Source organism: Halorubrum sp. LN27 (genome assembly GCF_016635065.1).
Lineage (GTDB): Archaea > Halobacteriota > Halobacteria > Halobacteriales > Haloferacaceae > Halorubrum > Halorubrum salipaludis.
In genome coordinates this window covers 281,458-335,892 of sequence record NZ_JAEPET010000001.1, presented here as the reverse complement: position 1 = coordinate 335,892, position 54,435 = coordinate 281,458, and the positions used below count along the sequence as shown (strand labels likewise).

59 protein-coding genes and 2 tRNA genes (1 of these 61 only partly in view) are annotated in these 54,435 nt (G+C 69.3%); 37 read left to right on the top strand and 24 right to left on the bottom strand.

What is annotated here, in order from left to right:
• Both JIN95_RS01600 and JIN95_RS01595 read right to left on the bottom strand, forming a co-directional pair.
• A protein-coding gene (locus tag JIN95_RS01600; RefSeq protein ID WP_095635272.1) for a signal recognition particle protein Srp54 crosses the window boundary here: on the bottom strand, positions 1-594 show its 5' portion. Its footprint begins 801 nt before the window's first position; 594 of the gene's 1,395 nt are visible here — the first part of the coding sequence; it begins with the start codon at positions 592-594; its stop codon lies beyond the left edge, outside the window.
• A 53-nt stretch (positions 595-647) separates the two neighbouring features.
• On the bottom strand, positions 648-1,520 hold the full coding sequence (locus JIN95_RS01595) for a pantoate kinase (protein WP_200530326.1): 873 nt from the start codon (positions 1,518-1,520) through the stop codon (positions 648-650).
• Between the two features lie 94 nt (positions 1,521-1,614).
• Here JIN95_RS01595 and JIN95_RS01590 point away from each other — a divergent pair, with 94 nt between their 5' ends.
• The 3 genes from JIN95_RS01590 (at position 1,615) to JIN95_RS01580 (ending at position 3,814) form a co-directional block, all read left to right on the top strand.
• Positions 1,615-2,142 (top strand): zinc ribbon domain-containing protein, encoded by a 528-nt coding sequence (locus JIN95_RS01590; protein WP_200530325.1) that lies wholly within the window; start codon positions 1,615-1,617, stop codon positions 2,140-2,142.
• 122 nt (positions 2,143-2,264) lie between these two features.
• Positions 2,265-2,762: a FlaD/FlaE family flagellar protein gene (locus JIN95_RS01585; protein WP_095635275.1), complete on the top strand. Its 498-nt coding sequence runs from the start codon at positions 2,265-2,267 to the stop codon at positions 2,760-2,762.
• Complete coding sequence (locus JIN95_RS01580) at positions 2,759-3,814, top strand: hypothetical protein (protein ID WP_095635276.1); 1,056 nt, start codon at positions 2,759-2,761, stop codon at positions 3,812-3,814. Before JIN95_RS01585 ends, JIN95_RS01580 begins: the two co-directional genes overlap by 4 nt.
• Positions 3,815-4,426: 612 nt before the next feature.
• On the opposite strand, the gene JIN95_RS01575 is transcribed toward JIN95_RS01580, so the two are convergent.
• Positions 4,427-4,930, bottom strand: coding sequence for a hypothetical protein (locus JIN95_RS01575; protein ID WP_200530324.1), 504 nt, complete (start codon positions 4,928-4,930; stop codon positions 4,427-4,429).
• Positions 4,931-5,082: 152 nt separating this feature from the next.
• On the opposite strand from JIN95_RS01575, the gene JIN95_RS01570 reads away from it, so the two are divergent.
• Entirely contained in the window at positions 5,083-5,748 is a 666-nt protein-coding gene (locus JIN95_RS01570; protein WP_095635278.1) for a hypothetical protein, read from the top strand.
• 123 nt (positions 5,749-5,871) lie between these two features.
• Here JIN95_RS01570 and JIN95_RS01565 read toward each other — a convergent pair.
• Positions 5,872-6,022, bottom strand: a tRNA-Gln gene (locus JIN95_RS01565).
• Between the two features lie 127 nt (positions 6,023-6,149).
• On the opposite strand from JIN95_RS01565, the gene JIN95_RS01560 reads away from it, so the two are divergent.
• The gene (locus JIN95_RS01560; RefSeq protein WP_200530323.1) at positions 6,150-7,052 is read left to right on the top strand and encodes an NAD(P)-dependent oxidoreductase; all 903 of its coding nucleotides are present in this window, start codon (positions 6,150-6,152) and stop codon (positions 7,050-7,052) included.
• A gap of 56 nt (positions 7,053-7,108) precedes the next feature.
• Here the strand turns inward: JIN95_RS01560 and JIN95_RS01555 are convergent, their stop codons facing one another.
• The 4 genes from JIN95_RS01555 to JIN95_RS01540 all read right to left on the bottom strand — a co-directional run bounded on the left by JIN95_RS01555 (position 7,109) and on the right by JIN95_RS01540 (position 12,471).
• Positions 7,109-8,560 (bottom strand): DUF5305 domain-containing protein, encoded by a 1,452-nt coding sequence (locus JIN95_RS01555; protein ID WP_234699145.1) that lies wholly within the window; start codon positions 8,558-8,560, stop codon positions 7,109-7,111.
• Between the two features lie 4 nt (positions 8,561-8,564).
• Positions 8,565-9,728: a signal peptidase I gene (locus tag JIN95_RS01550; protein WP_200530322.1), complete on the bottom strand. Its 1,164-nt coding sequence runs from the start codon at positions 9,726-9,728 to the stop codon at positions 8,565-8,567.
• Between the two features lie 190 nt (positions 9,729-9,918).
• Entirely contained in the window at positions 9,919-10,818 is a 900-nt protein-coding gene (locus JIN95_RS01545) for a hypothetical protein (protein ID WP_200530321.1), read from the bottom strand.
• Positions 10,819-10,929: 111 nt separating this feature from the next.
• On the bottom strand, positions 10,930-12,471 hold the full coding sequence (locus JIN95_RS01540) for a CARDB domain-containing protein (protein ID WP_200530320.1): 1,542 nt from the start codon (positions 12,469-12,471) through the stop codon (positions 10,930-10,932).
• Between the two features lie 350 nt (positions 12,472-12,821).
• On the opposite strand from JIN95_RS01540, the gene JIN95_RS01535 reads away from it, so the two are divergent.
• The 7 genes from JIN95_RS01535 (at position 12,822) to JIN95_RS01505 (ending at position 18,154) form a co-directional block, all read left to right on the top strand.
• On the top strand, positions 12,822-13,637 hold the full coding sequence (locus JIN95_RS01535; protein WP_200530319.1) for an IS5 family transposase: 816 nt from the start codon (positions 12,822-12,824) through the stop codon (positions 13,635-13,637).
• A gap of 380 nt (positions 13,638-14,017) precedes the next feature.
• Positions 14,018-14,605, top strand: a complete 588-nt coding sequence (locus JIN95_RS01530) for a hypothetical protein (protein WP_200532094.1) — start codon at positions 14,018-14,020, stop codon at positions 14,603-14,605.
• Between the two features lie 185 nt (positions 14,606-14,790).
• Positions 14,791-15,786: a hypothetical protein gene (locus JIN95_RS01525; RefSeq protein WP_200530318.1), complete on the top strand. Its 996-nt coding sequence runs from the start codon at positions 14,791-14,793 to the stop codon at positions 15,784-15,786.
• Between the two features lie 398 nt (positions 15,787-16,184).
• Entirely contained in the window at positions 16,185-16,847 is a 663-nt protein-coding gene (locus JIN95_RS01520) for a hypothetical protein (RefSeq protein WP_200530317.1), read from the top strand.
• Between the two features lie 271 nt (positions 16,848-17,118).
• Positions 17,119-17,409 (top strand): UPF0175 family protein, encoded by a 291-nt coding sequence (locus tag JIN95_RS01515; RefSeq protein ID WP_200530316.1) that lies wholly within the window; start codon positions 17,119-17,121, stop codon positions 17,407-17,409.
• Positions 17,406-17,927: a DUF3368 domain-containing protein gene (locus tag JIN95_RS01510; RefSeq protein WP_200530315.1), complete on the top strand. Its 522-nt coding sequence runs from the start codon at positions 17,406-17,408 to the stop codon at positions 17,925-17,927. The genes JIN95_RS01515 and JIN95_RS01510 overlap by 4 nt, the downstream gene beginning before the upstream one ends.
• 77 nt (positions 17,928-18,004) lie before the next feature.
• The gene (locus JIN95_RS01505; protein ID WP_200530314.1) at positions 18,005-18,154 is read left to right on the top strand and encodes a hypothetical protein; all 150 of its coding nucleotides are present in this window, start codon (positions 18,005-18,007) and stop codon (positions 18,152-18,154) included.
• 51 nt (positions 18,155-18,205) lie between these two features.
• On the opposite strand, the gene JIN95_RS01500 is transcribed toward JIN95_RS01505, so the two are convergent.
• Together JIN95_RS01500 and purL are read right to left on the bottom strand one after the other, a co-directional pair.
• Positions 18,206-19,375, bottom strand: a complete 1,170-nt coding sequence (locus tag JIN95_RS01500; RefSeq protein ID WP_200530313.1) for an ABC transporter ATP-binding protein — start codon at positions 19,373-19,375, stop codon at positions 18,206-18,208.
• 123 nt (positions 19,376-19,498) lie between these two features.
• A complete protein-coding gene (gene purL, locus JIN95_RS01495; protein WP_200530312.1) occupies positions 19,499-21,778 on the bottom strand; it encodes a phosphoribosylformylglycinamidine synthase subunit PurL in 2,280 nt (759 codons plus the stop codon).
• A gap of 393 nt (positions 21,779-22,171) precedes the next feature.
• Between purL and gatB the strand changes: the two genes are divergently transcribed.
• The 3 genes from gatB to JIN95_RS01480 are packed head-to-tail and all read left to right on the top strand — an operon-like array spanning position 22,172 to position 24,438.
• Positions 22,172-23,659, top strand: a complete 1,488-nt coding sequence (gatB, locus tag JIN95_RS01490) for an Asp-tRNA(Asn)/Glu-tRNA(Gln) amidotransferase subunit GatB (RefSeq protein WP_200530311.1) — start codon at positions 22,172-22,174, stop codon at positions 23,657-23,659.
• Positions 23,660-23,695: 36 nt separating this feature from the next.
• Entirely contained in the window at positions 23,696-23,959 is a 264-nt protein-coding gene (locus tag JIN95_RS01485) for a ubiquitin-like small modifier protein 2 (RefSeq protein ID WP_095635295.1), read from the top strand.
• Entirely contained in the window at positions 23,956-24,438 is a 483-nt protein-coding gene (locus JIN95_RS01480; protein ID WP_321169248.1) for a GNAT family N-acetyltransferase, read from the top strand. Before JIN95_RS01485 ends, JIN95_RS01480 begins: the two co-directional genes overlap by 4 nt.
• 49 nt (positions 24,439-24,487) lie before the next feature.
• Here the strand turns inward: JIN95_RS01480 and JIN95_RS01475 are convergent, their stop codons facing one another.
• Positions 24,488-25,084, bottom strand: a complete 597-nt coding sequence (locus tag JIN95_RS01475; RefSeq protein ID WP_200530310.1) for a hypothetical protein — start codon at positions 25,082-25,084, stop codon at positions 24,488-24,490.
• Between the two features lie 171 nt (positions 25,085-25,255).
• Between JIN95_RS01475 and JIN95_RS01470 the strand changes: the two genes are divergently transcribed.
• Positions 25,256-26,083, top strand: coding sequence for a 23S rRNA (uridine(2552)-2'-O)-methyltransferase (locus JIN95_RS01470; RefSeq protein ID WP_200530309.1), 828 nt, complete (start codon positions 25,256-25,258; stop codon positions 26,081-26,083).
• 6 nt (positions 26,084-26,089) lie between these two features.
• On the top strand, positions 26,090-26,365 hold the full coding sequence (locus tag JIN95_RS01465; protein WP_200530308.1) for a hypothetical protein: 276 nt from the start codon (positions 26,090-26,092) through the stop codon (positions 26,363-26,365).
• Positions 26,366-26,371: 6 nt separating this feature from the next.
• On the opposite strand, the gene JIN95_RS01460 is transcribed toward JIN95_RS01465, so the two are convergent.
• Both JIN95_RS01460 and JIN95_RS01455 read right to left on the bottom strand, forming a co-directional pair.
• Positions 26,372-26,887 (bottom strand): dihydrofolate reductase, encoded by a 516-nt coding sequence (locus JIN95_RS01460; RefSeq protein ID WP_200530307.1) that lies wholly within the window; start codon positions 26,885-26,887, stop codon positions 26,372-26,374.
• A gap of 43 nt (positions 26,888-26,930) precedes the next feature.
• The gene (locus JIN95_RS01455; RefSeq protein ID WP_095635300.1) at positions 26,931-27,974 is read right to left on the bottom strand and encodes an ornithine cyclodeaminase family protein; all 1,044 of its coding nucleotides are present in this window, start codon (positions 27,972-27,974) and stop codon (positions 26,931-26,933) included.
• A gap of 583 nt (positions 27,975-28,557) precedes the next feature.
• Here JIN95_RS01455 and moeB point away from each other — a divergent pair.
• Positions 28,558-29,370 (top strand): molybdopterin-synthase adenylyltransferase MoeB, encoded by an 813-nt coding sequence (gene moeB / locus JIN95_RS01450; RefSeq protein WP_200530306.1) that lies wholly within the window; start codon positions 28,558-28,560, stop codon positions 29,368-29,370.
• A 65-nt stretch (positions 29,371-29,435) separates the two neighbouring features.
• Here moeB and JIN95_RS01445 read toward each other — a convergent pair whose 3' ends face one another.
• Positions 29,436-29,837, bottom strand: coding sequence for a zinc ribbon domain-containing protein (locus JIN95_RS01445; protein WP_095635302.1), 402 nt, complete (start codon positions 29,835-29,837; stop codon positions 29,436-29,438).
• Between the two features lie 97 nt (positions 29,838-29,934).
• Between JIN95_RS01445 and JIN95_RS01440 the strand changes: the two genes are divergently transcribed.
• The 5 genes from JIN95_RS01440 (at position 29,935) to thsB (ending at position 33,149) form a co-directional block, all read left to right on the top strand.
• Positions 29,935-30,315 carry a Rid family detoxifying hydrolase gene (locus JIN95_RS01440; RefSeq protein WP_200530305.1) on the top strand — a complete coding sequence of 127 codons (381 nt, stop codon included), beginning with the start codon at positions 29,935-29,937 and terminating at the stop codon, positions 30,313-30,315.
• Complete coding sequence (locus tag JIN95_RS01435) at positions 30,316-30,621, top strand: hypothetical protein (protein ID WP_200530304.1); 306 nt, start codon at positions 30,316-30,318, stop codon at positions 30,619-30,621.
• A 28-nt stretch (positions 30,622-30,649) separates the two neighbouring features.
• A tRNA-Ser gene (locus JIN95_RS01430) sits at positions 30,650-30,731 on the top strand.
• 259 nt (positions 30,732-30,990) lie between these two features.
• Positions 30,991-31,158 carry a hypothetical protein gene (locus JIN95_RS01425; protein ID WP_198951473.1) on the top strand — a complete coding sequence of 56 codons (168 nt, stop codon included), beginning with the start codon at positions 30,991-30,993 and terminating at the stop codon, positions 31,156-31,158.
• A gap of 344 nt (positions 31,159-31,502) precedes the next feature.
• Complete coding sequence (gene thsB / locus JIN95_RS01420; protein WP_200532092.1) at positions 31,503-33,149, top strand: thermosome subunit beta; 1,647 nt, start codon at positions 31,503-31,505, stop codon at positions 33,147-33,149.
• A 694-nt stretch (positions 33,150-33,843) separates the two neighbouring features.
• On the opposite strand, the gene JIN95_RS01415 is transcribed toward thsB, so the two are convergent.
• A complete protein-coding gene (locus tag JIN95_RS01415; RefSeq protein WP_095635306.1) occupies positions 33,844-34,434 on the bottom strand; it encodes a 50S ribosomal protein L15e in 591 nt (196 codons plus the stop codon).
• Positions 34,435-34,953: 519 nt separating this feature from the next.
• Here JIN95_RS01415 and JIN95_RS01410 point away from each other — a divergent pair.
• Positions 34,954-35,163: a type II toxin-antitoxin system ParD family antitoxin gene (locus tag JIN95_RS01410; RefSeq protein ID WP_095635307.1), complete on the top strand. Its 210-nt coding sequence runs from the start codon at positions 34,954-34,956 to the stop codon at positions 35,161-35,163.
• Positions 35,156-35,881 (top strand): queuosine precursor transporter, encoded by a 726-nt coding sequence (locus tag JIN95_RS01405; RefSeq protein ID WP_200530303.1) that lies wholly within the window; start codon positions 35,156-35,158, stop codon positions 35,879-35,881. The genes JIN95_RS01410 and JIN95_RS01405 overlap by 8 nt, the downstream gene beginning before the upstream one ends.
• A gap of 24 nt (positions 35,882-35,905) precedes the next feature.
• On the opposite strand, the gene JIN95_RS01400 is transcribed toward JIN95_RS01405, so the two are convergent.
• The gene (locus JIN95_RS01400; RefSeq protein WP_200530302.1) at positions 35,906-36,961 is read right to left on the bottom strand and encodes a hypothetical protein; all 1,056 of its coding nucleotides are present in this window, start codon (positions 36,959-36,961) and stop codon (positions 35,906-35,908) included.
• Positions 36,962-37,042: 81 nt separating this feature from the next.
• On the opposite strand from JIN95_RS01400, the gene JIN95_RS01395 reads away from it, so the two are divergent.
• Complete coding sequence (locus JIN95_RS01395) at positions 37,043-37,774, top strand: DUF5781 family protein (RefSeq protein WP_200530301.1); 732 nt, start codon at positions 37,043-37,045, stop codon at positions 37,772-37,774.
• Positions 37,775-38,380: 606 nt separating this feature from the next.
• On the opposite strand, the gene JIN95_RS01390 is transcribed toward JIN95_RS01395, so the two are convergent.
• The gene (locus JIN95_RS01390) at positions 38,381-39,781 is read right to left on the bottom strand and encodes a hemolysin family protein (protein ID WP_095635311.1); all 1,401 of its coding nucleotides are present in this window, start codon (positions 39,779-39,781) and stop codon (positions 38,381-38,383) included.
• A gap of 182 nt (positions 39,782-39,963) precedes the next feature.
• On the opposite strand from JIN95_RS01390, the gene JIN95_RS01385 reads away from it, so the two are divergent.
• From JIN95_RS01385 to JIN95_RS01375, 3 genes are all read left to right on the top strand, one after another.
• The gene (locus JIN95_RS01385; RefSeq protein WP_095635711.1) at positions 39,964-40,293 is read left to right on the top strand and encodes a glutathione S-transferase N-terminal domain-containing protein; all 330 of its coding nucleotides are present in this window, start codon (positions 39,964-39,966) and stop codon (positions 40,291-40,293) included.
• Position 40,294: 1 nt separating this feature from the next.
• Entirely contained in the window at positions 40,295-40,804 is a 510-nt protein-coding gene (locus JIN95_RS01380; protein ID WP_200530300.1) for a redoxin domain-containing protein, read from the top strand.
• Between the two features lie 88 nt (positions 40,805-40,892).
• Positions 40,893-41,498, top strand: coding sequence for an L-threonylcarbamoyladenylate synthase (locus tag JIN95_RS01375; RefSeq protein ID WP_095635313.1), 606 nt, complete (start codon positions 40,893-40,895; stop codon positions 41,496-41,498).
• A gap of 31 nt (positions 41,499-41,529) precedes the next feature.
• Here JIN95_RS01375 and JIN95_RS01370 read toward each other — a convergent pair whose 3' ends face one another.
• The 3 genes from JIN95_RS01370 to JIN95_RS01360 form a co-directional block, all read right to left on the bottom strand.
• Positions 41,530-41,796, bottom strand: coding sequence for an HAH_0734 family protein (locus JIN95_RS01370; RefSeq protein WP_004049300.1), 267 nt, complete (start codon positions 41,794-41,796; stop codon positions 41,530-41,532).
• Between the two features lie 114 nt (positions 41,797-41,910).
• Positions 41,911-43,731, bottom strand: a complete 1,821-nt coding sequence (locus JIN95_RS01365; RefSeq protein WP_200530299.1) for a ribosome biogenesis/translation initiation ATPase RLI — start codon at positions 43,729-43,731, stop codon at positions 41,911-41,913.
• Between the two features lies 1 nt (position 43,732).
• Entirely contained in the window at positions 43,733-44,041 is a 309-nt protein-coding gene (locus JIN95_RS01360; protein WP_095635315.1) for a hypothetical protein, read from the bottom strand.
• 271 nt (positions 44,042-44,312) lie between these two features.
• Here JIN95_RS01360 and JIN95_RS01355 point away from each other — a divergent pair, with 271 nt between their 5' ends.
• A complete protein-coding gene (locus JIN95_RS01355) occupies positions 44,313-44,594 on the top strand; it encodes a helix-turn-helix domain-containing protein (RefSeq protein ID WP_007997999.1) in 282 nt (93 codons plus the stop codon).
• Positions 44,595-44,615: 21 nt separating this feature from the next.
• Here JIN95_RS01355 and JIN95_RS01350 read toward each other — a convergent pair whose 3' ends face one another.
• The gene (locus JIN95_RS01350) at positions 44,616-44,894 is read right to left on the bottom strand and encodes a hypothetical protein (RefSeq protein ID WP_095635712.1); all 279 of its coding nucleotides are present in this window, start codon (positions 44,892-44,894) and stop codon (positions 44,616-44,618) included.
• 226 nt (positions 44,895-45,120) lie between these two features.
• On the opposite strand from JIN95_RS01350, the gene JIN95_RS01345 reads away from it, so the two are divergent.
• Complete coding sequence (locus JIN95_RS01345) at positions 45,121-46,095, top strand: C-terminal binding protein (RefSeq protein WP_200530298.1); 975 nt, start codon at positions 45,121-45,123, stop codon at positions 46,093-46,095.
• Between the two features lie 29 nt (positions 46,096-46,124).
• On the opposite strand, the gene JIN95_RS01340 is transcribed toward JIN95_RS01345, so the two are convergent.
• A complete protein-coding gene (locus JIN95_RS01340; protein WP_200530297.1) occupies positions 46,125-46,961 on the bottom strand; it encodes a DUF6663 family protein in 837 nt (278 codons plus the stop codon).
• Positions 46,962-47,074: 113 nt separating this feature from the next.
• Between JIN95_RS01340 and JIN95_RS01335 the strand changes: the two genes are divergently transcribed.
• Positions 47,075-47,698, top strand: coding sequence for a methyltransferase domain-containing protein (locus JIN95_RS01335; protein WP_200530296.1), 624 nt, complete (start codon positions 47,075-47,077; stop codon positions 47,696-47,698).
• Between the two features lie 36 nt (positions 47,699-47,734).
• Here the strand turns inward: JIN95_RS01335 and JIN95_RS01330 are convergent, their stop codons facing one another.
• Positions 47,735-48,226, bottom strand: a complete 492-nt coding sequence (locus JIN95_RS01330; protein WP_200532091.1) for a type IV pilin — start codon at positions 48,224-48,226, stop codon at positions 47,735-47,737.
• Positions 48,227-48,370: 144 nt separating this feature from the next.
• On the bottom strand, positions 48,371-49,669 hold the full coding sequence (locus JIN95_RS01325; protein ID WP_095635321.1) for an Ig-like domain-containing protein: 1,299 nt from the start codon (positions 49,667-49,669) through the stop codon (positions 48,371-48,373).
• Positions 49,670-49,821: 152 nt separating this feature from the next.
• Here JIN95_RS01325 and JIN95_RS01320 point away from each other — a divergent pair, with 152 nt between their 5' ends.
• The 5 genes from JIN95_RS01320 (at position 49,822) to JIN95_RS01300 (ending at position 54,390) form a co-directional block, all read left to right on the top strand.
• Positions 49,822-51,153, top strand: a complete 1,332-nt coding sequence (locus JIN95_RS01320; protein WP_200530295.1) for a hypothetical protein — start codon at positions 49,822-49,824, stop codon at positions 51,151-51,153.
• Positions 51,154-51,335: 182 nt separating this feature from the next.
• The gene (locus JIN95_RS01315; RefSeq protein WP_095635323.1) at positions 51,336-52,124 is read left to right on the top strand and encodes an electron transfer flavoprotein subunit beta/FixA family protein; all 789 of its coding nucleotides are present in this window, start codon (positions 51,336-51,338) and stop codon (positions 52,122-52,124) included.
• The gene (locus JIN95_RS01310) at positions 52,121-53,068 is read left to right on the top strand and encodes an electron transfer flavoprotein subunit alpha/FixB family protein (RefSeq protein WP_095635324.1); all 948 of its coding nucleotides are present in this window, start codon (positions 52,121-52,123) and stop codon (positions 53,066-53,068) included. The genes JIN95_RS01315 and JIN95_RS01310 overlap by 4 nt, the downstream gene beginning before the upstream one ends.
• A gap of 93 nt (positions 53,069-53,161) precedes the next feature.
• Positions 53,162-54,085 (top strand): DUF5995 family protein, encoded by a 924-nt coding sequence (locus JIN95_RS01305; protein WP_200530294.1) that lies wholly within the window; start codon positions 53,162-53,164, stop codon positions 54,083-54,085.
• A gap of 50 nt (positions 54,086-54,135) precedes the next feature.
• Positions 54,136-54,390 (top strand): hypothetical protein, encoded by a 255-nt coding sequence (locus tag JIN95_RS01300; RefSeq protein ID WP_200530293.1) that lies wholly within the window; start codon positions 54,136-54,138, stop codon positions 54,388-54,390.
• The last annotated feature ends 45 nt before the right edge of the window (positions 54,391-54,435 follow it).

The window sequence follows — 54,435 nt, the reverse complement described above, 5'->3', positions numbered from 1 at the left end:
CTCGTCGATCAGGTCGTCTTCGAGCGCGTGGCGCCCGGCCGTGTCCACGATGTGCACGTCGGCGTCCTCGGTCTCCGCCAGTCCCGTCCGGGCGATGTCGACCGGGTCGTCGTTGTCGGGGTTCCCGTAGAAGTCGACCTCCGCGCGCTCGCACATCTGCTTGGCCTGGTCGTACGCGCCCGGCCGGAAGGTGTCGGTCTGGATGACTGCGGGGCGGAGCCCCTTCTTCGAGAACCACCACGCCATCTTGGCGGCGGAGGTGGTCTTCCCGGACCCCTGCAGCCCGGCGAGCAGGATCGTCTGGTTCTCCAGGGGGAGCTCGGTGGAGTCGCCCACCAGATCGACCATCTCCTCGTAGACGATCTTGAGGACGTGGTCCTTCGCGGTCGTGCCGCCCGGCGGCTCCTCCTCGAGGGCGCGGGACTTGATCGAGTCCGACAGCTCCATCACGAGGGAGACGTCGACGTCGGCGGAGAGGAGCGAGCGCTGGATCTCCTTGACGATCTCCTCGACGTCGCTCTCGGAGAGTCGGGACTTCCCCTGGAGCTTGTCGAGGCTGCTCCGGAGGGACGTACCGAGGTCGTCGAGTACCATTTGCCGGAGCTAGGCGGCCGACGCGGTAAAGCTTTGTTCGTCGGCGTCGCCGTTCACCCTTGCCCGTCGACCGTCAGCCGCGCGCCCGCGGCGTCGATCCGACAGACCTCGGGGTCGTAGCCCGCGTCGGAGAGCCCGGTGCCGAGCGCGAAGACGGTGCGGCCGAGCATCGCCATCGCCGCCTCGCCGCCCGCCTCGTCGACCGCGTCGACCGCCGCCGCGACCTCGGGCACGAGGAGGTCCGCCTCGCGGGCGAACGCGCGGGCCGCGTCCATCATCGTCGGGAGCCGCGGGTCCGCGCGGAGCCGGTCGAGCGCGTCCTCGCCGGCCGCCGAGAGCGCGGTCGTGTCGCCGCCCAACACCTCCTCGGTCGACAGCTCGCCGAACGTGACGTACTCCACGCGCGCGGTCGCGGGAATCCCGTCGAGCTCCCCGATCCCGGGCGCGCCGGGTTCGACCCGGATCGGGACGCCGCCGCGCGCCTGCGCGACCACGTCGCCGAGTCCGGTTCCGCGAGCCACCTCCGCCTCGTGGGCGATTCGGACCAGCTCGTTCTCCGACCGACCGCGGTCGAGGAGGTCGTTCGCGGCGAGCGCGGCGCCGAGCGTCGCGGCGCCCGAGACCCCGAAGCCGGCGCCGATTGGGAGGTCCGTCTCGACGGCGACGTCGACGCCGGTCGCGCCAAGCTCCGCGAGGGCGTCGTCGACCGCGCCGATGGTCCCCGACTCGCCGTCGATGGTCCGGGCGCCCGAACCGCCGTCGCCTGCCTCTGTTTCGCCACCGGCCGACACCCGGACCGTCACCCCGTCGGTGAGCGTCACCCCGGCGCCGCGCGAGCCCGCGGCCGCGGGGCGCGCGGCCGGGTGCGCGCTGAAGAAGGCGGTGACGTGGCCGGGAACGAACGCGGTCGCCCGCTGCCTGCTCATGGCGAGTCGGAGGTGCGGGCGTCGATTAACGGTTGTTATCCGCGATGCCGGCGACACCGCAGGCCTAAGTATCGTCCGACCGAACCGGCGAGGTATGCGAGACCAGTTCCGTCCCCTGCTCGCCGCGCTGCTGGCGTTGGCGTTGCCGGGCCTCGGTCACCTCACCCTGCGCCGGTGGGGACGGGCGCTGCTGTGGCACCTGACGATCGTCGGCGGCGGCGTGGCGCTGTTCGCCCTCTACGACGTGCCCGTCGAATCGACGGTTTCGGTGGCGGAGGCCGCCGAGACGGCGGCCGCGCTCCCGACCGACGTGACGCTCCCGATCGCCGTCCTGTACGCCCTCTCCGCGGTCGATGCCTACCTCGTCGGGCGGGCCGACGTCGCCGAACGGCAGCGCGCCGACGCGACGGCCGAGGCGATCCGGCGCCGCGCCGCGAGCGACGACGGGGAGGGAGCCGGCGACCTCGGGGGCGCGAACGCACCGGCCTCGGCCGGAGCCGTCGCGGAGACCGCCGCGGGACCGGCGGAGGTCGAGTGCCCGCACTGCGGCAAGGAGACGGACGCCGACCTCGACTTCTGTCACTGGTGTACCGAGCCGCTCCCGTGGGCCGACGGGGAGTAGACGCGGGGACTCGTCGCGGTCGCCCGCGACCGATGTGGTTTCTCACCGCTGATAACCGCGTGACAACTATCATATAGCCGGCCCGTGAGTGTCCGGGTACGGACGCGAACGACGGACGGAACATGAGTCTGAATCCACGGCAATACGACGTACGGGAGCTGCGCCGGATCGCGGACGCACCGCGGGACGGCGCCGACGGAGCGCCTCGGGAGCGGTCGCTTCGTCAGCCGAACCGGAACCGAGCGGAGCAGGCGGCCCGCTCGGCCGCGTTCACCGAACTGCTCCAGCGTCAGCGGGGGCTGCGGCTGTCCGGCGGCGGGGACCGACCCGACGCCGGCGATCGGCCGTACCTGACGGCGATCCCGGCCTCGCCGGAGGCGGAACACGAGATCGGGGAGTGGCTCGGCTACCTCGTCGACGTGGGCGGCCACGTGCGGAGCCGGGACGCCCTGGCGTACTACGCCGAGCTCGGCTGGGTCGACGACGACGCGGTCGAAGCCCTTCGGCGCCGGTTGGAGGGGTTCGACGCCCCGCGGTACGACCGGCCCTTCACCCCCGCGGACCACCGGATCAGCCTCGTCTCCATCGTCCGGATCGCTTCGTGTGCGAGTGAATCATGAGCGACGACGACGAATCCACGGACATCAACAGTACAGACGGCCCGGAAGCGGTCGGCGTGAAACTCGGCAGCACGCGGACGGTGCTCGACCTCCCCGACGGGCGGGGCGGTCGCGAGCGACACTCGACGCTGACGTGTCTGGCTACCTACGAGGACGCCATCACGGGCGAGGAGAAGGTCCTGTTCGGCCACGAGGCCGCGATCGAGTACCCCGACACGGTGCGCTTCATGCTCCGGTCGGGGCTTCCCGAGGACGACGAGAGCGTCGCCGACGCGGAGCGCTTCTTCGAGGCGCTCGTGGACGCCCACGACGTGCCCGAGGACAGCGCGGTGGTCTATGCGGTCCCCACCATCGACAACGAGGCGGGCGTGAACAACCTCAAGTCGGTGATCGAGGGCTCCTCGATCGGACAGGTCGAGACACGGAGCTACCCCGAGTCGCTGTGCGGGGCGATCCCCGCCTACGGTGACGACCTCTCCGCCATCGACGAGGTGTTCGTCTCCATCAACATGGGGTCGACGACGCTGGAGGCGTGCGCCTACCGGCGCGGCGAGCAGCTCTCGCCGTTCTCGACCGGCTCGGTGACGGGCAACGAGGTCGACCGCCGGATCGTCGCCGCCGTCGAGGAGGAGAGCCAGGGCCGCGTCCACATCGACCGGACGACCGCCCGGGAGTACAAGGAAGAGCACGCCGACGTGTACGACTTCGAGCCGTTCACGGACGTGATCCAACAGCCCGGCGGCGGGAGCCACGAGTTCACCGTCGACCGCGGCGTGCGGGAGCCGGTGGACCGGTACATCGACGAGGCGGTCGACGTCGTCGCCAACGAGTTCCTCCCGGAGCTGGCGAACGACCACATGAAACCGTACCAGCTCGCGCTGGGCCGCCCCATCGCCGCAACCGGCGGGATGGCCTGCATCCCCGGTCTCACCGAGGAGTTCGAGAAGCGGCTCTCCGCGGAGCTCGACCGCGACGTCGAGGTCGTCTCCCCCGACGACCCCGCGACCGCCGCGGCCGAGGGCGCCGGCCGGATCGCCGAGCGCCTGATCTGAGCGGTCGTTCCCATTTTCGGTATCTCTCCGTTGGCAGTCTCTCGATAGCGTCTGCACTCCCTCCTCACCGAAGACCGTGCCTTGATCGATGGCGGGAGTGAGTGATGTGGATCGGTGGTGACGGGAGGATATTTAAAAGAACTGTGAGCGACGGCGACGATCGCTTATAAATGACGACGCGGTGGCGCGTGCCGAGGAGCGCCCGGAGGGCGCGACTCGCACGCGCGAGGGAGTCGCTGGCGCCTTATAAGGCGCCAGCGACAGGGCGAGAGCGAAGCTCTCGCTTGCAACCGGACGTAGTCCGGTGACGAGGCTGGGGAGGCGTGAGGTGCGGTGTTGTGCGGGGCGGGGTGGGACTCAAAGGGGCAGTCGCGAAGCGGTCGCAGGCGACGCAAGGACCACAGCGAGGGAGCGGCAGCGACCGAGCGAGGACCGCAGCGAGCATGCGACCGCTTCGCGGCTGGGGCTTTGGAGATCTTCACCGCGTCATCGATCGCTTATAAACACCCACCAGCACCACCACAATCAGACTTATAAACAACACCACTACCACCGTGCGAGACCCACTTCCGCCATCGCTCATCTGCTGGGGGTCCAGTCGCGCCGCCGGGGTCATACATCGAACAGCCGCTCGGCGTCGTCGGCCTGCCGCCGGTAGATCCCTCTGCCCTTCAGCCGCGGGACCTCGTGGCGGTGGAGCCGCTCCGCCTTGCAGTCGTACACCAGCGGGAACACGTTGGTCCGGCGGCGGGCGACCGTGAACCCGGACATCGCGTCGAGCAGCGACGCGTCCGGATCGGCGGTCACGTACGTCACGTAGCCGATCGGCGTCGGTACTTCCCCGCCGTCGGCGCGCCCCGGCCGGGCGTCGATCCGGTCGGCGAGCACGTCGCGGAACGACTCGGCGGTCTCGACGAGCGTCTCGGCGCCGATCCCGGACGCGTCAGTATCACCCGCGTCGACGAGCGTCGCCAGCACCGCGACCTCGCCGATCGAGTCGTCGATCTCGCGGGTCCGCCACAGGGGATCGAAGCCGTCCGTCGTCTCGTCGACCACGTCGAACCCGTGTTCGCGTCGGTTCGCGACGACCGCGTCGCGGTACTGGGTCGGATCCATGGAGAGCCTAACGAATTGCATGGTAAAAAATGACACACATGGATCGCGGCGGAGCGAGCTGACGGAGTCGGGTGGCCGATCGAGGGGTGGAGACGGAGAACACGGTCCGACCCCGTCAGTAACACTATGCGCCCTCGCCGCCTGGACGACGCATGAACTCGACCCGGCGACGGTACCTTCGCGGCCTCGGCGGCGCGGGAGCCGGTACGATCGCCTGTCTCGCGGGCTGTACCTCCGGGGCGCCCGGTGACGGCTCCGACGGCGACGATGGCCCCCCGGGATCGGGCGACGGCGGGAACTGCCAGGATGTCGGCGGCACGCGACCCGAGGGAACGGGCGGTCCGGGCGTGACCCTCACCGCGGTCGACGACGATCCGGACCTGCCGGTCGAACTCCAAGTCGACGTCGAGGTCGTCCGCGAGGCGGCGACGCCCGAGCATCCGCCCCGACTCCGGACGACGCTCACGAACGCGGGCGACGACCCGATCCGGGTCGGGGAGGGACGGGCCGTCCATTTCGAGTACGTCGCCGACGACTGCGACGCGCTGACGCTCCTGCCCGGCGACGGCGAGTTCCCGGCCGAGCCCGACTGCTGGCGGCTCACCGAGCGGATCGCGGTGACCGAGGAGTACCAGACATTCGAGATCGACGCCGGCGAATCGAGCACTCGCCCGGTCGACTGCTACGCGACGCCCACCGACGGCGACGCCTGTCTCCCCGTCGGCGAGTACCGGTTCGAGACGACCGTCTCGGTCGTGTCCGAGGACGCCGAACCGCAGTCGTCGGCGCAGTGGGGGTTCTCCGTCCTGTTGGAGTGAGCGTGGAACTGATCGACAGAAGTAGTCTCAGGCGGATTCGAACCGCGAAGACTCGAATCCTCTCGTCTTCTGGGTTCGAACCGCCGAGGATATTTCGCGCTCACGGAGTTGTTCGCGCGAAAATAGTCCCGGGCGGATTCGAACCGCCGTCAATGGCTGACTTCGGGCATCCGACGGGCGTCTCCGAAGAGACGAACCGTGATCGCGTCTCGACCGCGAACGCGGACGGATTCCCTCCAAAGGCCATTATGATTGGCCACTACACCACGGGACTGCACTCGACGGTTGCCCGCCCGCACTCAAGTAGGTTACTTTCCCGACCCTTCGCCGCCGGCCGGTCGCGGCGTCCCCGGCACGCCGGATCGCCGGAGTGACGTGCGACGCTCGCCGACCGCCCTCGTATGGCGACCATCCTCGTCACGGGCAGTTGCGGCGGCGTCGGGAGCTGGACCGTCGACCACTTCGCCGACGCCGGCCACGAGGTCGTCGGCGTCGACCGGCGGACGCCGCCGGGGACCCGCGAGAACGCCGCGTTCAAGGCCGCGGACCTGACCGACTACGGCGAGACGCGACAGCTCGTCGAGGCCGCCGACCCGGACGCCGTGGTCCACCTCGCGGCGATCCCGGACCCCGAGAGCCACGCCGGCTCGCGCGTCTTCGAGAACAACGTTGTCAGCACCTACAACGTCCTCGACGCCGCGGGTGCAGTCGGTGCGCGGATCGCGTGGGCGTCGAGCGAGAGCCTCTACGGGACCGTCTTCGCCGAGGACGACTGGCTCCCGGACGCTCTCCCGATCGACGAGGCGACCCCGACCGAGCCGGAGGACCCCTACGGCCTCTCGAAGGTCGTCGGCGAGGAGGTCGCGGCACGGGTCGCCCGCCGGTACGGCGTCTCCGCCGTCTCGCTGCGGGCGTCGTGGGTGACCTACCCCGGGTCCGGTGAGACCCGCACTGCCCGGGAGGCGTTCGACCCGGAGACCGCCGAGCCGAGCGGGAACTGCTGGTCGTACGTCGACGTGCGCGACCTCGTCGCCGCCGTCGAGGCCGCGATCGCACCGGACGCTCCCGAACCCCCGATCGAGGGCCACGAGGCGGTGCTCGTCGTCGCGGCGGAGAACTTCCTCGGGCGCGACACGGCCGCCGCGATCGAGGCGGTCCGCGGCGAGCTCCCCGACGACTGCGACCTCGCGGGCGACGAGTCCGTCTTCGACTGCTCGAAGGCGAAGCGACTGCTCGGCTGGGAGCCCGCGCACTCCTGGCGCGAGGCGGAGGACGCCGACATCACGGGGCCGTCGTTCCTGTAGTCGGAACCGGGAAGGCGGAAAAGCGATCGGGAGAGACGGGCGACGGAAGCGAGGCGTCAGTCCGTCTCGTCCGGCGACTCGGACTCGCCCTCGTCGGGAGCGCGACCGTCGGACGACAGCGTCGGACTCACGTCGGCGTCGACCCACGCGTCCTCCTCGTCGGGCACCGGGGGCGCGCCGGCCGACTCCGCGGGGGGCAGCCGGTCTGCGGGGACGGTCCCCGGGTCGTGGCCGGCCCGCGTCCACTTGCCGGCGCGAGACACGTCGTCGTCGATCGCCGCGGAGCCGCCCGGCACGCCGTCTCCGGCGGTCGCCCCGTCGCCGGGCGCCCCGTCCTCGGCGGTCTCCCCCTCCCCGACGACTGCGCCCGCGGCGCCCGCGGCGCCGGCGACCATACCCCCGCCCGCCGCGTCTCTCTCCGCCTCGGTCTCGCCGGCGAGCGCCGGGGGCGTGTACGTGAACACGAACTCGTCGGTTACGGCGTGGAACGCCCCCGTCGCCGGATCCTCGACGACCCCGGTGTCGTTGTCGATCGCGAAGTCGACCAGGTCGCGGAGCGTCGACGCCTCCGCCTCGGGACGCTCGTGGACCGACGCGGGGAGCCGGATCGCCGTGATCCACTCCGTGAACTCGGCGCGGTCGTCCCGGTACGAGAGGTACTCGCGTTCGGCCGGCGTGAGCGCGAGGTCGACCTCGCGGCGCGCGTACGCCAGTCCGCCCGCCCCGGCGAGCCCCGCGAGGAACAGCAGCGGCCCGCCCGCGGAGCGGAGGGGCCCGTAGCTCCGCTCGACGGTGACCGGCTCGGTCTGCTCCGTCGTGTCCGACTGGACGCCCGGCTCCGAGACGGTGTACGTGTCGCCGCCGTGATCGAGCGTCATCTCGATCGTCCGCGCGTACGAGGTCGGCTCGCCGTTGATCGTCCCCTCGACGGTCACCGCGGTCGTGACGAACGCCTCCGTCTCGCCGGGCGAGGCGCCGAGGTCCGACTCGATCTCGCTCGCCGTCGCGTCGACCTCGGAGCTGTTGAGCGCGAACGACGCGGTCGCCGTCTCGCCGGGCTCGACGCCCGAGACCGTCTCCGTCGCCAGCGTCTCCCGCTCGTCCCAGTAGACGGTCCCGCCCTCGCCCCCGACGTTCCGGATGACGAGCACCGACTCGAAGGAGACGTCCACGTCGCTCGCGGCGTCGGCCGCGTAGCTCGTCTGCACGTCGACGTCGAGCACGGGCGCGACCTGGGTGAAGTAGGTGTTCCGGCCGTCGAGCACCGTTCCGGTGTCGAACACGGGGTTCGGCTCCGTCACCTCGGCGGAGTGGACGTACTCGGTCTCGACGGTCAGCGACGAGACGGTCCGGGTCTCGGTCTCGGTCCCCGGGTCGACGTGGGTCGTGTAGACGAGTCCGCCGCCGACCGCCGCGGCGACGAGACAGACGGCGAGGATCACGGTGAACTGTGCGTTCAGTACCGCCCGAAGGCGGAGCCGGGTTTCGCTGGGGGGAGTCTCGCTCATTCGGTCACCTGTAGATCTCGCGGAGGACGCGGCGGTACAGCGGCGGTTTGGCGCGCGATTCGCGGGAGCGTATCCGCGCGGGCTCGCCGCGGAGCAGCAGCAGCCCGAGCCCGACGATGCCGCCGCCGAGGAGCCCGTTGATCGCGACCAGCGGGGCCCACGGATGGACCCCGTACAGCTCGTCGATCACGCCGGGCGGCAACACGGCGAGGTACCGGTGTTCGGCGACGAACAACCGGTAGTAGCCGGTCTCGTCGGGCGCGGTGAGCGTCACCGTCGTCGACGCCTCGCTCCGTCCGCCGACGGCGACGCGCTCGGGGGCGACGTCGACGCCCGGGCTCTGGGGGGTGACGTACGCGTACACCGGCACCAGCCCGGCGTTCGGGACGACGTACTCCAGCTCCTGGCTCGTGCCGCGCTCGATGACGGTCGGGTTCTCCGACTCGAACTCGGCGCTCACGACGCCGTACTCTTGGGTCCCGCCCGGGACGACCATCGCGGCGGTCGCGGTCGCCATCAACACCAGCGCGAGCACGCCGACGATGGCGAACACCGAGGTGCCGTCGTCCCGAGAGCGGTCGCGCTCTCGCGCCTCGCGGCTCCCGCTGTCGAGGTACCAGTCGACCGCGTACGCGACTCCGGAGAGCGCGAAGAGGATGTACGCGAGCCCCTGCGTGCCCTGTAGCGACCGGATCCCGAGCGCGACCGCCAGCCGCGTCTGGACGGCGTCGAGCGCCGACTGGAACCCCATCGCGACGGTCCCCAAGTGGGGGATGACGACGACCCCGCCGCCGACCTGCAGCGCCTTCGCGACGATGTCGGCCTCCTGTACGACGGGTTCGCCGCCGTCCTGGTCAGTGAACGGGTTGTTGTCGCCGCGCGTGACGTACCCTCGCTCCGTCTCCTCGACGACGCGGTGGGTCGTCAGCCCGCCGCCCTGTATCTCCTGGGCGTCGAAGGTCACCACGTCGCCGACGCCGATCCCGCCGGCGATCGGTGCGGGGATCGCGACGAACCCGTCGCCCGGACTGAGGACGGGCTGCATGCTGCCCGTCTCGACGTAGCTCAGGAGCACCGGCTGCCCGAGGTACTGCCCCACGACCAGCGAGGCGACGACGAGCACGGCGGCGATCTGCAGCGTTATCGAGAGGGTGCGTTTGAGTGACATGGGTCGTGTCTCGGCGGTCGAGCGACGCGGTCCGTCGTCGGTCGGCGACCCGCGGTCACCGATCGATCCGTCGATCGGTCGTCACCCGAGAATGTCATCGATACGTTATAAATTCGTGGTTCGGCGCAGGCGGCGACGGGCGATGACGGGGGTGAGGGCGACGACGAGCGGCGGGGGCGCCGAGGGACCGTCACTCCTCGAACGCCCCGGCCGCGAGCAGGGCGAACGGTCCGATGAATGCCAGACAGAAGCCGAGCAGGTGGACGTACAGGTTCACCACGCTGCCCGTCCCCGTCGCGTCGCCCGGGAATCCGACGACCGGGTAGCCGACCGTCAGGGCGACGCCGACCGCGAACAGGTCGCCGTATCCCGGGTTCGAGACCGCGGCGCGGACGCCCCCGCGGACCGCGCTCCGGATCCGGATCCCGGTGCTCGACGCGTACAGCAGCCCGAGCAGGAGCCCGGCGACGGCCGTCGCGAGCCCGGCGAGCCCGGGGCCGTCGAGGCTCCCCGGGGCGACCGGCAGCGCCAGCAGCGCCATCCAGCCGACGAGCGGGAAGAAGGCGGCGGGAAGCGCGCGGATCGAGGCGCCCGGGAAGAACCGCTCGCGGGCGTAGACCCCGAGCAGGAGCGGGAGCAGCCCCGCGAGTGCCATGTTGACTCCGGAGAAGCCGAAGCCGATCGCGTTCCGGGGGACGGCGAGGTTCAGCGCCGAGAGCGCGAAGGGGAACGCGAGGAGGAACGTCGCGAGCGCGACCAGGAAGAACCGCCGGTAGCCGGCCAACACCGCGAGCGCGTAGCCGACCCCGGCGAGGAGGCAGTACCCCGCGACGTTGCCGGCGAGGTGGCCCGTGTCGAGGTGGACGTAGTGGGCGGTGAACGCGGTCCGCACCGTCGGGTCGGTGTACGCGAACGCCAGCGACCGGCGCGTCGCCTCGGGGAGCGCGAAGACGGCGCCGAGGACCGCGGGCACCGACGCGAGCACGAGCAGGTCCGCGAGCCGGACCCGGGCGGACAACTCGCGACGGAACCCGCCGTCGGCGTTCCGGTCCGCGGTCCCGTCGCTCCGCGCGTTCGAGGGGGCCGTCACGCTCCGACGGTCGCGGACCAGCGATTAAGACCTGTCGGCGCGTTGCGACCGCGAGGCGACCGCCGATCACCGGGCGGTCTCGGATCACGACCATTACTCGGCGCCCCCGGATCACGACCGGGGCATCCGACGGACGAGGGCCACCCCGGCGGCGACGAGCGCGACGAGCGCGAGCAGGCCCCCGAGCTCGACGAGGTCGATGCCACCCGGCTCCTCGACCGGTCCCGCGCCGGACCCGCCAGACCCGCCGGACCCGCCGGTGTTCTCGCCGGCGGTCGCGTCCTGCGTGTCGTCGTCCCCCTCCCCGTCACCGCCCGCCGGGTCCCCGACGAGCAGGGTCCCCGCGTCCGTCCCGGAGACCGCGAGGTCGTACTCGCCCGCGGTCTCGAACGCGGCCGTGAGCGCGACGGTCGCGGTCTCGTTCGGCGCAAGGGCGACCGTCTCGTTCGCGACCGGCTCGCCGTCGGCCGTCAGCGTCACCGTTCGCTCGCCGCCGGCGCCGCCGCCGTTCGCCACGGTCGCCCGGACGGTCGCCTCCTCGCCGGGGTCGATCGCCTCGGGCTCGACCGCCGCCCCCGTCACGTCGAACCGCGGGACGCGCTCCGCGACCGCGAACGTGGAGAACTCCTCCGTGGTCGCCCGGAAGTGCACGCGGTCCTCGGGGAGCCCCAGAATTCGAACCGCGTCCTCGCCGACGACGCTCGCGTCCTTCTCGGTCCAGTCGCCCGCCTCGCTCCGGCGGTAGAGCGTCACGTTCTCCGGGTCGATCCCGGCGTCGTCGAGCGCCTCCCGCGAGGCGCTGAACCGGATCGTCATCGCGTCGACCTCGTCCGGGTCGAAGTCGTGTTCCACCGAGAGGTACGCGATCGATCGGGGCGTCGTCGGCGCGTCGAGCGCGCTCCCGTCCTCGAAGGGTTCGGGACTCCCGGCCGCGCTCAGTTCGACGCTATCGGTCTCGACGCCCTCCAGGTCGAGTCGGTCGAGGGTGACGTTCGCTCCGTCGAGGAACATTCCGTCGGCCTCGAAGCGGACCGTGTCGTCGCGGTCGATCTCGCTCGCGGCGAACTCGCGGCGGTCGTCGCTCGGCGCGGTGACCGTCGTGATCGGGCCGGAGCCTCCGGTCGACGCCGAGGCGGACGGGGCCGCCTCGGGCTCCGCGAGCTCCGCCCGGATAGAGAACTCGTCGGCGCCGAGCCGGGTCCCGGCGACCTCGCCGCGCGCGTCGATGTCGAGCCCCACCGCGACCGTCTCGTTCGGACCGAGGGTGACGTTGTTGGCCCGCCCCTCGATCGGGTCGCCGTCGGCCGTGAACGTCACCGACCCGTCGTCGTGCTCGATCCAGACGCGCGCGTGCTCGTCGGCCGTGTACGTGACCGTGAACACACCGTCCGCCGACGCGAGCGAGTCGGCATTGACCCCCTCGAAGTCGGCCGGGAGGTTCGGGTTCGACGCCGACACGTCGACGACGATCTCGTCGTCGTCGTTCAGGTAGGCGTAGTTCCCGCTCGGGCCGTCGGCCGGTTGGACCGCGAGGCGGTCCTCGGCGATCGTGTCGGCCGGGCCCCCGATCACCGCCGCGCCCGTGGCGAAGGCGAACGACCCCGCGGCGACGAGGACCAGAACGAGGGCCGCGGTGTGGCGGGCGGTGGACATGGCGTTATCTACGCGCAGTTGCGGGCGAAGGGGTTTGGTTATACGGTGCTTGAAACCACGGACCCGACCCGGACCCGACCCGGATCCGGGACGAACGCGCCCGATCGACGATCCACCCCATCGAACGTTCGGGTCGAAGACGAGAGCCGGTTTCCGGCCCTGATCCGGGCGCTCACGGTCGGCCTGAAGCAACCGATCCGATGCCTGAAGACATACGAAACGTGATGGGTATTCACCGGGGACCGACAGTAGGTCTCAATATCGGTACCGAGAACAATGCTCCGTTGAACGCCGACGCCGTCTGCGGATCGTATCGCTGATTTCACGGGATTTGGACGCCGTCTGGCGATATGGGACGTCTCAAGACCCTCGCACAGACGTTTCACGAATTCGCCACGAACCATGTTGAACAACCAGACGTACCCGCTGTCGCCGACGGCGACAACGGGTACGCCAAGTCCACCAAAATCGCGCTCCTTCTGCTCAAAGAGGAGATCAACAAGCCGCTTCGGAGGCTCGAAGACTATCTCAACGAGATGCCGGGAATTCTCGGTGTGTTTGATCTTGACTCATCGCCGGATTACTCATCTTTCAGCGTCTGGGACGATGAATTCCCGATGAAAGAACTGCGCCGCCTGCTCCGCGCCTCCGCGGAGCAGGCGGGGCTCTCAGGCACCGCGTCGATCGACGCCAGCGGCTTTCAGCGTGACCAAGCCAGCTCACACTACCGGAATCGGGTCGGTTACTCGTTCAACGCGATGAAAACGACGCTGCTTGTTGACACGGATTCTCTTGCTATCATGGACGCTCATTTCACGACTAAGAAAGCCTATGACGGCCATATCGGGCTGCAGGTCTTTCGGCGGAACGCCGAAGACCTGCAAGCGTTACTGGCCGACAAAATGTACTCGTGGAGTAATCTCCGTGAAGCTTGCCGTGACAGGTCTACACGGCCAGTGATCAAACACTGCGAGCAAAATGCACTCAAGAAAGCCCACAACGCCAGAATTGACGATGATGTCTACAACCAGCGGTCAATGAGTGAGACCGTGTTTGCGATGCTAAAAGACGACGGCGACGAGATCCGCTCCCGGAGCTGGCACGGCCAGTTCCGGGAGCTCACACGGAAGTGTATCGTCCATAACCTCGAGCAGGCGGCGAGTTAGAGCTCGCCGCCTGCTCCCCTTCTCCGAATGTATCCGAGAGAGGCATCGCCATCGTCCACCTCATGCTTTATTTGGTATCTTGTGAAACTGATGCTTTGGTCGCCGCACAATTCCGCTCGAATCGAATCGTCCGATCTGAGAATTTACAGCTAAAGCGCTGCTACCGGTAGAAGATCGAATATCAAAAATCCGATGTTGCCGCCGTCTTGCGTTCAACACGGCAGAGAACAACGAGGTGATACAGTCGAATTAGCCGTCAAAAGCCGATTATACGGCCAATTTTGGCGACACGGAGGTCCGATTTTTGAACGGCGATAAACGGTAACCACTCATCACAACCATGGGATTTATGTTGGACTGTTCATATGTGTCAGACAGAAATGGCGTCGGTACAACAGGTTGACGGGGGAGGGGCCGAACCGGCGACAGATATCTCTGAGGACGAGCTCTTCGACGTACTGGCGAACCAGCGGCGGCGGTTCGCGGTGCACCTACTGAAGCGGGAGGCGGACGACTCGGTCGCCATCGGCGACATGGCGGAACAGATCGCGGCGTGGGAAAACGGGATCGACACCGCGGAGATCACCGGCAACGAGCGCAAGCGCGTGTACACCGCGCTCCAGCAGTCCCACCTGCCGAAGATGGACGACGCGGGGGTCGTCGAGTTCAACAAGGACCGCGGCGTCGTCGAGCCGACGCCCGCCCTGACCGACGTGGACGTGTACATGGACGTGGTCGAGGGGAGGGAGATCCCGTGGAGCGACTACTACCTCGGGCTCTCCGGCGTCGCCGTCGCGCTCGTCGGGGCGGTGTGGCTCGGCGCGTGGCCGTTCGTCCTCCTCCCGGAGATGGCGTGGACGCTGGCGATCGTCGTCGCATTCGCGTTCTCCGCGATGGCGCACAAGTACTACACCGCCGAGATGAAGGTCGGACGGGGAGCGGAGCCGCCGGAAGTGGGCGGCGAGTGACGCCGCCGGTCGCGGTCCGCGACGGCCGGAGCCCCGACGAAACGCGGCTCAGGGTATCGACCGGGGAGGATCAGACCGATGACACGGGGTTTCAGGCATCGCCATACCCGCTTCCGACGCCGAATAACCTTAAGTACACGACACGTGGTCTCCGGCAGTAAGCGATAGTCGGTCCCACTCACCACATGAAACGACGCACCCTCATCCTCCTGCTCGGCGGCGGCGGATCGGCGGCGCTGAGCACCGGGACCGGCGCCTTCTCGAGCGCGACCGCGGAGCGCGGGGTCGAGGTCTCCGTCGTGGACGATGAGGAGGCGTACGTCGGGTACGCGACTCCGGAAGTAAATGGAAACAACGAGCTCGTCGCACCGGTAGGCAAGCGCGTCACGCTCGTCAGAGTCACAAACCGCTTCGCCGACGAAGACGGGATCGGCGTGATCGATGTCGACGTCGCTACTGACTCCGCTGGAGGCGACGACTTGTTCAAGAACCTCGCGATCGAGCGTTCCGACGACGACGGCCACGAACGGATGAACGACAGCGAGGTCCGGCGCGGGCCGTACAAGAAGGGCGGACCGGTTCCGAAGGATCGCGCGTTCGGTCCGGGCGACTACGCCGACGTGACGGCCGTCGTCGACCACGACCCCGGAGAGCCGGTCGAGATAGCGGTGACGATCCGCGTCCGCGGCGCCGAGGACGCCGGCGTCTCAGCCGAGATCTTCGGCGACACACGGGAGTTCGACCTCGTGGTCGAGGAGACTGACGGCGTGGAGTTCAAGTCCGGGAACTCCGGGATTGTTCTCACACTCGCGAATGACGATGGAGGCACTGCCGGCGATTCCGCCTCTGACGAGGGTGACGACGATGACGACGACAGCGAAGGCGATGTCGAAGGAACGATCTACTACGAGAAGAACGGCGGCAACGATCCGCCGGTCAAACGGATCGACGAGGCCGATATCCCGACGAATGAGACGCTGAAGCCGAAGGATATCGACGACGACCTGAACAACGGCGCGACGATCGTCGGGCTCTCGATCGACGGAATCGACGGTGTCTTCGACCGCGGAGAGGCGCCGACGCCGGGGAACAGCGACAACGACAACAACCGTCACGGCTTCGTCTCTCACACCGTTCCCCTAGAGAAGGCCTCTTTCTACGACCGATTCGACGACGACTGAAACAGTTTGTCGCGTTCGGTTGGTGGCGCGTTCGAACGACGTGTTGATGCACAGTATCGCGACCGTCTCTTGTGCGTCCGTTTATCATCTCGAGATCACCGGAACCGGTAACTCTTCTTACGACTGAAGTCGTGGCTTTGCTCCTCAATATCGTGTGATCCCTGGTGATTCACAGGGCGGCCACGTTAGTAATTCACACATACCGAGAATAATCGAAGGATGGTCCTGAACCCATTTAGATCGGCTCTGAACCGATTTCAGGGGTTTCCGGTGATTATTCTGCTGACTCATAACGATATGGGATACACTCCATGGGTGAAGTAGAGCGACCCAGGGTGACACGGGGTGTCTCGTGTTCCCGAACGCGGGTCGCGTGCGGACAACGAGGTCGACCAACCATGCAACGACGTAAGTTCATCATCGGCGCAGGCGCATTGGCAACTGGTAGTTCGGCTGCAGTAGGTACGGGTGCGTTTAGTTCCATGACCGCGGATCGTGAGGCAAATATAAATGTGGTTAACGACGCTAGTGGTCTCGTCTCACTTGAATCTGGGAACCAAGGTGGTGTCGTAAGCGAGAACAACGGTCAACTGTCCATCGATTTCTCAGGCGGAGACGGGAACGGAGTTAATGTCAATTCTCAGTATGTAGTTGGATCTTTCCACCATACTCATCTCGGTGATAATGATGGTCAGGTGGATTCTGAGGCTGTTTTTGATTCTAACTCGGGAGGTAATGGTGGTACGATCCACAGTACTACGATGAGTTCGTGGGGGTACGCATTCGCCATAACCAACCAGTCCACTGAGAATCGTGATATCTCTGTGTCGTTCGACGCGTCAAGCGAAGAAGTCGCAGGATATCTCGGATTTGGATTAGAGTTTGGTTGGGGTCCCAGAGACGCGATCGAGATTGAGGGAACCCAGACGGAAGATAGCGCAGAATTCACAGACGTAGCACCTGGTGACACACTATACGTGAGTTTTGTTGTGTCGACCCTTGGCGTGGAAGACTATGCTGCTGAGGACATGTCGGGAACACTCACAGTCAGTTCAAACTGAAAGCGGCGTAAGCCAGGGTTCGAATATTCCAAACACTGACATATTTTATCAGTCGGTTTACTATCGGAGTCTATCTTTTGTTTGAATTAAGGAATTTAATTACCAGTATGATATTTACTGGTTCTCTGAAGACTTCCTAGTCGTGATCGCAGAGTATCTCGAGAAGCGCACCTGAGCACTCGGCGGTCGATCGTCGTCCACCGGCTAGGGATCGACGGCGTCGTCTCACACCGCCGAAACTCTTGTATAGAATATATACATAGCAAACAACATGGGCACGATCTCCACTCGGGTCCCCGAGGACCTCGAAGCCGAACTCGAGGCATACCTCGACGAGGAACGCCTCGACCGGAGTACGGCGGTCCGCAAGCTCCTCGCGGAGGGACTCGAAGCGTGGCGACGGGAGCGGGCGCTCGACCGGTTCGTCGACGGTGACCTGTCGCTTTCGGCGGCCGCCGAGTTCGCGGACTGCTCCGTCTGGGAGTTCGCCGACCTCGTTGAGGACACCGACGCCGCGTGGGTCGCCGCCGACCATCTCGAAGCCGACCTCGACGAACTGTGAGCTGGGTGTTCGACGCGACCCCGCTGATCTACCTCGCGAAAGCGGACCGGCTCGACGTGATCGAGGCGCTGGACGAGCCGCGACTCGTCCCGGAAGCCGTCCACCGCGAGGTCGTGACGACGGGCGTCGAGCAGGGGTACGACGACGCGCGTCGGATCGAGCGCGCCGTGGAGGGCGGCCTCGTTGAGGTCGTCGCTGTCGACACCGGCGACTCGCCGGCCGCGACACGGCTCGCGAGCCATCCGCGACTGAGCGACGCCGACGTGGCGGTCCTCGCCTGTGCAGCTTCGCGCGACGCCGTCGCCGTGATGGACGAATCGGCGGGTCGCTCCGCGGCCGAGGTCGAGGGCGTCGAGACGCGGGGAACCGCGTATCTCGTCCTCGCCGCCGTCAGGGACGGGGCGCTGTCGACGGCCGAGGGTCGAAAGACGATCGACACGATGATCGATCACGGCTGGTACGTGGCGCCCGACGTGTACACGAAGATCGTCGGTAAGCTGGAATCGCTCGGAGACTGAGACCGAGTACGCCGTCACTTCCGTGTCAGCCGTCCCGTTCAGGTGCCCTTATGTATCACCCGGCCACACGTCCGGACATGGACGACCACTCCCACGAGCCCAATCCGGACAAGCGCGTGACCGCTCCCATGCAGTCGTTCGGCAGCCGCGAGGTCGGCATCGGCGCGGCCGTCACGCTCGTCGGGCTGCTCGTCGCGTACGTCATCCCGTTCCTCTTCACGTTCTGAGCGACGCCGACGCTCGCTGTTTAAAAGACCCGACCGCACGCAGCGACTCGCTTACCGCGGGTACCAGGCCAGCGGGTGCGCGGCGGTGAGCTCGAGGCGCACCGCCTCGTCGAGGTCGAACTCCTCGACGTGGTTGTGGAGGCAGTGGACGACCTCACCGGAGTCGAGCTCGACCCGGTAGATGAAGGAGGGGCCGACGTACTGCCGCGAGACGATGGTCCCGTCGGCCTGCTCGGCGCTCGCGGGGCTCGCCCGGAGGTCGTCGGGCCGCACCAGGACGTCGACGGGCGCGCCGTCGTAGACGGTGTCGTACCCCTCCAGCGTGACGGCGTCGAACCGGCCGATCCCGGTCTCGACCTTTCCGTCGCGGAGGTGCCCTTCGAGGAACGACGCCCGTCCGAGGAAGGAAGCGACGAACTTCGACTCGGGGCGCTCGAAGACGGACTCGGGGCGACCGACCTGCTCGATCGTCCCGTCGTTCATCACGGCGACGCGGTCGGAGATGGAGAGCGCCTCCTCCTGGTCGTGGGTGACGGAGACGGCGGTGACGCCGGCCTCCTTCAGGATCCGGCGGACCTCCTCGCGCATCTCGACGCGGAGCCGCACGTCGAGGTTCGAGAACGGCTCGTCTAAGAGGAGCACCTCGGGCTCCGGCGCGAGCGACCGCGCGAGCGCGACGCGCTGTTTCTGCCCGCCGGAGAGCTGGTCCGGCGTCTTCCCGCCGTGTTCGGGCAGGTCGACGAGGTCGAGCAGCTCGTCGACGCGGGCGGCGTTCGCGCCCGCGTCGCCGTCGAGCCCGAACGCGATGTTCTCCCGGACGGTGAGGTGGGGGAACAGCGCGAAGTTCTGGAAGACGATCCCCACGTCGCGCCCCTCGGGCGGGACGAACGCGCCGTCGCCGGCGACGGTCTCGCCGCCGAGCGCGATCTCCCCCTCGGTCGGCTCCTCCAGCCCGGCGATCGTCCGGAGCGTCGTCGTCTTCCCGCAGCCGGACGGGCCGAGGAAGGTGAGAAGCTCTCCGGGTTTGACGTCGAGAGAGACGCCGTCGACGGCGGTCTCCGGGCCGAACTCCTTCGTCACGTCCGACAGCGACAACACGGGGTCCGCCGACGTGTCGGCGGGCGACTCGGCCGCGTCGGCGGGAGATTCGTTCGCCTCTGCGGGCGACTCGCTCGCGTCTCGGGCCGACTGCGTCCGTTCGACTGGTTGCGTGTGAGCCATCGGTGTGTCGGGCGCCGGTCCGGCCGGCGTCCCGTAACTGAGGCCACCTATTTTAGGAAAACCTAAAAGCGTATCGCTCGCTCTCGCGCGGCTGAAATACGGACGAGGGGTTCTCGGCGAGCGTCAGGCGAGCTCGCGCTCGATGACGCCCCGGAGCTCCCGGATGGCGTCGGCGTCGAGCGCGACCGCATCGTCGCCGACCGCGAGCGAGAGCGTCCCGTCGGTCGTCACGTCGCCGAGCCGGAGGACGGGCAGATCGCCAGCGGCCTCGGCGACCGCCTCGGGATCGGTCGTCTGGACGACGAGCCGGCCGGGCGTCTCCTCGAAGGCGGCGACGCGATCGGGGAGGGTCACGTCGGCGCCGGCCTCGTCGGTCACCAGCTCCGCGAGCGCGACCGCGAGCCCGCCGTCGCTCACGTCGTGGGTCGCGAGCGTCGACTCGTGGCGCGCGACCGCCGCGAGCGACGCGACGCGGTCGGCGAGGCTCCCGGCGTCGCCGGACTCGCTGGCCGCGCCGGCCGCGACAGGCAGGCTCGGGAAGCGGTCGCTCCCGCCCGCCTGTGCAAGGTACTCGGAGCCGCCGAGCGCGCCGCCGTCGGCCCCGCCGGCGCCGACCAGCAGGAGTTCCGAGTCCTCGGCGCGGTCGGCGTCGAGCGCTGCGGGCGGCGCGTCGTATCCCTTCCGGGTGCCGATCAGCGCGAGCGTCGGCGTCGGCGGGATCGGCCCCTCGACGCTGTCGTTGTACAGCGAGACGTTGCCGCCGACGACCGGCGCGTCGAGGTCGGCGCAGGCGTCGGCGAGCCCGTCGACGATCCCCTTGAAGCCGCCGTACACGTCGGGCTTCTCCGGGTTCCCGCCGTTGAGGCAGTCGACCGCCGCGAGGGGGATCGCGCCCTTCGCGGCGAGGTTGGTCGCGTTCTCGAGGGCGACGGCGCGGGCGCCCTCGTAGGGGGCGGTCTCGGTCCAGTTCGGGTTCGCCCCGGAGGAGAGCGCGAGGCCGACGCCGTCGGATTCGGAGGCGGACTCGGACTCCGCTTCGGTCTCCCGGATCGCCATGATCGCGGCGTCGTCGCCGGGCTTCATCGCCGTGCGGACGCCGACCTCGTGGTCGTACTGGCGGTACACCCAGCGCTTGCTCGCGGTCGAGGGCGCGGAGACGACCGCCTCGACCGCCTCGTCGAGGGGCGGCTCGGGGTCCGGGAGGTCCCGGTCGGGCTGCGTCGGCGGTTCGCTCGGGAGGTCGTTCATCGGGGCGCCGTCTGCGAGGAACTCGGCGGGCGCGTCGACGACGACCTCGGACTCGGAGTCCTCGCCGTCCCCGTCACCCGCGAACTCGCAGACGTAGTTCCCGTCGGTCAGCTCGCCGATGACGGAGCAGCCGAGGTCGAACCGCTCGGCCAGTTCCGCGACGTGGTCGACGTCTTCGGGCGCGACCTCGTAGCACATCCGCTCCTGACTCTCCGCCAGCAGGATCTCCATCGCGTTCATGTTCGGCTCGCGCTGGTGGACCCGATCGAGTTCGATCCGGGCGCCGAGCCCGCCCTTCGCGACAAGCTCGGAGGAGGCGCCGCCGAGGCCCGCCGCGCCCAGGTCGCGGGCCGACAGGACCAGGTCCTCGTCCACGAGGGCCTCGTTGCACTCGATTAGCCGCTTTTCGGCGTAGGGGTCGCCCACCTGCACCGCGGGGCGGTCCTCGGTCTCGGCGTCCTCGCCGAGGTCCTCGCTCGCGAAGGAGGCGCCGCCGAGCCCGTCGCGGCCGGTGCCGTTGCCGACCAAGACGAGCTTGTTCCCGGGCTCTTGGGCCGTGGCCGTGACGAGCCGGTCCTCGTTCGTGAGGCCGACGCAGGCGACGTTGACGAGAGGGTTCCCCTCGTAGCCGCCGTGGAAGGCGACGCTGCCGCCGACCGTGGGGACCCCGATGCAGTTGCCGTAGTGGGAGATCCCCTCGACGACCCCCTCGAAGAGGTACCGCGAGCGCTCGCGGTCGAAGCCGCCGAAGTACAGCGAGTCGAGGAGGGCGATGGGGTACGCGCCCATCGACATGGTGTCCCGGACGATGCCGCCGACGCCGGTCGCGGCCCCGTCGAACGGGTCGACGAAGGAGGGGTGGTTGTGGCTCTCGACCCCGAACGTGACGTACTGGTCGCCGTAGTCGTCGGCGTCGCGCTCGGCGGCCGGAACGTCCGCGGCGTCCGGCTCGGGCAGCGCGAGGACCGCGGCGTCGTCGCCGGGGCCGACGACGACCTGATCGCCCTCGCTCTCGAACGCCGACAGCAGGGGCCGCGAGGAGCGGTACGCGCAGTGCTCGCTCCAGAGGTTCTCGAACAGCGCGACCTCGGCCGCCGTCGGGTCCCGGCCGAGCTCCGCGACGACGAGCTCGTGGTCCGGCTCGGACAGACTCATTCACTTACGTGGTTATCGAGCCCGTTCTAATGCTTTTCTATGTGCACGTTCGTGTGGTCACTACGGCTCCCACGATGCCGCGGCGGGTCGTGTCGTGCGGTCGGCGCGTGCCGTCGAACGCCCTGATAAGGGCGGGGTGGGAACTCAACGGGGCAGCAGCGAGGCGGGCGCACGCTGCCGCAAGCACCGCAGCGAACGAAGTGAGCGAGGAGCGGAGCAAAGCGCCAGAGCCGTCGCGACGAGGGCTTTGGCGGCCTTCACCGTCGCTCCGCAGTCAGCGACGTGTCGTCGAGAACCGCGAAAGCGAACCGCCGAATCCGCGCCGACGCGACCTGAGTGATCCCCGTATCGGTCCCGACACGATTTAGGCGGCCCGCCCGAAACGGACCGGTAATGAGCACTCAGGCCGCGACGGAGGAGCGGACGGTCGTGATCGGGCTGGAGGTCCACGTCCAGCTCGAGACCGACACGAAGATCTTCTGCGGCTGCTCGACGGAGCCCGCCGAGGACGAGGAGCCGAACACGCGCACGTGCCCGACCTGCCTCGGGCTGCCGGGCGCGCTGCCGGTCCTCAACGAGGGCGCCGTCGAGGCCGCCGTGAAGATCGGCAAGGCGATCGACGCCGACATCCCCGAGACGACGACGTTCCACCGGAAGAACTACTACTACCCCGACCTGCCGAAGAACTTCCAGCTCACCCAGTACGACGCCCCGATCTGCCAGTCCGGCGAGCTGGAGGTCCGCGTCGACGACGAGAACCGCACCATCGGGATCACCCGGGCACACCTCGAGGAGGACCCCGGGAGCCTCCAGCACGCCGGCGGCTCCATCGAGTCGGCGACGCACACGCTCGTGAACTACAACCGCGCCGGGACGCCCCTGATGGAGATCGTCACCGAACCGGACTTCCGGTCCCCCGCCGAGACGCGGGCGTTCCTCGCGAAGCTGGAGGAGGTCCTCGAGTACCTCGGCGTCTTCGACCCGACCCGCGACGGGAGCCTGCGCGTCGACGCCAACGTCTCCTTAGTCCCCGAAAGCGAGGTCGACGACGACGGGGCGATCGCCGAGGAGGCCCTCGCGGACGTGAACCGCGCCGAGGTGAAGAACATCTCCAGTCACAAGGGCGCGGAGCAGGCGCTCGCGTACGAGGTCACCCGACAGGAGAACGTGCTCCGGCGCGGCCGCGAGATCGAACAGGAGACCCGCCACTGGGACGAGGCGCGCGGCGTCACCGTCTCGATGCGCTCGAAGGAGGCCGAGAAGGACTACCGCTACTTCCGGGAGGCCGATCTCCCGGCGCTTGAGGTGTCGGACTGGAAGGAGTCGATTCCGATCCCGGAGCTGCCCGACGCCCGCCGCGAGCGCTTCCGCGAGGAGTACGGGCTCGACCGCGAGTCCGCCTCGAAGCTCACCTCGACGAAGGCGGTCGCCGACTTCTTCGAGGACGTGGCCGAGTCGTTCGACCCCGACCTCGCCGCGACGTGGGTCGCCGACAACCTGCTCGGCGAGCTCAACTACCGCGAGATGCAGATTACGGACGTGGAGGACCGGCTCGACGAGTTCACGCGCCTGATCGAGCTGGTCGCCGCCGAGGAGCTCACCGTCAAGAACGCCGAGGAGGTCGTCCTCCGCGAGATGCTCGACGAGGGCGACGACCCCGACGCCGTCATCGACCGCGAGGGGCTCGGTGTCGCCGACTCCGGCGAGGTCGAGGCCGCCGTCGCGGCCGCCATCGACGACAACCCCGACGCCGTGAGCGACTACCACGACGGCGACGAGGGCGCGATCAACTTCCTCGTCGGGCAGGTGATGCAGGCGACGGGCGGCAGCGCCGACCCGGGCGAGGTGAACGGGCTGCTCCGCGAGGAGCTGGACGGGTAGGCTCGCCATGAACGTCACCGTCGCCGAGGGGCGCCCGTGAACGTTACCGTCGAGATCGTCGGCGAGGGGACCGCCGAGTACGACCTCCCCGACGACGCCACCTACGCCGACCTCATCCGCGAGGCGGGGTACCACCCGCAGGAGGCGTCGGCGCTGGTCGACGGCTCCCCGGTCCCCGGCGACCGCGTCGTCGACGCCGACGAGGTCCGGCTCCTCCGGCTGATCAAGGGCGGGTCGACGGACGGCGGGTCGGCTAACGGCGAGTCGGTCGACGGTACATCGGCCGAAAGCAACGCGTGAGCGACTGGGAGTCGTCCGTGACCGCTCCAGAGGGGTTCGCGATCGAGCCCGCCGCCCCCGACGACCGCCTCGATATCCTCCGCGTGCTCGACGCCGCGATGTTGGAGACCGACGCCGAGACCGTCGACACCGCGATCGACGCCGACAGCGCGTCCGACGCCGGCGACGCTCTGGTCGCCCGATTTAAACGGACGGACGCCGTCGTCGGCGCGCTGGTCGCGACGCGCCCGGAGCCGGAGCGACTCCACGTCGACGCCGTCGCCGTCAGGCGGGCGCGTCGCGGGCGGGGGATCGGGTCGGCGCTCGTCGCCGCGGCGGTCCGGCGCGCCGAGCGCGACGCCGCGATCGAGTCCGTCACCGCCGCGTTCGACGCCGACCTGGAGTCCTTCTACGCCGATCTGGGGTTCGAAGTCACCGACCGAAATAGCGACGGCGACCGCTTGCGAGGACGCAGGCGCGTCGACGGCGGTCGGCGCTGAGCGACGCCCTCCCCGACCGAGCGGCCGGGATCCGACGGATCCCCCGCGGTCACGCCGCGGTCGGGCGCGTCGCGGGCGGGGAGAACCGAAGCAGCGCGACCAGGAACGCGCCGGCGAGGAGGGCCGCGCCGACCGACTCGCCCCACGTGTGGGCCCCCGCGAGCGGTCGGACCGCGATCATCCCCAGCCCCGCGGCGAACAGCGGAGCGAATCGCCGGTCGACCGCGAAGAGGTAGCCCGCGGGCGCCAGCGCGTAGAGGACGTGGCTCGACACGGCCCAAAACGGGGTGATCAGGAGGTGCGGCACCGTGACGGCCACGAGCAGGGCGGCGAACCCCTCGACGAGAGGCCCCCAGCCGCCAAGCCGCCACCCGAGCCAGATGATCCCGAGGCCGACGCCTACCCCGACGCTCCCCGTGAGATCGGAGCCCCACGCGGGCAGGTCGACGAGCAGGGGCACGCCCTCGTAGACGGCGAACGCGAGTGCCCACCCGATCCCGACGACCCCGACTCGCGGCGCGAGGTCGCTCGGGGATCGGTCGGGATCGCCGCGCCACTCGTAGCCGACGAGCAGCAGCGCACAGAGCAGGACGAACAGTTCCGGAGCGAAGACCGCCGAGTAGGTGCGGGCCGCCGCAGCGAGCATGAGTGACGTGCCCTCGCACGCCGCCCTGTCGGTTACGGTTCCGGCCGGCGATGCCGAGTTCACGCCGGGATCCGGCACGTCTTTCCGGGTCGCCCCCCTTCGATCAGGTATGAACGCGATCTCGCCCGCGGTCGGCCGAACGGAAGCGCCACGCGGCGCGGTGGTTCCCGCATGAGCGGTAAAGACGAGTACTACAACAAGTCGAAACAGCAGGGGTACCGCGCCCGGTCGGCCTACAAGCTGAAGCAGATCGACGAGGAGTCGGACCTGTTCGACCGCGGCGACACCGTCGTCGACCTCGGCGCCGCCCCCGGCGGCTGGCTGCAGGTCGCCGCCGAGGAGGTCGGCGAGTCGGGGACCGTCGTCGGCGTGGACCTCCAGCGCATCGACGACCTCGAGGAGCACGACGTGGAGACGATCCGCGGCGACATGACCGAGGAGCGCACCCGCCACTACCTGCGCGAGGCGGTCGGCGAGCGCGGCGCTGACGCGGTGATCTCGGACATGGCGCCGAACATGACCGGCGAGTACGCCCTCGATCACGCCCGGTCGGTCCACCTCGCGCGGCAGGCGTTCGACGTGGCCGAGGAGCTGCTCGCGCCCGGCGGCGACTTCGTGGTGAAGGTGTTCCAGGGCGAGGACCTCGACGCGTTCCGCGAGGATGTCCGCGAGGAGTTCCAGTACATCCGGACCGTCTCGCCGCCCGCCTCGCGCGACTCCTCCTCGGAGGTGTACCTCGTCGCCAGGGGGCTGAACACCGCCCCGGTCGAGACGGGCGACCGGATCGAGGTGACGGTCGAGGAGCGCGGCGACGAGGGCGACGGGATCGCGTACGTCGAGGGGTACTCGCTGTTCGTCTCCGACGCCGACGTGGGCGAGACCGTGACCGTCGAGGTCGACGACGCCAAGCCGCGGTTCGGGTTCGCGACGCGCGTGGATACAGACGGAACCGGTCACGATGCGGGCGGTCACGAGCCCGACGACGGCAACGGGGAGTGAGGGGCCGTGAGCGACGACGGGATCTTCGAATCGCTGTCGCTCGTCGGGCTCCTCAGCCTCTGTTGTATCGGGCTCGGCGGGATCGCCGGCGGCGCCGCGCTCGCGGGCGGCGGCGCCTCGGCGACCACGGTGGCGACGGGGACGGCGAGCCCGCGCGGCGCGCTCGTCTCCGGGCTCGTCACCGCCGCGACCGTGCTGGTCGTCGGGCTGGTCGTGAGACGGCGACTGCGCCGGAGCGCTGACGGGAGCGGGGCCGACGGCGACACCGACGACGAAGTCTGACCGCGGTCAGGCCACGCCGCCGCGCCGGACCCACTCGCGGAGCGTGAACCGGTCGAACTCTGTCTCGTCGGCGACGGCCCACTCCTCCAGATCCCACGCCGGGTAGAAGGTGTCGCCCTCGTAGCTCCCCGCCACGTGGCTGAGCACCATCCGGTCGAGGTGGGGCTGGAACAGCTCGTAGATGGCTCCGCCGCCGAGGACGTAGACGGGGGTGTCGCCCCCGCCACTGCCAGCATCCGCAGCGGCCATCTCATCGGCGCGTTCGATCGCCGAGTCGACGCCGTCGACGACGACCGCAGTCGGGACGTCGACGGCGTCGACGCTCCGGCTCACGACGATCTGCCGGGAGCCGGGAAGGTCGTCGCGCATCGAGTCGAAGGTGCGGCGGCCGAGGACGACGGGCGAGCCCGCGACGCGCTCGCGGTACTGTCGGACATCGGCCTCGATGTGCGGCCACGGCACCTCGCCGTCCCTTCCGATCGCCCGGTTCTCCGCGATCGCCGCGACGCTGACGAGTTGCACGGGCCGAGTAGGAGTGCCGCGGTGAAAAATCCGCGCGTCGGGCTCAGCCGTCGAGCCCGAGGAGGTCGAACGGATAGCCGTTGTCGTTGTCGTCGGCCTGCTCGTAGACGACGCGGGCGGCGGCCACGTCCTGGATCGCGAGGCCGGTGGAGTCGAAGACGGTGACGCCGTCGACGCCCTCGCCGTCCGCGGTGCCGACGGTCCCCGCGCGTCCCGGCCGGCGGCCGACGACGATCTCGCCGATCTCGCCGTAGATGTCGTCGTCGGTCAGGTCGCCCGCGGCGTAGGGGACGTTGATCTCGCCGGAGTGGGTGCACTGCTCGTGGTCGTCGATGACGATCGTCGCGTCGAGGAGGAGGTCGTCCGCGAGCTCGTGTTTGCCGGCCGCGTCCGCGCCCATCGCGTTGACGTGGGTGTGTTCGCCCACGTCGTCGGGGCCGACGATGGGGTCCTCCACGGGGGTCACCGTCGAGAGTACGTCGCAGTGGCCGGCCTCCGCGATCGAGCCCGCTCGCACGTCGAACCGGTCCTCGAAGGCGTCGATGAAGTTCGCGACGCGCTCCTCGTCGAGGTCGCTCACGACGACCTCTTCGATGTCGCGCACCGCGGCGATTGCTTCGAGCTGGGTGTACGACTGGACGCCGGCGCCGACGATCCCGAGCGAGCTCGCGTCCGGGACCGCCAGCTCGTCGGTGGCGACCGCGGCCGCCGCGCCCGTGCGCTTCATCGTGAGCGTCGTGCCGTCGAGGACCGCCAGCGGGAACGCGGTCTCGGGGTCCGAGTAGATCATCGTCCCCATCACGGTCGGGAGGTCGTGGTCGGCGGGGTTGTCCGTGTGGACGTTCACCCACTTGATCCCGGCCGCGTCCCAGCCGGTGTCCTCGTCGGTGTCTTCGGTCCGTACGTCGAGGTAGGCCGGCATCGACCGGAAGTCGCCGTTGTACTCGGGGAGGTCGATGTACGACTTCGCCGGCATCTTGGCGTTGCCGCGCTCGTAGGCCGTGAACGCGCCCCGCACCGCGTCGATGACGCGGTCCATGCGTGCGTTCTCGTCGACGTCGTCCGCGTTCAAAAGCAGCGTCTGCATGTCGCAAGCTTTGCCGGAGGGGTACTTGAAGGCTATTGAATCGGCGTCGGACCACGAGGCGATCGGTACGGCTGATGACTGCGGTGGCGCGCGCCTCCGAGCGGCCGCTTCAAAGCGGCCGCGAGGAGCGCGTGCGAGGGACGCGGTGAGCGCTCGGAGAGCGCGAACCGCGAGGCTGGGGAGGAGTGAGGTGCGGTGCTGTGCGGGGCGGGGTGGGACTCAAAGGGGCAGCCGTGAGGCGGGCAGAGGCGACGTAAGCACCGCAACGAGGGAGCGAACGGAGTGAGCGACCGAGTGAGGAGCGCAGCGAGCGTCTGCCCGCCTCGCGGCTGGGGCTTAGGAGGTCTCGTCCGCGTCGATCAGCGGTTTATAAGCGAGCACGTCGTCGTATGGCCGAGCGGCTGGGGCTTAGGAGGTCTCGTCCGCGTCGATCAGCGATTTATAAGCGAGCACGTCGTTGTACGGCCGAGCGGCTGGGCTTCAGGGAAGGCGTTCGCCGCGGCAGTAGGGCCTGATGAGTAATAGTCCGAGCTCGCGTCCAGTCGGGAACACGATTATACCGACTCCCTGCCCAGATCGACCCATGAGTCTCTCGCTCGACGCCGACCAGCTCGACCGGTACTCCAGGCACGTGATCATGGACGAGGTCGGGCCGGAGGGGCAGAAGCGCCTGCTCGACGCCCGCGCGCTCGTGGTCGGCGCCGGCGGGCTCGGGGCGCCGGTCATCCAGTACCTCGCGGCCGCGGGCGTCGGCACGCTCGGGATCGTCGACGACGACGTGGTCGAGCGCTCGAACCTCCAGCGACAGGTGATCCACGGCGACAGCGACGTGGGGGAGCCGAAGGTCGAGTCGGCGGCGCGGTACGTCGACCGACTCAACCCCGACATCGACGTGGAGACCCACGAGACCCGGCTCGACGAGGGGAACGTCCGCGATCTGCTCGCCGGCTACGACCTCGTCGTCGACTGCGCCGACAACTTCCGGACCCGGTACGTCGTCAACGACGCGGCGCGGATCGAGGGGCTTCCGGTCGTTCACGGCGCCATCTACAAGTTCGAGGGGCAGGCGACGACGCTCGTCCCCGAGGGGCCCTGCTACCGGTGTCTGTTCCCGGAGGCACCGGAGCCGGGGACGGTGCCCGACTGCGCGGCGACCGGGGTGCTCGGCGTGCTCCCCGGGACGGTCGGATGCATTCAGGCGACCGAGGCGATCAAGCTCCTGCTCGATGCCGGCGACCCGCTGGAGGGACGGGTGCTCTTCTACGACGCGATGGACATGAGCTTCGAGTCCGTGCCCTATCGGCGGAACCCCGACTGCCCGGTCTGTGGCGACGACGGCATCGAGACGATTGAGGGGATCGACTACTCGGGCGGCTGCCGGGTCGACGCGGACTGACCGCACCGCAAGGGGTTCGCGACGAACCCGCGACGAACCCGCGACGAACCGCCGGCGCGGCGGCCTCACAGCGACCGGTTCGTCATCGCCGCCCCCGCGGTGCCGCCCGCTCCGTCGTCGACGAAGCCGGAGCGAACGCACCACCGGCAGTAGTGGTAGCCCGTCCGGTTCTCCGCGCCGCAGTGCCGGCAGACGACCGTCTCGCCGTTGGCGTCGAGCGGCGGCGGGTCGCCGGCCGGCCCCTCCTCTCCCGCGGTCACCGCGAGTCCCGTCGCCCCGTCGCCGGGCGGGTCCGGATCGGCTTTCGGGTCCGGATCGGCCTTCGCCTCCTCGGGTACCTCCCGCGCCGATCCGAGGAAGTCGGCGGGATCGCGGTCCCCGCGCGTGAACAGCCACGCGAACGCGAGGTTGATCAGGGCCACCGCGCCGAGGATCGCGACGACCGGGACGATTTCTGCGCCCGTCATGTGTCGTGTGTTAGCACGCAAAGGATATAGGCGCAACGGTGGCGCGGAGGGCGCGTTCCCCGGTCACTTTATGCTCCCCCGTCGAAGGCGGACGCGCATGAAGGAGACAGTCCACACCGACGCGGCCCCCGCGGCGGTCGGCGCGTACAGTCAGGCGACGACGGACGGCGACCTCGTGTTCACGGCCGGGCAGATCGCGTTGACGCCGGACGGGGACCTCCGCGACGACGCGTCGGTCGCGGAACAGACTGAACAGGTCCTCGACAACCTCGTGGCGGTGCTCGACGAGGCGGGCGCGGCGCCGGAGGACGTGCTCAAAACGACCGTCTTCCTCGCCGACATCGACGACTTCGACGAGATGAACGAGACGTACGCGGACTACTTCGACGAGTCGCCGCCCGCCCGGTCGGCCGTGGAGGTCGGGGCGCTCCCGAAGGGCGCCGACGTGGAGATCGAGGCCGTCGCCGTCGTCGAGTAGATGGCGGACGGCTCCGTCGAGAGGGACGGAAGCGGGGAGGCCGGAAGCGGCAAGGCCGAAAGCGGCGGATCCGGCGATCCGCCCGGCGTCCCGGCAACCCCTCGGGCGAGGGCCCGGTCCGCCGCCCTGTGGGGCCTCGTCGGCGGGTTCGTGTTCCTCGTGCTCGCACAGGGGTACCTGCTCCTCGACGGCGACCTCCCGTTCGGATACCCCAGACTGTTTGCGATCGCGGGGACGATCGCCGTCGCGTCCGGCGGGATCGCGTACGCGACCGAGCACCGACTCCACGCGAAAAGAAGGACTTAACAGTCCCACCGGATTACCTCAATCCGGAGCCAGGATGGCCGAGTGGTAAGGCGCACGCCTGGAAAGCGTGTTCCCTTCCGGGATCGGGGGTTCAAATCCCTCTCCTGGCGTTTCTTGTCGACGCCGACTACGAGCGAGGAGCGGAGCGACGAGCGAGTCCGGCGTCGACGAACCCGGACGTGGATTTGAACCAGGGAGTGGAGCGAGCGAAGCGAGCGGAACAACTGTGGTTCAAATCCCTCTCCTGGCGTTTGTTGTCGACGCCTTCGAACTCCCAGCGTCGCGTATCGACGCTGATCGGTCGTGTGTAGACGTTCTCGCACACCGACACAAGACTCATATGTATGGGTAATGTTGACACAGGTGACGATGCCAGACACGAAATCAGGTCGCGAGCGGAAAGGGAGGAACAAGCGCCGGCAGTTGGAGAGTCGCCTCAACCGACGCGAGCTCGACGCCGCCGACGAACCGCCGGAACCGACGATCGACGAGGTCGACTCGGAGTACCTCACCGAGACCGACGAGCTCGATCGGTGACCGATCGCGGCCGACCCCGCTTTTCCGTTTTCGTTCGATAGTTCACAGCGGCGTCCCTGAAGCGACCGACAGCGAACCGCGACAACGGCGTTCCAGCAGCGGTACTCCCGCCGGGAGCGTTCCTCGATCCGACGACCGCGTGGATCCGTATATAAATCGGTTAGATACGGGCGTTCGATCGCACCGAAGTCCCGTGCTAACGATACACACAAATGTCGGTCGAAGGCCGTGGAGTACTGCGGTTTCTCCGGCAGCTAATCGGGCCGTGACGGCGTCGGGCGAACGCCGATCAACGACATATTTATATAGAATCACAATCAATCAAGCGGTGTATGAGTCAGCGAATGCAGCAGGGTCAGCCGATGATCATCATGGGCGACGACGCCCAGCGCGTCAAGGACAAGGACGCACAGGAGTACAACATCTCCGCGGCGCGCGGCGTCGCCGAGTCCGTACGCTCGACGCTCGGGCCGAAAGGGATGGACAAGATGCTCGTCGACTCGATGGGCGACGTCACCATCACGAACGACGGCGTCACCATCCTGCAGACGATGGACATCGACAACCCGACCGCCGAGATGATCGTCGAGGTCGCCGAGACCCAGGAGGACGAGGCCGGCGACGGCACGACGAGCGCGGTCGCAATCGCGGGCGAGCTCCTCAAGAACGCCGAGGACCTCCTCGAGCAGGACATCCACCCGACGGCCGTCATCAAGGGCTTCAACCTCGCGAGCGAGTACGCCCGCGAACAGGTCGACGAGGTCGCCACCGCGGTCGACCCCGACGACACAGAGACCCTGAAGAGCGTCGCCGAGACGTCGATGACCGGCAAGGGCGCGGAGCTCGACAAGGACGTGCTCGCCGACCTCGTCGTCCGCGCGATCCAGGGCGTCACGGTCGAGGCCGACGACGGCTCCCACGTCGTCGATCTGGCGAACCTCAACATCGAGACGCGCACCGGCCGCGCGGCCGGCGAGTCCCGGCTCCTCTCCGGCGCCGTCGTCGACAAGGACCCGGTCCACGAGGACATGCCGACCGACTTCGAGGCGGCCGACGTCCTCCTGCTCAACGACCCGATCGAGGTCGAGGAGGCCGACGTCGACACCGCCGTCAACGTCGAGTCCCCCGACCAGCTCCAGCGCTTCCTCGATAAAGAGGAGGAGGAGCTCCGCGAGAAGGTCGACAAGATCGTCGAGTCGGGCGCCGACGTGGTCTTCTGTCAGAAGGGGATCGACGACCTCGCCCAGCACTACCTCGCGAAGGAGGGTATCCTCGCGGTCCGCCGGACGAAGAAGTCCGACCTGACCTTCCTCAAGAACGTGCTCGGCGCGCCGATCGTCAGCGACCTCGACTCGCTCACGGCCGACGACCTCGCGGTCGGCTCGGTCACCCGCGACACTGAGGAGGAGCTGTTCTACGTCGAGGGCGAGGACGCCCACGGGGTCACGCTCCTCCTGTACGGTACCACCGAGCACGTCGTCGACGAGCTCGAACGCGGCATTCAGGACGCGATCGACGTGGTCTCGACGACCGTCTCCGACGGGCGCACCCTGCCCGGCGGCGGCGCCATCGAGGTCGAGCTCGCCCGCCGGCTGCGCGACTACGCGGACTCCGTCTCCGGCCGCGAGCAGCTCGCCGTCGAGGCGTTCGCCGACTCGCTCGAGCTGATCCCGCGCGTGCTCGCCGAGAACGCCGGGCTCGACGCCATCGACCTGCTCGTCGACCTGCGCGCGGCCCACGAGGCCGGCGACACCGACGCCGGGCTGAACGTCTTCTCCGGCGAGGTCGAGAACACGACCGAGGCCGGCGTCGTCGAGACGGCCCACGCGAAGGAGCAGGCGATCGCCTCCGCCGCCGAGGCCGCGAACCTCGTGCTGAAAATCGACGACATCATCTCCGCGGGCGACCTCTCGACCGGCGGCGACGACGACGAGGGCGGCGCCCCCGCCGGCGGCATGGGCGGTATGGGCGGCATGGGCGGTGCGATGTGAGCTTCGGATAGGACACAGCACACACTCAGCCGTTCCGGCCGCGTACCGCCGTTCGAACACGCACGCTCGCATTCCCCCGATTTCGTTTTTTGGCTCTGTCGAACTCCGTAGCTGTTGGTGAACTCATTCCGGGCGGCCAATCGAATATGGCGGCGATCGATATCGGGAGTAGGTATCGCACGTTGATAGAGTGGTTGTTTATAAGTCGCATTGGGGTGTTGCTGTCGGCTGGTTATAAGTGATCGACGATACGGTGAAGACCTGCAAAGCCCCAGCCGCGAGGGCGGCGCACGCTCGCTGCGCTCCTCGGTCGCTCGTTTCACTCGCTCTCTGTGGTGCTTGCGTCGCCTGCGCCGCCCTCGCGGCTGCCCCTTTGAATCCCGCCCCGCACAGCACCGCGCAACCTCATACCTCCCCAGCCTCGTCGTTGGCGGCTGTCGCCGCCAGCGACTCCCTCGCGCGCGCTGCTCGCGGCCGCCGTTGGCGGCCGCTCGCAGGCACACGCCACCGCGACCTCTTTATAAGCGATCGTCGCCGTCGCTCACAGCTATTTAAATACTGTCTCACCACCCACGATCTGCGATAATCACTCCCGCAGTGAATCAACACCACGTTCACCGACGAACGACGCTACGTCGACGTCGTCACTAGGCGACTGATAAACGAGAGAAGTCGGTCGGAGCCGCGGTCGGGCTTACTTGCCCTGACGGTCGTTGCCGGTGACGCTCGGGCGGGTCTTCTCGGTACCCTTCCCGCGCGTGCGCTGACCGCGGCCCTTGGTGCCGGCGGAGGTGAGCCCGCGGTACGCGCGCCCCTTGTGGTCGTCCGAGGCGATCCACCCGAGATCGTCGTCGTTCTCGATCGCGGGGTGGTTCGGGTCCACCAGAATCACTTCGTGCCACTTCTGGGAGCCGTCCTCGCCGACCCAGTAGGAGTTGAGCACGCGGAGGTTCCGGTACTTGCGCGAGGCGCGCTCCTCCGAGATGCGCTGGATCGACTTGCGCCGCGAGAGGCGGTTGACGCCCTGGCGCTTCGAGCGACGACCCGCCTTGTGGCGCTGTTTGCGCGAGCCGCCCTTGCGGACGCTCACGCGGGCGACGATGACGCCCTGCTTGGCCTTGTAGCCGAGCTCACGGGCCTTGTCGAGGCGCGTGGGGCGCTCGATGCGCTCGATGGCGCCCTCGTCGCGCCACTCCTGTTTACGCTGCCACTGCAGCTCTGCGAGTTTCCCCTCCTTGGGGGACCGCCACGCCTCCTTGATGTGCGAGTAGAAGCTTCGTGCCATATGTTGTCCGCGGACGGTTGCGATTCAGCCGCGAAGCGGCCACATGTCGTCTCGTCCCGGAGCGCGGCGTCGACGACTATTGCGTCGAGGCCGACCCCGGCGGCGAGTGCCCGCTGTGTCCGCACCAGCGAGTTGCCCGTATTTCCCGCGGTTCGCCCTTAACCGCTTCGCTACGGCGGTCGCGTGGGGGAGGGTGACAAGAAGTGCGTGGCCCGTGGGTGAGAAGTTCGAGGCGTCGGATCAGCGCGTCTGCGCTCGGGGCGCCACCGAAACCGTTAGCACTCCCGCGCGTGTGGATCCGAGCGGGCATTGCGCCCCCGCTGGCGACCGGGCATGGTAGGGTATTTCGCCAGGTCGTCCGCGGTCGGTCTTCGGCGTCGACGCCCGCGCTCGCGGAGGAACCGTGCTCTCGAGCGACGGCGCACGACGGACGTCCGATCTGGAGACGTTCAGGATCGGTGCTCTTCGAGGAATACTCGGATAATAACACTCATACGCCAGCGTCGTCTCCGCCGCGGTATGCCTAAGATAAGCGTCGAGATCCCGGGCGAGCTGCTCGACGACCTCGACGAGCACGTCGGCGATGACGGGAAGTTCGTGAACCGCAGCGACGCCGTCCGCGCGTCTATCCGCAAGACCCTCGACGTGCTCGACGAGATCGACGCCCGTCACGACCGGCTGGAGGACGGAGACGAAACCGCTCGCGGCGACGGGGGAGACGATGAGTAGTCGGACGAGCGGGGCGGCGGGCAGTGAGGGACCGTTCGCGGTCGACCCCCTCGATCGCTCCGCGGTGGCCGCGGTCGGGCTGATCACGCTGTTCGTCGTCGCGCTGGCGACCGCACAGCTCACCGCCGCGAAGGTGATCGCCTTACCCCTCCCGTTCGCGCTCCCGGTCGTCGGCGCCGAGATCACGCTGCCGGGCGCCGCGCTCGCGTACGCGCTGACGTTCCTCGCGTCCGACGCCTACGCCGAGCTGTACGGGCGCCGCGCGACGCAGGTGGTCGTCAACGTCGCCTTCCTCGCGAACTTCCTCGTGCTCGCTCTCGTCTGGTCCACCCTCGCGGCGCCGGGGATCGACCCCGAGGTCGCCGCCGCCTTCGACACCGCGCTCGGCCCCGCGGCCAACGTCGTCGCCGGGAGCCTGCTCGCGTACGTCGTGAGCCAGAACTGGGACGTGTTCGTCTTCCACGCGATCCGCGACCGCACCGGTGAAGGGCTGCTGTGGCTGCGCAACATCGCGTCGACCGCCAGCAGTCAGGCGATCGACACCGCGATCTTCGTCGGCGTCGCGTTCTACGCCGCGCCGCTCCTGCTCGGGTCCGGAGATCCGCTCCCGGGGAGCGTCCTCGTCGCGCTCGGCCTCGGCCAGTACCTCCTCAAGCTCGCGATCGCCGTCCTCGACACGCCGATCGTCTACCTCGTCGTCGGCCTCGTTCGGGACTGATCACCAGATCGACTGATCACCGGATCACCTGACGGCGAGCGCCCGCGCGGGCGACGCCGGCAGGTCCGCGGGGACGCGCTCGAACGACTCGCCGGCGTCGCGGGTCCGGTAGAGCCCCTCATTGTGTATCACCCAGACGCCCCCCGACTCCCCGCCGCTCGCGAGGACCGCCCGGTAGGTCCCCTCGCCGGTCGGAATCCCCCGGTCGTCGAGGCGCTCGAACCGCGGCGACGCGTCCGATCCGTCCCCCGTCGTCCGCCGGTAGAGGTACGCCTCGCCGCGGCGGTGCGCCGCCGTCGCCCCCGAGGCCGCGCTCACGATCGCCGTCTCGGGGTCGCCGGGGTCGACCGCCAGCCCCCAGACGTATCCGTGGTCGAGCCCGCGGTCGACGACGCGCCACGACTCGCCGCGGTCCTCGCTCTCCGCGAACCCGTCGCCCGCGGCGGTGTACACCCGGTCCGGGGCGGCCGGGTGCGTCGCGAGCGCGTGGTTGTCGCGCCGGGACCCCTCGGGCCGGTCCAGCCACGTCTCGCCGCCGTCCGGAGTCACGACCAGCGCGCCGGCCTCGACGCCCACGAACCACCGGTCCGGGTCCGCCGGAGACGGCTCGATCCACCGGACGTGGTGGGTGTCGGGTCGGGGCGGGAACGACCACTCGGACGCGGACGGGACCGCGGTCAGCCCGCCGACGCGCTCGGCGGTCCGCCCGCCGTCGACGGACCGGAAGACCCGCGAGGGCTCAGTCCCGATCCAGACGACGGCCGGGTCGTGCGGGCTCGTCGCAACCGCGGTGACCGCGTCGGGACCCGTCCCGCCGGGGCCGAGCGTCTCGTCGGCGACGCGCTCGAAGGTCTCTCCCCCGTCGGTCGAGCGGAACAGCCCCGCGTCGGAGGTTCCGGCGAGCACTCGGGTGCCGTCGGAGCCGGCGCTCCCGTCCCCGTCGGCTCCCGGGCCGACCGAGAGGCACTCGACTGAGAGGCACTTGACCGGGCGGTCCGCCAGCCGGAGCGAGACCGATCCCGTTTCCGGGTCGATGACCCGGAGCCCGTCATCGTACGCCGCGTAGACGCGCGTGACCATGGCGCGACGTTCGACGTGTGGCGGCAAAAGGGTTCGACGGGCGCAAGAGACTTACCCGACCCACCCGTGTGAACTGTACGCATGGATCTCCGCGTACAGGGGGATGTCCCCCCCGACCCGTTTCTCGGCGCCGCCGACCTGTTCGAGACCGAGTGGTCCCTTGACGACCCGGTCCGCGTGAAGGTGCGCGAGGACCCCGACGAGCGGACGTGGGCCGGCCACTACGACGGCTACCACGTCCTGAACGTCTCGAAGCGCGCCGCCACCAGCGCGATGGCCCGCGAGCTCGCCGTTCACGAGCTCTCGCACATGGCCCGCTACGAGGAGGGGCACGCCTCCCACGTCCAGTCGACGGAAGAGGCGTTATACCTCGGGCTCTCCGGCGAGCAGGTGGAGCGCCGCAAGCTCACGCACTGCTACCAGATCGCGAACCACATGAAGGACATCTACGCCGACGACATCACGCTCTCGGTCGCGCCCGCGGACAAGCTCCTCGGCTTCCTCGAGTCGACCCTCGCGGCCGCGGTCGCGGACCGTCCCAGGGTCTCCCGGGACGGGAGTCAGCCGGTCACGGGCGGCGCGGACCCGGAGATCACCGCGGTCAACGCCGCGTTCGCGCTCGCTCTCGTCGAGCGCCACGACATCGCCGGACCGGACCACCGCATCTACGACCTCGCGCGCGCGGCCGCCAGCGACACCGACGCCGTCGACGTCGACGCGTTCAAACAGCGGTTCCTCGACCTCGGCCCCGACCCCTCCGAGAGCGACTACCGGAAGGCGCTGGTCGCGGCCGCCCGGGCGTACGCGGTGTAACTGGAGATTGACTGGAGACCGGCTTTTGAAACGAACTCGATAAGACGGCGACCCGACAACGACCATCGTTTATAAGTAACTGTGCGGTGGCGCGTGCCTGCGAGGCCGCCCCGCGGCCGAGTAGCACGCGCGAGGGAGTCGGTCGCCGGAGCAAAGCGGAGGCGACCGACGAGGCTGGGGAGGTGTGAGGATGCGGTTGCGGTTGTTGTCGGGTGGGACTCAAAGGGGCAGCCGCGAGGGCGGCGCAGGCGACGTAAGCACCGCAACGAGGGAGCGAACGGAGTGAGCGACCGAGTGAGGGGCGCAGCGAGCGTGCGCCGCCCTCGCGGCTGGGGCTTTGGCGGTGTTCACCGTCGATCTGACAGCAACCATTTATAACCGAGCGGCTGGGGCTTTGGCGGTGTTCACCGTCGATCTGACAGCAACCATTTATAACCGAGCGGCTGGGGCTTTGGCGGTGTTCACCGTCGATCCGCCGTGAACCACTTATAACCGAGCGGCTGGGGCTTCGGAACTGGTCACCAGCGATCCGGTATCAGCTATTTATAAGCGATCGACCGGATCAGCGGAACTCCGCCTCGCCCGGCCACGGGTCACGTCTGCGTGCTACTCCGCGTCGTTCGGGGCGGCTTCGGGCTCCCCGACGGATTCCGTCGCGTCGCCGTCCGCCGTCGACTCGACCGAGTCGGCCGCGTCGTCGAGCACCGTCACGCGCGCGGACATGATCCGAGTGTTGTCCACGCGCTCGATCCGGATCCGGACCCCGTCGAACTCGATCTCCTCGCCTTCCTCGACGAGGCGCCCCGCGCGATTGAACACGAAGCCGGCGAGCGTCTCGAACTCCTCGCCCTCGGGGAGGTCGATCCCGAGCATCTCGTTGACCTCGTCGATGTTCACCTCCCCCTGCACGACGGCGACGTTGTCCGCTAAGAACTCCACCGGGGCCTCCTCGTCACCCTCCAGGATCTCGCCGACGATCTCCTCGACCATGTCCTCTAAGGTAATGATCCCCTCCGTGGTGCCGAACTCGTCGATGACCGTGACCATCTGGAGGCGGTTGTCCTGCATCTCCGCGAGCAGCTCGTCGGCGTTCTTCGACTCGGGGACGTGCAGCGTCGGCTTCACGACGCGCTCCAGCGACGGCTCGCCCTCGGAGTAGCGCAGCTCGCGGACCAGGTCGCGGACGGTCACGACGCCGATGATGTTGTCGAGGTTCCCCTCGTAGACGGGGACGCGCTCGTGGTCGGCCTGAATGCACTTCTCGATCGCCTCCTCGACGGAGGACTCCTTCGCGACCGCGGTGACGTCGAGACGGGGCGTCATCACCTCCTTGGCGATGGTGTTGTTGAACCGGAAGATGCGGTCGAGCATCTCGCGTTCCTCCTCCTCGATGACGCCCTCGCGCTCGCCGGTCTCGATGATGTTCTGGATCTCCTCGCGGGTGACGTACGTGGACTCGATCGCCGCCCGCCCCCCGGTCACCTTGTTGACCGCGCGGGTGAGGTAATCGAAGACGACGACGAGGGGGTACAACACGCCCTCGGAGAGCTTCAGCGGGCGGGCGATCCGCAGCGCCCACGACTCGGTGTTCTCGACGGCGTACGACTTCGGCGCGGTCTCGGCGAACAGCAGCACGATCGCCGTGATCCCGAAGGTGGTGAGCAGGATGGTGACCACCGCGCTCTCGACGTACACGCCGATGAGCGTCGTCGCGATTGCCGTGATCCCGATGTTCACGAGGTTGTTACCGACGAGGATCGTGACCAGCAGCCGGTGCGGGTTCTGCTTCAGGCCGTCGATCGTCTCCGCGCTGTCGACGCCCTCCTCGACGAGGCTCTCGATGCGGTGTTTCGGCAGGGAGAACATGGCGATCTCCGACGAGGAGAAGAACGCCGACATCGCGAGCAACACGATTATCGTGAGGATACCGAGGACCGTCACGATCGGGTCGTCCATGGCTGGCAGCTGCGGAACGCCGGTCATCAACGTGGTCGACCACAAGCCCATACTCCCTGACTCTCCGTCCGGTGACCGTTAAAGAGTTACCCTCCGAAGCGGTCCGACGAACGCGAACGCGGGCCGACGGGATCTCGCGGACGGTCGCGAGCCCGAACCCGCTCGGCGGTCCGGCCGCGGCGGCGACCGCCGCCGCCGACACGGTTAGGGGGCAGGCGCCCGACCGATCGGACATGAGCGAGCCACCGATCACCCTGTACCGGCTGCAGGCGTGTCCGTACTGCGAGCGCGTCGTCCGCACCCTCAACGAGCTGGGACTGGCGTACCGGTCCCGGTACGTCGAGCCGATGCACTCCGAGCGCAACGTCGTCAAGCGCGTCTCCGGCGCCCGGAGCGTGCCCGCCATCGTCGACCGCGAGACCGGCGTGACGATGTCCGAGAGCGCGAACATCGTGGAGTACCTGCGGGGAACGTACGGCGACGCGGCGACCGACGGGGGCCGCGCAGTCGACGACGCGGCGACCGATGGGGGCCGCGCAGCCGACGCCGAGGGAGGTGCCTGAGATGCCCGACTTCGACGTCGTCTCCCTCCCCGAGGCGGATCACGTCGCCGAGGGCGACACCGCGCCCGACTTCACGCGACCGCTCGTCGACGAGGAGTACTGGGAGGACCGCGCGCTCGACGAGGTCGTCGACGGGCCGACCCTCCTGCTGTTCCATCCGATGAACGGCGCGTTCCAGGCGACGTACCTCTACAACACGGTCGACGACCACGGCTGGGCCGACGACCTGGACGTGCTCGGCGTCTCGATCTCCTCGCCGTACGCCCACAAGCGCCTGCTCGCCGAGCGCGGCGACGGCGCCCGGATCTTCTCCGACCCGGGCGCGGGCGTGATCGAGGAGTACGGCCTCGCACACGACATCGACGGCATGACCGGAATCACCGAGACGCGCCCGGCCGTCTTCCTCCTCGACGCCGACCGCACCGTCGCGTTCGCGTGGGTCGCGAGCGAACACCCCGAGTTCCCCGACGCCGAGGCGATCGACGACGCGGTCGAGCGGCTGGTCGACTGACTGAGAGCGGAGGCGGCGACCGCCGCGCCCGCCGACCGCGACGGTCCCACTCGTCACCCTTTTTCGCGACCGCGTCGAACGTGCTCTCGTGACAACGGACAGCGACGTCCTCCGACGCGCGGCCGAGGCGACCGCCGACGGCGACCTCGTGGTCTACCCCACCGAGACGGTGTACGGGCTCGGCGGCGACGCGCTCGACCCCGCGGCCGTCGAGCGGGTGTTCGAGCTGAAGGGCCGAGACCGCTCGAACCCGCTCTCGCTCGGCGTCCCCAGCGTCGACGCCGCGCTCCGCTACACCGAGCCGAGCGAGCTCGCGGTCGCGTTCGCCCGGGCGTTCCTCCCCGGGCCCGTGACCGTGGTCGTCGAGCGCGGCGACGCGGTCCCGGACGCGCTCACCGCCGGGCGCGACCGGGTCGGGATCCGCGTGCCGGACCACGACCTCGCACGCGACCTGCTCCGTGAGGCCGGGCCGCTCACCGCGACGAGCGCGAACGTCTCCGGCCGCGGGAGCGTCACGCACCCGGGCGACCTCGACGACCGGATCCGCGACGGCGTCGCGCTCGTCGTCGACGGCGGCGAGACGCCGGGCACGGAGAGCACCGTGGTCGACCCGGAGGCGAGAACGATCCACCGCCGCGGCGCGATGGCCGGCGCGATCGAGGCGTGGCTGGACGACCCGCCGGTGGAAGAGTAGAAGAGACGACGACCGGAAACGGACAGCGGCGTTAGACCGACAGCTCGCCCTTCGCTTTGATCACGTCGAGCTCCTCGGCGTCGATCGTGTCGACGTCGAGCCAGTGAGGGACGTACTCGCGCTTGTCGTAGGCCTCGCGCTCGTCCTCGGTGCCGACGGTACACCAGAGCTGGGGCTCGTCCGGACCGTGCCAGCCGCCCTGGACGTTGATGCCGAAACACACCAGCTCCTCGCCCTCGTACTCGATCACCGCGTCCCGCCGGATCCCGGGGTCGCCGCGAATGATGAGGTGTTGCATGTTCCGTCGTTCGCGGCTTCCCCGCTTAATCGCTTCGATACCGCCGATTGGGTGGTTGGAAATCGGACGGTGAGACAGGAGGGCGAGGCGAGAAGAACGAGAGAGCGGACGGCGTTAGGTCGAGTAGTAGTACTCGCCGTCGCGCTTCTGCTGGCTGTCGAGCTGCGAGCCCGGCTTGTTGATCCGGGGGCGACCCGTCCGCTCGTCGCGGCGGAAGGTGATGTCGAGGTCGGCGAGGAACTCGTTCATCCCCTCGCGCATCTCCTGGGGCGGGGTCGCGTGCCCGCGCTCGGCCGGCTCGCCGTCGAACACCATCAGGCGGTCGGCGAGGAGGTCGATCATGTAGATGTCGTGGTCGATCACCATCACGGTCGCGTCGTGGTTCTCCGCGTACCGCCGGATGGCGGTCGTCGCGCGCACCCGCTGTTCAACGTCAAGGTGCGCGGACGGCTCGTCGAGGAGGTACAGGTCGGCGTCCTCGGAGAGACACGCCGCGATGGCGACGCGCTGGCGCTCCCCGCCCGAGAGGTCCGAGAGGTTCTGCTCCATCACGCGGTCGAGCTGGAGCGGCTGGGCGATCTCCGTGTTCCAGTAGGAGGAGCCGAACTGGTCGGTGATCGACGAGAGGAACGCGTCGACGCGCATCGGCTGGTCGATCTCGATGTACTGCGGCTTGTACGCGATGTCGAGCGCGAAGTCGAGCGCGCCCTCGTCCGGCTCCAGCGAGCCAGCGAACAGCTTCGCGAGGGTGGACTTCCCGATCCCGTTCGGCCCGACCACGCCGAGCACCTCGGAGCGGTTGATCTCCCCGCCCTCGACGTGCAGCTCGAACTCGCCCTCGCCGTACGACTTCGAGAGGTCGGGGTACTCGATCAGCGTCTCGCTGCGCGAGGAGACCCGCGGCGCGTGTTCCTCGAAGGTGATCGCGGACGGCCGGATCCGCATGTTCTCGTTGTCGAGGTATCCCTTCAGGTACTCGTTGATCCCGTTGCGGACCGACTTGGGGTCGGTGATGACCCCGTACGCCCCCGGCTCCCCGTACGCGACGTGGAGGGTGTCGGCGAGGAGATCGAGGATCGCGAGGTCGTGCTCGACGACGAGCATCGAGCGCTCGGCGGCGTCGTCGTCAGCGAGCTCGCGGATGAGCCGCGCGACGACCATCCGCTGGCCGATGTCGAGGTACGGCGTGATCTCGTCGAGGAAGTAGAAGTCGGCGTCGCGGGCGAGACACGCCGCGATGGCGACGCGCTGGAGCTCCCCGCCGGAGATGGAGTCGATCGGCTGGTCCATCACCGGCCCGATGTTGAGCCGGTCGATGAGAGAGTCGAGCGCGCCCCGCTCGTCGGTGCGCTCCAACAGCTCGCGGGTGTTGCCGTCGAACTGGTTGGGGATCTGGTCGACGTACTGCGGCTTGCGCGCGACGGTCACGTCGCCCTCCTTCAGCGACGCGAGGTAGTTCTGCAGTCCGGTGCCGCGGAACCGGTCGAGCACGCGTTCCCAGTCGCCCTCCGACTCGTGGTCGCCCAGATTCGGGACCATCTCGCCGGCGAGCGCGTGGACCGCCGTCGACTTCCCGATCCCGTTCGGCCCGAGGATGCCGGTGACGTTGCCCGGCTCCGGGGTCGGCAGCCCGTACAGCGAGAAGGCGTTGTCGCCGTAGCGGTGGACCGGCTCCTCGTCGAGCTCGGAGGGGAGGTTGATGATCTCGATCGCGTCGAACGGACACTTCTCGACGCAGATTCCGCAGGTCTCGCCGAGGCAGATCTCCTCGGAGATGTGGATCTGGTCAGGGTCGCCCTCGACCGCGTCCTCGCCGCGCTTCGTGATGCACTCCTTGCCCGTCCGGTTGGGCGGGCAGTAGTTCATACACTCGTAGTTACACCGGTCGGGCTGACACCGGTCGAGGTCGACGACGGCGATGCTGTCGTCCGCCATCTCAGATCACCAGCTGGACGCCGGACGTCGCGAGCACGGTGTAGCTGATGAACCACAGCGTGAACGTCAGAAACGCCACGTAGAGGTTGTCCTTGACTCCGAAGTCGCCGACGCCGATCGCCTTGTACAGCGGGAACTGGGCGACCACGAACGCGCCGAGCACCAGTACGACGGTGGTGCTCTGGGCCGCGGCCACGGTCGTGCCCACGTAGGCGGCCGAGACGACGCCCGCGACGATCCCCGCGAGACAGCAGATCGTCGTGACGACCACGCTTCGGGTGTGGCCCGATATCCCCGAGTCGTCGCTCATACCACTGGATCCGCGAGCGCAGGTGAAAAGCCGTTCGTTCCGCCGAGCGCCCGGTCACCGAGAGGCCGATCGCCGAGACGAGGGACCGCCGGCGGAGCGCGCGCGAGCGCTATCGCTGACTGACTGGTCAGTCTGCAGGCGAGTTATAGGATTATATTGCCGCATATCGTGCGGATAACCAGCAATATGATCCGCTATCAGGAGAGAAACGCCGGATCGAGCGCGGTGACGCATCAACATTTATGCCGGTGTGCGGTTTCGATTCGTAACGATGGAAGGAACCCAAACGGAGGGGCTCGACGACCTCCCGCCGAGCGCCAAGCTCGTCTTCAAGGTGCTCGAGTACAACGGGCCGCTGACCCAGAAGGGGATCGTCCAGGAGTCGATGCTGTCGGCTCGGACCGTCCGCTACGCGCTCGAACGGCTGGAGGGGATCGGCGTCGTCGATGAGGACGTCTACTTCGCGGACGCCCGGCAGAACCTCTACAAGCTCACCGAGCCCGCACAGGAGTTCACCGGCGACGAGAGCGACGCCTCCTGTACCGCCGACTGACCACCCCGTCTCTCGGCCCCTCTACTCGCGGATCTTCCCGGACGCGTCCCGCGCACCCCGCACAGCCTCGGCGACGGTGAGCGCGACCGCGACGAGCAGCGCGAACGTCGCCGCCAACACGAACGCCAGCAGCAGGAACCACACGTCCGGCCCGAACAGCGGGTAGTCCCGGGTGTCGATCACCGGGCCGAGCAGCTCCAGCGTCCGGACCGCGTACAGGGAGACCGCGACGATCGCGCCGGCGACGAGCCCGACGCGGACGTTCCGATAGAACGCCAGCGATTCCAAGAGCACGAGCATCGGCGGCTTGCTCGACCCCTCGACCGAACCGTCGTCGCTCACGGTGTCGTCGCTCACGGGGCGTCCTTGCGGGCGCGCGCGAAAAGAGTCGTCGAAACTCGAGCGCCGGACGGAGCGAACGCGGAGGGGTGCGCAACCGGACCGAGACCATCACGATCGAAAATTCTTGTCTCAGAAGCCGAGAACGCGTGACAGCCGTCAAGTGGGACGAGCCGAACGGTCGCGTATGCCCAGAGTCGTGCTGTCGGCGTTCCCGATGATCGACCCGGAGACGTACCGCGAGGTCCTCGACGGCGCGGTCGACGAGCCCGTCGAGGTGGAGGTCGCCGAGCTGGGGTCGACAGAGAGTCTCGTCGCGGCGGCCGAGGGGGCCGACGCGGTGGTGACCGACATCGACACGCCGGTCACCGCCGAGGCGCTCGACGAACTGGACCTCCGAGTCGTCGGCCGGTCGGCGGTCGGCGTGGACAACGTCGACGTGGAGGCCGCCGCCGAGCGCGGCGTCACCGTCACTCGCGTCCCGGACTACTGCACCGAGGAGGTAGCGGCCCACTCCGTCTCGCTGCTCCTGGCCTGCCTCCGGTCGCTGAAGTCGTACGACGACGACGTCGCCGCCGGCGGCTGGAGCTGGGAGATCGGGCGGCCGGTCCGCCGCGTGAGCGCGTCGACGATCGGATTCGTCTCGTTCGGCCCGATCGCTCGGCGCGCGGCCGAACAGCTCGGCGGATTCGACGCCGATCTCGTCGCCTACGACCCGTTCGTCGAGGCGGGGGAGATGGCCGAGTACGGCGCGGAGAAGGTTTCGTTCGACGAGCTGTTCGACCGCGCCGACCACGTCGGCGTCTACGCCCCGCTGACGGAGGCGACCCGGGGCATCGTCGACGCCGACGCGCTCGCTCGCCTCGGCGAGGACTCGGTGGTCGTCAACGTGGGGCGCGGGCCGGTCGTCGACGCCGACGCGCTGCTCGACGCGCTGGAGTCGGGCACAATCAAGGGCGCCGGCCTCGACGTGCTCGCCGAGGAGCCGCCCGAGGACGACCCGCTTGTCGGGCGCGACGACACGATCGTCACGCCGCACGCGGCGTGGTACAGCGAGGAGGCCCGCGACGACTTGAACCGGAGCGGCGCCGCCGACGTGGCCGCCGTGCTCAACGGCGAGACGCCGGCGGGGAGAGTCGATCCGAACGCCGACTGGCTCTGAGCGGGCGAGACGGGGAGCCCGAACCGCGGCTACAGCCGGTCGAGCGCGTCGAAGCCGTCCTCGTCGGCACTGTCCCCATCGCCGTCCCCCGCGTCCTCGCCGCCTCCGCCGCTGCCGCCCGCGCCGCCGTCGCCGGTGTCACCCGAGCCCGCCTTGGCCGCGTCCAGCGCGCCGTCGTCGAGGCCCGCCGCGAGCCCGGGGCCGAGGTCGTAGGTGTCCCGCACCGTCTGGGCCAACACGCCCTCGCGGTCGAAGACGACGTAGACGGCGACGAAGTCGTGCGCGGCAGGGCGGAGGACGAACACCTCACGGGGCTCCTCGTCCCCCCGCGACTCGTTGACGCGCGCGACGAGCGGTTCGATCGGGAGCCGCCCCGCTCGGAGGTCGGCGAACGCGTCGCTTCCGGGCGCGTCGGCGAACAGGTACAGCGCGCCGTTCGGGTCCCCGTCGTTCGAGCGCGTCGTGACCGAGCCGACCGCCTCGCCCGCGGACCGGATCTGGTCCCACGCGTCGACGGCCGCCTCGAACATCCCCTCCACGTCGTCCGCGAAGCGGAACCGGCTCTCGCGGACGACCTCGAGGTCGGCGAAGCGGGCCGACCCGTCGGTCCACGCCAGCGTCGCGTCGACGACGAAGCCCGGCTCCAGCGACGTCACGCGGTCGGCGAGATCACCCTCGTACCCCTCGGCGGCGGCGTACAGCGGGTCGAACCGGTCCTCGGCGTCGGGGTCGCTCGGGTCCACCGGTCCCTCCGGGTGCTCGACGAGGACGAACTCCTCGAGGGGGTCGGACGGGCCGGTCCCGTCGATGTCGGGACGCGGGCGGCGGTCGTGGACGCGGAAGCGGCCGCTCGTCGTCGGTTCCATACCGCACGGTCGGACGGGCAAGCGGAAAAGCCGGTCGGAACGCGGGAGCTGCCGAGGCGCCGACCGCACCGGATCCGTGTCGTTATGGGGCGGGCGACCCAACCGATCGGTAAATGGGGATCCTCGAGGACAAGTCGAACGCCAGGGTGTTCTACAAGTACCTCTCGAAGGTGTACGACAAGATCAACTGGTTCAACTGGAACGAGGAGATGCGCGCGGAGGCGCTCTCGTGGCTGGAGTTCGGCGACGATCCGAAGGTGCTCGACGTGGGGTGTGGCACCGGGTTCGGGACCGAGGGGCTCCTCGAACACGCCGACGACGTCCACGGGCTCGATCAGAGCGTCCACCAGATGGAGAAGGCGTTCGAGAAGTTCGGGAAACACGACCGCGTGAACTTCTACCGCGGCGACGCCGAGCGGCTCCCGTTCCGCGACGACACGTTCGACGTGGTCTGGTCCTCGGGGTCGATCGAGTACTGGCCGAACCCGATCGAGGGACTCCGGGAGCTCCGACGCGTCGCGAAGCCGGGCGGACAAGTGCTCGTCGTCGGCCCCGACTACCCGCACAACCGCGTGTTCCAGCGGATCGCCGACGCGATCATGCTGTTCTACGACGAAGAGGAGGCCGACCGGATGTTCGAAGCCGCCGGCTACGAGACGTACGAACACCACATCCAGCAGTCGACGCCCCGGAGCCCGCGCGCGATCACGACGGTCGCACGGGTCCCCGACGAGTAGCGACGCGGCGCTCGGACGACCCCCCTCGTCCTCCCCCTATTCCGACTCGACGACCGTCTCCAGCGTCGCGACCGGTCGCCCGTCGACCGAGACCTCGACGGTAACCGTTCGGCCGGGTTCGAGGACCGGGTCGTTCGTCCCCGCGACCCGGAACGACGCCGTGCCGCCGACGCGCAGGTCGCCGTCCGTCGCCGCGTTGAACGCGCCCGTCGGTCCGGGGCGGAACCCCGCCGCGGAGAAGAACGGGACCGGCGGCTGTCGGGCGAGCGGCTCGCCGTCGACGCGCACCCGGACATCCAGTTCGCTCGCGTTCAGGGCGTCCCCGCCGCGGTGCGTGACCGCGATCCGGTCGTCGGTCGCCGACAGCGACAGGGACGCCGTCGGCGCCGGCTCCGGCGGGGCGCCGATCGCCGCGGTCACGACGCCGCCGGCGAGCACGACCGTGACGGCGAGCAGCAGGACGCCGGCGACGGGCGCGAGCCCGCGGGCGGACCGGGCGGAACCGGAGGCCGTCGGTGTCGCCTCGATCGGCGCACTCGTCTCAGTCGGCGTGCTCGTCCCAGTCGGCGTGCTCGCCGTCGTCGACACGCTCGTCTCGTCCGGGGGATCGGTGTCAGTGGCCACGGGGAGACTGCCGCGGTATCCGGGAAAAGCGTCGGGGCGGCGCGAGCCCTACTCGCCGTCGTCGCTCTCGACCGGGTGCGGCGTCGCGATGGGTTCGAGGTCGTCGACGAACACCGCGCGGGGCTCGTCGACGACGGTGACCCGGTAGGATTCCGCGGGGGAGAGCGTCCGGACCGTGCCGTCCGCGTCGGTGGTGCCGATCGCTCGGCTGTCGCCGTCGCCGACGCTCTTCGTGACGGTGACGTCGGGGACGGGCTCGCCGGTCTCGTCGTCGCGGACGGTCACCGTCACCAGGCCGCCGGCGTAGCTGCGGTCGACGGTGACGTTGAAGCCGTCGCCGGACTCGGAGACGGACTCGGTGTCGGGGAACGCGTCGAGCGCGATCCGCTGGTGCTCGACGAACACCCGCTCCGTGCCGCCGCTGACGAAGGTGCGCAGGAGCCCGTACTCGTGGGGAATGGTGATCCGCTGGACCGAGCCGGCGCCGAAGGCGTCGGGCTCGCGGAGCGACGCCGTCTCGGGATAGGCGGCGGACGTGACCTCGATCGCCTCGTCGTTGCCGATCGTGCCGCCGCCGCGGTCCCAGCGGTCGATCCGGAAGACCTCGCGGACGTACTCCCCGTCGACGATCGTCGCTAACACGATCGACCGGTCGCTCGACTCCACGTACACCTCGCTGGCCGACACCTCGCCGCGCGCCGCCGAGAGCGCGATCTCACGGACGGGCCCCTCGTACACCTGCAGCGCGACCTGGAGCTCGTCGAGCCGGGTCGGTGAGCTGAACCCGTCCGTCTCCTCGGCGAGCGCGTCGAGCTCGTCGAGCCGCTCGTCGTACTCGCGGGCGGTCGCGGCGATGCGGACGAGCTCGTCGAGGAGCTCCCGGTCTGATAGCTCGCCGGCGGCGTGCGCGCTGAACGCCTCCGCCTGTCGGCTGTTGAGCGTCACCTCGTCGCGTTCGACCTGGTTGATCGCCGCGAGGATGCGGCGCTGCCGTTCCGTGCTCGTCTCGGCGGCCTCGATCCGCTGGACGACCGCCGCGGTCTCCATGGCGGCGTCGGTCTCGTCGACGGCGAAGCCGACCGACGATCCGAGGTCCGCGCCGCGGGCGGCGGCGCCGACGCGCGTGTCCGCGTCGGTCGGCGCGGACAGCGTCCGGAACGTGAGGTTCGCCGCGTCGACCTGCGATCGGTCGGGGTCGACGCCGTCGAACGCGCCGACGCGATCGGACGCGACCGGATCGGACGCGACCGGATCGGCGACCGCCCCCGCAACCGCCGCCGGCGACACCGCGCCGGCGATCGGCGCGAGCAGAAGCAGGACCGCGAGGGAGATCGGGAGGGCTCTCATACGTCTCGGTTCGCGCCAGGATATAAAAAATCCACCTCAACGAGCCGACGGAACCGATCGGGAGCGCGGCCGATCCGCCCGTCGCGACCTCGTTCGAAGGCAAAACGAACGATGGAAAGCGTTTTGCCCGGCGCCTGAGTGCCCTGATCTGTATGCGGAACGCCCCGCCTCGCGCTCTCCTCGTCGGGCTGATCGCCGTCGCGCTCGTCGCGAGCGGCGTCGTCCCCGTCGCGGGAGACGCGCCCTCGCCTTCGCCCTCCATCGACGCCGACGCGGCGGCCGCCGGTTCGTCGACCGCCGGTCCCCCGGGAATCGGCTCAGCGACCGTCGGTCCGGCAACTGTCGATCCGGCGACGGTCGAACAGATCGGCGAACCGTTCGACCCGGATACGGCGACGCGGATCCGGATCGAGCCGACGCCCGACAGGGACGCCCGGTGGACCGTGTCGGTGAGGTACGCGCTCGCCGACGAGACCGACCGCGCCGCGTTCGACGCGACCGGCGACCGGTTCCGCGACGGGGAGATCGGCCCCGACGCCGCCCTGTTCGAGGGATTCGCCCGCGAGGCGAGCCGGAACGTCGACCGGACGATGCGGATCGAAGACGTCGAGCGCGATGTCGTCGTCCACGACGACCCCTCGTCGTTCGACGTGGCGGGCGACGAGACGACGGCGGTCGGCGAACTCCGACTGACGTTCGTCTGGACCGAGTTCCTCGAAGCGGACGGCGAGAACCTGGTGTTGGGCGACGCCCTGACCACGCCGAACGACGGGACGTGGCTGCTCTCGCTGGAGGAGGGGCAGACGCTCGAGGTGGCGACGCCGGAGGGGTACACCGTCACCGGAACCCCGGGCGCCACGGTCCCGCTGCGGGACAACGCCGTGATCATCGAGGGGCCGCGCACCTTCTCCGAGGGAGAGCGGGTCGCGGTCGTGTACGCTCCCGCGGGCACGACCGCGCCCCCGTGGACGATGCTCACCGCCGCGATCGTCGTCGCCGCGGTGCTCATCGCCGGGAGCATCGTCGGCTACCGGCGCCGGACCGACGGGGAACACGACCCGGTCGCGGGCGCGAGCGCCGACGAGGGAGCGGTCGACAGCGACGGCGGAGAGCCGACCGACGGCGGGCCGCGCGGCGGCGCGGACGGGAATGCGGACGGCCCGGATCCGACGGGCGAGGACACGGGAGCCGACGACGCGACCGGCGGAGCGGGCGACGGGGAGGACCTCTCGCTGTTGTCCGACGAGGAGCGCGTCGAGCGGCTTCTCGAGGACAACGGCGGGCGGATGCGACAGGCCGACATCGTCGCGGAGACCGGGTGGTCGGACGCGAAGGTGTCGCAGCTGCTCTCCGCGATGGCCGATTCGGGGCGGGTGGAGAAGCTCCGACTGGGCCGCGAGAACCTGATCTCGATCCCGGACGACGACGGCGACGGAGACGGCTCCGACGCCGAAGACGGCGGCGACAGGGTATCCGGGGCCTGAGTCGACGGCGGCGACGGGGGATCCGATATCAGAGTCCGACGGCGACGACAGGAGATCCGAGAGTCGAGGCCGACGACGAGGCGAAAGGGAACGGCCGACTTCGGCGAGGGAGAGGCGGAAACCGCGAGCCCGCGGTGCGGCGTTCCGAAAGCTCTTACAGGCCGAACGACGGAGTATCGATCATGAAAGTTCTGGTGACAGTCAAGGAGGTTGCGGAGCCGGACGACGACTTCGCGATCGAAGGCACGGACATCGCCGCGTCCGACCTCGAGTACGACCTCAACGAGTGGGACGACTACGCGGTCGAGGCGGCGGTGCAGCTGGCCGAGGCGGGGATCGCCGACGAGGTCGTCGCCGTCACCATCGGCCCGGAGCGCGCGGAGGAGACGATCCGGATGGCGCTCGCGAAGGGGGCGGACCGCGCCGTGCGGGTGTGGGACGACGCCTTCGAGGCCGGCTTCGCCGACGTCGCCGCGAAGGTGACGACGCTCGAGGCGGTCGTCGAGGCGGAGGAGCCAGACCTCGTGCTCGGCGGGGTACAGGCCGCCGACACCGGGTTCGGCGCGACGGGCGTCGCGCTCGCCGAGCGGATCGGCTTCGAGCACGCCGCCGTGGTCAACGACCTCGAGGTCGACGCCGACGGCGGCGTCGCGCACGTCCATCGGGAGCTGGAGGGCGGCGTCGAGGAGCTGACGGAGGTGGACCTCCCCGCCGTGTTGACCGTCCAGACCGGGCTCAACGAGCCGCGGTACGCGAGCCTCAGGGGCATCCGACAGGCGCAGCGCAAAGAGATCGACGCGAGGGATCTGGCCGACCTCGGGCTGTCGGCCGCCGACGTCGAGAGCGCGCTGACGATCGCCTCGATGTACGAGCCGGAGAGCGAGTCGGACGCCGAGATCATCGAGGGCGACGCGGGGGAGAGCGCGTCGCGCCTCGCCGAGGTCCTCCGCGAAAAGGGGGTGGGCGCGTGATGAGCGTGCTCGTCGTCTCGGAACACCGGCGCGGAGAGCTCCGAGACGTGTCCCGCGAGGCGATCACGGCCGGCCGGGAGCTCGCCGACGCGCAGGGAGGCGACCTCCACGTTGCGGTGATCGGCGGCGACACCGACCGGTTCGCCGAGGACCTGAACCGCGAGGGCGTGGACGCGATCCACGCGGTCGCCAACGGCGAGGAGTTCGACCACAACGTCTACCAGTCGGCGGTCGAGGCGCTGCTCGAGACGGTCGACGCCGAGACCGTCGTGATCCCGAACTCGGTCAACGGACTGGACTACGCGCCCGCCGTCGCCGAGGCGACCGACCGGAGCCTGGTGACCGACGCGATCGGCTTCGAGTCCGACGACGGGCTGACCGTCACCCGCGAGATGTACGGCTCGAAGGTGGAGACGACCGTCGACGTGGCCGACGACCGCTTCGTCCTCACCGTCCGCGGCGGCGAGTGGGCGCCGGCCGAGGGCGTCGGCGACGCGACGGTGGAGTCCGTCGACGTCGATCTCCCGGAGTCGGGCGCGCGCGTCACGGGCTTCGAGGAGGTCGGCGGCGGCGACGTCGACATCGCCGACGCCGACGTGCTCGTCTCTGTCGGCCGCGGGATCGAGGAGGAGGAGAACCTGGAGCTGGTCGAGGGACTCGCCGACGCGCTCGGCGCGACGCTCTCCGCCTCCCGGCCGATCGTCGACAACGGCTGGCTCCCGAAGAACCGCCAGGTCGGGCAGAGCGGGAAGGTCGTCACGCCGGACGTGTACATCGCGATCGGCATCTCCGGCGCGGTCCAACACGTCGCCGGCATGAAGGGCTCGGACACGATCGTCGCCATCAACACCGACCCGAACGCGCCGATCTTCGACATCGCCGACTACGGGATCGTCGGCGACCTCTTCGACGTGGTGCCCGAGCTCGTCGACGAGTTCGCGTAGTTAGCGTCGACCAGGTGCCGGTCCCGCGCCGGCAGCAACCTCTTTGACCCCGGGTGAGTACCGGACGGTCAGACGGGCCCGCCGTCGCTCACGATGACCCCGATCCGCGCCACCGTCCCGACCGCCGAGGAAGCGAGAGCGCTGCTCACCGGGATCCGGCGGACCGCCGGTCCGGGGGTCGACGCGGTCGCCGCGGACCTGGCCGCCGACGAGCCGGACGCGGCGCTGCTCGACCTCGTTACTGCCCCGTTCGCGTCCGTCGACGACGTCGACGAGCGGCTGGCGCGGACCGAGTCGTACCTCCGCGAGCGCGGCGACCGGCGGGCGGTGTTCCTCACGGTGTACAGCCGGATGACGGCGACCGTCCGGACCGCGATCGACGACGGCGCGTTCCTCGATCCCGAGTGGGCCGCGTCGTACCTCGTCGCCTTCGCGGAGCGCTACCGTCGGGCGCTGGTGGCATTCGAGCGGCGGGCGTTCGAGGCGCTCCCGCGGCCGTGGCTGATCGCCTTCGCCGCCGGGGCGCGCGGCGAGACGCTCGTCGCGCAGGACGCCCTGCTCGGCATCAACGCCCACATCGTCTACGACCTCGCGTACACGCTCGACGACGTGGGTATCGACCCGGATCGCGACGCCAAGCGCGAGGACCACGACCGCATCAACGCGATCCTCGCCCGCCTGGTCCAGACCGTGCAAGACGCGCTCGTCGAGACGTACGGCGCGGTCGGAATCGACGGGATCGACCGGGTGCTCGATCCCCTCGACGACCGGCTGGCCCTGCTCGGACTGAAAGGCAGTCGGGAGTTCGCGTGGCGCAACGCCGTGTTGCTGGCGGACCTCCCGGCGTGGCTCGCCGATCGGTACGTCGGCTGGCGCGCCGAGACCGTCTCGACGGGCGCCGCGGCGGTCGTCCTCGCGCCCGACATCGACGCCGAGGCGAAGGCGCACCTGCGGGAGTCGGAGGCCGAAGCCGACGCGGCGGCGGCCTTCCGCGAGGGGATCCGACGGCGGATGTGAGCGGTTTCGAGGGAGAAACACCTATCACGGTCGTCGCGGATGTGACGACTATGCCACACATCCGGGGGACGATCCACGGCGTCGCCGCGATGGTGACGCTCGTCGTCGGATCGATGCTGACGAACACGATCCGCGAGGAGTACGAGCTGTTCGCGCAGGTCGCCGCGGCGACGACCCACCTGCTCGTCGAGGTCGCGGAGCTGCCGGTCTCGCGCGAGATCGCCGAGGTGGTGGTTCCCGTGGGCGTGTTGATGGGGATCTGGGTGTTCGCGTACGAGCTCCAGCGGCTCTCGCGGGCGGACTGAGGTTCGGACCCGCGGCGCGAACCGCCCGCTTCACCTCCCCGACGC

Coding starts and splice junctions, on each gene's coding strand:
- JIN95_RS01360 (WP_095635315.1), bottom strand. CDS start 44,041: ATGAGCGACGACTCGGGGATATCGGGCCACACCCGAAGCGTGGTCGTC.
- gatB (WP_200530311.1), top strand. CDS start 22,172: ATGAGCACTCAGGCCGCGACGGAGGAGCGGACGGTCGTGATCGGGCTG.
- JIN95_RS01340 (WP_200530297.1), bottom strand. CDS start 46,961: ATGGAACCGACGACGAGCGGCCGCTTCCGCGTCCACGACCGCCGCCCG.
- JIN95_RS01385 (WP_095635711.1), top strand. CDS start 39,964: ATGAGCGAGCCACCGATCACCCTGTACCGGCTGCAGGCGTGTCCGTAC.
- JIN95_RS01525 (WP_200530318.1), top strand. CDS start 14,791: ATGAAACGACGCACCCTCATCCTCCTGCTCGGCGGCGGCGGATCGGCG.
- JIN95_RS01315 (WP_095635323.1), top strand. CDS start 51,336: ATGAAAGTTCTGGTGACAGTCAAGGAGGTTGCGGAGCCGGACGACGAC.
- JIN95_RS01590 (WP_200530325.1), top strand. CDS start 1,615: ATGCGAGACCAGTTCCGTCCCCTGCTCGCCGCGCTGCTGGCGTTGGCG.
- JIN95_RS01585 (WP_095635275.1), top strand. CDS start 2,265: ATGAGTCTGAATCCACGGCAATACGACGTACGGGAGCTGCGCCGGATC.
- JIN95_RS01365 (WP_200530299.1), bottom strand. CDS start 43,731: ATGGCGGACGACAGCATCGCCGTCGTCGACCTCGACCGGTGTCAGCCC.
- JIN95_RS01335 (WP_200530296.1), top strand. CDS start 47,075: ATGGGGATCCTCGAGGACAAGTCGAACGCCAGGGTGTTCTACAAGTAC.
- JIN95_RS01350 (WP_095635712.1), bottom strand. CDS start 44,894: ATGCTCGTGCTCTTGGAATCGCTGGCGTTCTATCGGAACGTCCGCGTC.
- JIN95_RS01515 (WP_200530316.1), top strand. CDS start 17,119: ATGGGCACGATCTCCACTCGGGTCCCCGAGGACCTCGAAGCCGAACTC.
- JIN95_RS01535 (WP_200530319.1), top strand. CDS start 12,822: ATGGGACGTCTCAAGACCCTCGCACAGACGTTTCACGAATTCGCCACG.
- JIN95_RS01325 (WP_095635321.1), bottom strand. CDS start 49,669: ATGAGAGCCCTCCCGATCTCCCTCGCGGTCCTGCTTCTGCTCGCGCCG.
- JIN95_RS01345 (WP_200530298.1), top strand. CDS start 45,121: ATGCCCAGAGTCGTGCTGTCGGCGTTCCCGATGATCGACCCGGAGACG.
- thsB (WP_200532092.1), top strand. CDS start 31,503: ATGCAGCAGGGTCAGCCGATGATCATCATGGGCGACGACGCCCAGCGC.
- JIN95_RS01370 (WP_004049300.1), bottom strand. CDS start 41,796: ATGCAACACCTCATCATTCGCGGCGACCCCGGGATCCGGCGGGACGCG.
- JIN95_RS01300 (WP_200530293.1), top strand. CDS start 54,136: ATGCCACACATCCGGGGGACGATCCACGGCGTCGCCGCGATGGTGACG.
- JIN95_RS01355 (WP_007997999.1), top strand. CDS start 44,313: ATGGAAGGAACCCAAACGGAGGGGCTCGACGACCTCCCGCCGAGCGCC.
- JIN95_RS01380 (WP_200530300.1), top strand. CDS start 40,295: ATGCCCGACTTCGACGTCGTCTCCCTCCCCGAGGCGGATCACGTCGCC.
- JIN95_RS01445 (WP_095635302.1), bottom strand. CDS start 29,837: ATGACGGGCGCAGAAATCGTCCCGGTCGTCGCGATCCTCGGCGCGGTG.
- JIN95_RS01395 (WP_200530301.1), top strand. CDS start 37,043: ATGGATCTCCGCGTACAGGGGGATGTCCCCCCCGACCCGTTTCTCGGC.
- JIN95_RS01520 (WP_200530317.1), top strand. CDS start 16,185: ATGCAACGACGTAAGTTCATCATCGGCGCAGGCGCATTGGCAACTGGT.
- JIN95_RS01595 (WP_200530326.1), bottom strand. CDS start 1,520: ATGAGCAGGCAGCGGGCGACCGCGTTCGTTCCCGGCCACGTCACCGCC.
- JIN95_RS01455 (WP_095635300.1), bottom strand. CDS start 27,974: ATGCAGACGCTGCTTTTGAACGCGGACGACGTCGACGAGAACGCACGC.
- JIN95_RS01555 (WP_234699145.1), bottom strand. CDS start 8,560: ATGAGCGAGACTCCCCCCAGCGAAACCCGGCTCCGCCTTCGGGCGGTA.
- JIN95_RS01440 (WP_200530305.1), top strand. CDS start 29,935: ATGAAGGAGACAGTCCACACCGACGCGGCCCCCGCGGCGGTCGGCGCG.
- JIN95_RS01435 (WP_200530304.1), top strand. CDS start 30,316: ATGGCGGACGGCTCCGTCGAGAGGGACGGAAGCGGGGAGGCCGGAAGC.
- moeB (WP_200530306.1), top strand. CDS start 28,558: ATGAGTCTCTCGCTCGACGCCGACCAGCTCGACCGGTACTCCAGGCAC.
- JIN95_RS01530 (WP_200532094.1), top strand. CDS start 14,018: ATGGCGTCGGTACAACAGGTTGACGGGGGAGGGGCCGAACCGGCGACA.
- JIN95_RS01470 (WP_200530309.1), top strand. CDS start 25,256: ATGAGCGGTAAAGACGAGTACTACAACAAGTCGAAACAGCAGGGGTAC.
- JIN95_RS01570 (WP_095635278.1), top strand. CDS start 5,083: ATGAACTCGACCCGGCGACGGTACCTTCGCGGCCTCGGCGGCGCGGGA.
- JIN95_RS01305 (WP_200530294.1), top strand. CDS start 53,162: ATGACCCCGATCCGCGCCACCGTCCCGACCGCCGAGGAAGCGAGAGCG.
- JIN95_RS01405 (WP_200530303.1), top strand. CDS start 35,156: ATGAGTAGTCGGACGAGCGGGGCGGCGGGCAGTGAGGGACCGTTCGCG.
- purL (WP_200530312.1), bottom strand. CDS start 21,778: ATGAGTCTGTCCGAGCCGGACCACGAGCTCGTCGTCGCGGAGCTCGGC.
- JIN95_RS01320 (WP_200530295.1), top strand. CDS start 49,822: ATGCGGAACGCCCCGCCTCGCGCTCTCCTCGTCGGGCTGATCGCCGTC.
- JIN95_RS01550 (WP_200530322.1), bottom strand. CDS start 9,728: ATGTCACTCAAACGCACCCTCTCGATAACGCTGCAGATCGCCGCCGTG.
- JIN95_RS01500 (WP_200530313.1), bottom strand. CDS start 19,375: ATGGCTCACACGCAACCAGTCGAACGGACGCAGTCGGCCCGAGACGCG.
- JIN95_RS01505 (WP_200530314.1), top strand. CDS start 18,005: ATGGACGACCACTCCCACGAGCCCAATCCGGACAAGCGCGTGACCGCT.
- JIN95_RS01390 (WP_095635311.1), bottom strand. CDS start 39,781: ATGGGCTTGTGGTCGACCACGTTGATGACCGGCGTTCCGCAGCTGCCA.
- JIN95_RS01540 (WP_200530320.1), bottom strand. CDS start 12,471: ATGTCCACCGCCCGCCACACCGCGGCCCTCGTTCTGGTCCTCGTCGCC.
- JIN95_RS01425 (WP_198951473.1), top strand. CDS start 30,991: ATGCCAGACACGAAATCAGGTCGCGAGCGGAAAGGGAGGAACAAGCGC.
- JIN95_RS01410 (WP_095635307.1), top strand. CDS start 34,954: ATGCCTAAGATAAGCGTCGAGATCCCGGGCGAGCTGCTCGACGACCTC.
- JIN95_RS01580 (WP_095635276.1), top strand. CDS start 2,759: ATGAGCGACGACGACGAATCCACGGACATCAACAGTACAGACGGCCCG.
- JIN95_RS01475 (WP_200530310.1), bottom strand. CDS start 25,084: ATGCTCGCTGCGGCGGCCCGCACCTACTCGGCGGTCTTCGCTCCGGAA.
- JIN95_RS01415 (WP_095635306.1), bottom strand. CDS start 34,434: ATGGCACGAAGCTTCTACTCGCACATCAAGGAGGCGTGGCGGTCCCCC.
- JIN95_RS01400 (WP_200530302.1), bottom strand. CDS start 36,961: ATGGTCACGCGCGTCTACGCGGCGTACGATGACGGGCTCCGGGTCATC.
- JIN95_RS01560 (WP_200530323.1), top strand. CDS start 6,150: ATGGCGACCATCCTCGTCACGGGCAGTTGCGGCGGCGTCGGGAGCTGG.
- JIN95_RS01575 (WP_200530324.1), bottom strand. CDS start 4,930: ATGGATCCGACCCAGTACCGCGACGCGGTCGTCGCGAACCGACGCGAA.